Source organism: Thermogemmatispora argillosa (assembly GCF_059696725.1).
The window spans coordinates 2,821,516-2,878,234 of the sequence record NZ_AP019377.1 but is presented as its reverse complement, the minus strand read 5'-3'; the positions used below and the strand labels follow the sequence as shown (position 1 = coordinate 2,878,234).

The 56,719-nt window shown below is 59.2% G+C and carries 52 protein-coding genes and 3 tRNA genes (1 of these 55 cut by a window edge); 20 read left to right on the top strand and 35 right to left on the bottom strand.

The window, feature by feature from the left end; genetic code table 11:
- The first annotated feature begins 511 nt into the window (after positions 1-511).
- Positions 512-2,029 carry an alkaline phosphatase family protein gene (locus tag AC6H1L_RS11250; RefSeq protein WP_497597602.1) on the top strand — a complete coding sequence of 506 codons (1,518 nt, stop codon included), beginning with the start codon at positions 512-514 and terminating at the stop codon, positions 2,027-2,029.
- A gap of 212 nt (positions 2,030-2,241) precedes the next feature.
- Here AC6H1L_RS11250 and AC6H1L_RS11245 read toward each other — a convergent pair whose 3' ends face one another.
- The 3 genes from AC6H1L_RS11245 to AC6H1L_RS11235 all read right to left on the bottom strand — a co-directional run bounded on the left by AC6H1L_RS11245 (position 2,242) and on the right by AC6H1L_RS11235 (position 5,687).
- Entirely contained in the window at positions 2,242-3,669 is a 1,428-nt protein-coding gene (locus AC6H1L_RS11245; protein ID WP_497597601.1) for a YlbE family protein, read from the bottom strand.
- Positions 3,656-5,266: an acyl-CoA synthetase FdrA gene (gene fdrA, locus AC6H1L_RS11240; protein WP_497597600.1), complete on the bottom strand. Its 1,611-nt coding sequence runs from the start codon at positions 5,264-5,266 to the stop codon at positions 3,656-3,658. Before fdrA ends, AC6H1L_RS11245 begins: the two co-directional genes overlap by 14 nt.
- Before the next feature lie 349 nt (positions 5,267-5,615).
- Positions 5,616-5,687 (bottom strand) — tRNA-Lys (locus tag AC6H1L_RS11235).
- A gap of 832 nt (positions 5,688-6,519) precedes the next feature.
- Between AC6H1L_RS11235 and AC6H1L_RS11230 the strand changes: the two genes are divergently transcribed.
- A complete protein-coding gene (locus tag AC6H1L_RS11230; protein WP_069804783.1) occupies positions 6,520-6,915 on the top strand; it encodes a response regulator in 396 nt (131 codons plus the stop codon).
- A gap of 340 nt (positions 6,916-7,255) precedes the next feature.
- Complete coding sequence (locus tag AC6H1L_RS11225) at positions 7,256-7,513, top strand: YtxH domain-containing protein (protein WP_297160085.1); 258 nt, start codon at positions 7,256-7,258, stop codon at positions 7,511-7,513.
- Between the two features lie 301 nt (positions 7,514-7,814).
- Here the strand turns inward: AC6H1L_RS11225 and AC6H1L_RS11220 are convergent, their stop codons facing one another.
- The 7 genes from AC6H1L_RS11220 to AC6H1L_RS11190 all read right to left on the bottom strand — a co-directional run bounded on the left by AC6H1L_RS11220 (position 7,815) and on the right by AC6H1L_RS11190 (position 11,617).
- Positions 7,815-8,069, bottom strand: coding sequence for a hypothetical protein (locus tag AC6H1L_RS11220; protein WP_497597599.1), 255 nt, complete (start codon positions 8,067-8,069; stop codon positions 7,815-7,817).
- On the bottom strand, positions 8,020-8,415 hold the full coding sequence (locus AC6H1L_RS11215) for a carboxymuconolactone decarboxylase family protein (RefSeq protein WP_497597598.1): 396 nt from the start codon (positions 8,413-8,415) through the stop codon (positions 8,020-8,022). Before AC6H1L_RS11215 ends, AC6H1L_RS11220 begins: the two co-directional genes overlap by 50 nt.
- Complete coding sequence (locus tag AC6H1L_RS11210) at positions 8,416-8,652, bottom strand: carboxymuconolactone decarboxylase family protein (RefSeq protein ID WP_497597597.1); 237 nt, start codon at positions 8,650-8,652, stop codon at positions 8,416-8,418.
- A gap of 138 nt (positions 8,653-8,790) precedes the next feature.
- Positions 8,791-9,504: a Bpu10I family restriction endonuclease gene (locus tag AC6H1L_RS11205; protein ID WP_497597596.1), complete on the bottom strand. Its 714-nt coding sequence runs from the start codon at positions 9,502-9,504 to the stop codon at positions 8,791-8,793.
- The gene (locus AC6H1L_RS11200) at positions 9,501-10,835 is read right to left on the bottom strand and encodes a DNA methyltransferase (RefSeq protein WP_497597595.1); all 1,335 of its coding nucleotides are present in this window, start codon (positions 10,833-10,835) and stop codon (positions 9,501-9,503) included. The genes AC6H1L_RS11205 and AC6H1L_RS11200 overlap by 4 nt, the downstream gene beginning before the upstream one ends.
- A 295-nt stretch (positions 10,836-11,130) precedes the next feature.
- A tRNA-Phe gene (locus tag AC6H1L_RS11195) sits at positions 11,131-11,203 on the bottom strand.
- Between the two features lie 156 nt (positions 11,204-11,359).
- A complete protein-coding gene (locus tag AC6H1L_RS11190) occupies positions 11,360-11,617 on the bottom strand; it encodes a helix-turn-helix domain-containing protein (RefSeq protein ID WP_497597594.1) in 258 nt (85 codons plus the stop codon).
- A gap of 414 nt (positions 11,618-12,031) precedes the next feature.
- Between AC6H1L_RS11190 and AC6H1L_RS11185 the strand changes: the two genes are divergently transcribed.
- Positions 12,032-12,286 carry a hypothetical protein gene (locus AC6H1L_RS11185; RefSeq protein ID WP_497597593.1) on the top strand — a complete coding sequence of 85 codons (255 nt, stop codon included), beginning with the start codon at positions 12,032-12,034 and terminating at the stop codon, positions 12,284-12,286.
- Between the two features lie 84 nt (positions 12,287-12,370).
- On the opposite strand, the gene AC6H1L_RS11180 is transcribed toward AC6H1L_RS11185, so the two are convergent.
- Positions 12,371-12,613, bottom strand: coding sequence for a helix-turn-helix domain-containing protein (locus AC6H1L_RS11180; protein WP_497597592.1), 243 nt, complete (start codon positions 12,611-12,613; stop codon positions 12,371-12,373).
- A gap of 138 nt (positions 12,614-12,751) precedes the next feature.
- On the opposite strand from AC6H1L_RS11180, the gene AC6H1L_RS11175 reads away from it, so the two are divergent.
- The 8 genes from AC6H1L_RS11175 to AC6H1L_RS11140 all read left to right on the top strand — a co-directional run bounded on the left by AC6H1L_RS11175 (position 12,752) and on the right by AC6H1L_RS11140 (position 18,494).
- The gene (locus AC6H1L_RS11175) at positions 12,752-12,988 is read left to right on the top strand and encodes a hypothetical protein (protein WP_497597591.1); all 237 of its coding nucleotides are present in this window, start codon (positions 12,752-12,754) and stop codon (positions 12,986-12,988) included.
- A 27-nt stretch (positions 12,989-13,015) separates the two neighbouring features.
- Positions 13,016-13,291: a hypothetical protein gene (locus tag AC6H1L_RS11170; RefSeq protein WP_497597590.1), complete on the top strand. Its 276-nt coding sequence runs from the start codon at positions 13,016-13,018 to the stop codon at positions 13,289-13,291.
- Positions 13,292-13,295: 4 nt separating this feature from the next.
- Entirely contained in the window at positions 13,296-13,646 is a 351-nt protein-coding gene (locus tag AC6H1L_RS11165) for a hypothetical protein (protein ID WP_497597589.1), read from the top strand.
- Positions 13,647-14,096: 450 nt separating this feature from the next.
- A complete protein-coding gene (locus AC6H1L_RS11160) occupies positions 14,097-14,432 on the top strand; it encodes a hypothetical protein (protein WP_497597588.1) in 336 nt (111 codons plus the stop codon).
- Between the two features lie 335 nt (positions 14,433-14,767).
- Complete coding sequence (locus tag AC6H1L_RS11155; protein ID WP_497597587.1) at positions 14,768-16,588, top strand: NAD(P)/FAD-dependent oxidoreductase; 1,821 nt, start codon at positions 14,768-14,770, stop codon at positions 16,586-16,588.
- Positions 16,589-16,882: a 4Fe-4S dicluster domain-containing protein gene (locus AC6H1L_RS11150; protein WP_052891136.1), complete on the top strand. Its 294-nt coding sequence runs from the start codon at positions 16,589-16,591 to the stop codon at positions 16,880-16,882.
- A 4-nt stretch (positions 16,883-16,886) separates the two neighbouring features.
- Positions 16,887-17,876 carry a hypothetical protein gene (locus AC6H1L_RS11145; protein WP_497597586.1) on the top strand — a complete coding sequence of 330 codons (990 nt, stop codon included), beginning with the start codon at positions 16,887-16,889 and terminating at the stop codon, positions 17,874-17,876.
- 243 nt (positions 17,877-18,119) lie between these two features.
- A complete protein-coding gene (locus tag AC6H1L_RS11140) occupies positions 18,120-18,494 on the top strand; it encodes a hypothetical protein (protein WP_497597585.1) in 375 nt (124 codons plus the stop codon).
- A 290-nt stretch (positions 18,495-18,784) separates the two neighbouring features.
- On the opposite strand, the gene AC6H1L_RS11135 is transcribed toward AC6H1L_RS11140, so the two are convergent.
- The 17 genes from AC6H1L_RS11135 to AC6H1L_RS11055 form a co-directional block, all read right to left on the bottom strand.
- Entirely contained in the window at positions 18,785-19,591 is an 807-nt protein-coding gene (locus tag AC6H1L_RS11135; RefSeq protein WP_497597584.1) for a hypothetical protein, read from the bottom strand.
- 275 nt (positions 19,592-19,866) lie between these two features.
- Positions 19,867-21,351 (bottom strand): replication-associated recombination protein A, encoded by a 1,485-nt coding sequence (locus AC6H1L_RS11130; protein ID WP_497597583.1) that lies wholly within the window; start codon positions 21,349-21,351, stop codon positions 19,867-19,869.
- A gap of 243 nt (positions 21,352-21,594) precedes the next feature.
- Positions 21,595-22,515 carry a PfkB family carbohydrate kinase gene (locus AC6H1L_RS11125; protein WP_497597582.1) on the bottom strand — a complete coding sequence of 307 codons (921 nt, stop codon included), beginning with the start codon at positions 22,513-22,515 and terminating at the stop codon, positions 21,595-21,597.
- Between the two features lie 211 nt (positions 22,516-22,726).
- A complete protein-coding gene (gene jag / locus AC6H1L_RS11120) occupies positions 22,727-23,761 on the bottom strand; it encodes an RNA-binding cell elongation regulator Jag/EloR (RefSeq protein WP_497597581.1) in 1,035 nt (344 codons plus the stop codon).
- A 332-nt stretch (positions 23,762-24,093) separates the two neighbouring features.
- On the bottom strand, positions 24,094-25,113 hold the full coding sequence (locus AC6H1L_RS11115; protein WP_497597580.1) for a YidC/Oxa1 family membrane protein insertase: 1,020 nt from the start codon (positions 25,111-25,113) through the stop codon (positions 24,094-24,096).
- A gap of 35 nt (positions 25,114-25,148) precedes the next feature.
- A complete protein-coding gene (gene yidD, locus AC6H1L_RS11110; protein ID WP_497597579.1) occupies positions 25,149-25,373 on the bottom strand; it encodes a membrane protein insertion efficiency factor YidD in 225 nt (74 codons plus the stop codon).
- A gap of 2 nt (positions 25,374-25,375) precedes the next feature.
- The gene (gene rnpA, locus AC6H1L_RS11105; RefSeq protein WP_497597578.1) at positions 25,376-25,774 is read right to left on the bottom strand and encodes a ribonuclease P protein component; all 399 of its coding nucleotides are present in this window, start codon (positions 25,772-25,774) and stop codon (positions 25,376-25,378) included.
- A 174-nt stretch (positions 25,775-25,948) separates the two neighbouring features.
- Entirely contained in the window at positions 25,949-26,083 is a 135-nt protein-coding gene (gene rpmH, locus AC6H1L_RS11100; protein ID WP_069805928.1) for a 50S ribosomal protein L34, read from the bottom strand.
- 193 nt (positions 26,084-26,276) lie between these two features.
- A complete protein-coding gene (locus AC6H1L_RS11095) occupies positions 26,277-26,945 on the bottom strand; it encodes a double zinc ribbon and FHA domain-containing protein (RefSeq protein ID WP_497597577.1) in 669 nt (222 codons plus the stop codon).
- 137 nt (positions 26,946-27,082) lie between these two features.
- The gene (locus AC6H1L_RS11090) at positions 27,083-28,321 is read right to left on the bottom strand and encodes a vWA domain-containing protein (protein WP_497597576.1); all 1,239 of its coding nucleotides are present in this window, start codon (positions 28,319-28,321) and stop codon (positions 27,083-27,085) included.
- A 49-nt stretch (positions 28,322-28,370) separates the two neighbouring features.
- Complete coding sequence (locus tag AC6H1L_RS11085) at positions 28,371-30,281, bottom strand: protein phosphatase 2C domain-containing protein (RefSeq protein ID WP_497597575.1); 1,911 nt, start codon at positions 30,279-30,281, stop codon at positions 28,371-28,373.
- A gap of 114 nt (positions 30,282-30,395) precedes the next feature.
- Positions 30,396-32,390 carry a protein kinase domain-containing protein gene (locus tag AC6H1L_RS11080; protein WP_497597574.1) on the bottom strand — a complete coding sequence of 665 codons (1,995 nt, stop codon included), beginning with the start codon at positions 32,388-32,390 and terminating at the stop codon, positions 30,396-30,398.
- Between the two features lie 23 nt (positions 32,391-32,413).
- Positions 32,414-33,346: a protein phosphatase 2C domain-containing protein gene (locus AC6H1L_RS11075; protein WP_497597573.1), complete on the bottom strand. Its 933-nt coding sequence runs from the start codon at positions 33,344-33,346 to the stop codon at positions 32,414-32,416.
- Positions 33,347-33,515: 169 nt separating this feature from the next.
- On the bottom strand, positions 33,516-34,103 hold the full coding sequence (locus tag AC6H1L_RS11070; protein ID WP_497597572.1) for a hypothetical protein: 588 nt from the start codon (positions 34,101-34,103) through the stop codon (positions 33,516-33,518).
- A gap of 694 nt (positions 34,104-34,797) precedes the next feature.
- Positions 34,798-35,610: a BON domain-containing protein gene (locus AC6H1L_RS11065; protein WP_497597571.1), complete on the bottom strand. Its 813-nt coding sequence runs from the start codon at positions 35,608-35,610 to the stop codon at positions 34,798-34,800.
- Positions 35,611-35,932: 322 nt separating this feature from the next.
- Positions 35,933-36,601, bottom strand: a complete 669-nt coding sequence (locus AC6H1L_RS11060) for an SCO family protein (RefSeq protein WP_497597570.1) — start codon at positions 36,599-36,601, stop codon at positions 35,933-35,935.
- 10 nt (positions 36,602-36,611) lie between these two features.
- Positions 36,612-38,468, bottom strand: a complete 1,857-nt coding sequence (locus AC6H1L_RS11055) for a heme o synthase (protein ID WP_497597569.1) — start codon at positions 38,466-38,468, stop codon at positions 36,612-36,614.
- Between the two features lie 357 nt (positions 38,469-38,825).
- Between AC6H1L_RS11055 and AC6H1L_RS11050 the strand changes: the two genes are divergently transcribed.
- From AC6H1L_RS11050 to AC6H1L_RS11025, 6 genes are all read left to right on the top strand, one after another.
- Positions 38,826-39,797 (top strand): cytochrome c oxidase assembly protein, encoded by a 972-nt coding sequence (locus AC6H1L_RS11050; protein WP_497597568.1) that lies wholly within the window; start codon positions 38,826-38,828, stop codon positions 39,795-39,797.
- Positions 39,798-40,242: 445 nt separating this feature from the next.
- Positions 40,243-41,280, top strand: coding sequence for a cytochrome c oxidase subunit II (coxB, locus tag AC6H1L_RS11045; RefSeq protein ID WP_497597567.1), 1,038 nt, complete (start codon positions 40,243-40,245; stop codon positions 41,278-41,280).
- 266 nt (positions 41,281-41,546) lie between these two features.
- Positions 41,547-43,232, top strand: coding sequence for a cytochrome c oxidase subunit I (ctaD, locus tag AC6H1L_RS11040; protein WP_497597566.1), 1,686 nt, complete (start codon positions 41,547-41,549; stop codon positions 43,230-43,232).
- A 769-nt stretch (positions 43,233-44,001) separates the two neighbouring features.
- A complete protein-coding gene (locus AC6H1L_RS11035) occupies positions 44,002-44,619 on the top strand; it encodes a cytochrome c oxidase subunit 3 (RefSeq protein ID WP_297162651.1) in 618 nt (205 codons plus the stop codon).
- 400 nt (positions 44,620-45,019) lie between these two features.
- Entirely contained in the window at positions 45,020-45,445 is a 426-nt protein-coding gene (locus AC6H1L_RS11030) for a hypothetical protein (protein WP_497597565.1), read from the top strand.
- Positions 45,446-45,746: 301 nt separating this feature from the next.
- Positions 45,747-47,579 carry an ATP-binding response regulator gene (locus AC6H1L_RS11025; RefSeq protein ID WP_497597564.1) on the top strand — a complete coding sequence of 611 codons (1,833 nt, stop codon included), beginning with the start codon at positions 45,747-45,749 and terminating at the stop codon, positions 47,577-47,579.
- A gap of 173 nt (positions 47,580-47,752) precedes the next feature.
- On the opposite strand, the gene AC6H1L_RS11020 is transcribed toward AC6H1L_RS11025, so the two are convergent.
- Positions 47,753-49,027, bottom strand: coding sequence for a M16 family metallopeptidase (locus AC6H1L_RS11020; RefSeq protein ID WP_497597563.1), 1,275 nt, complete (start codon positions 49,025-49,027; stop codon positions 47,753-47,755).
- Between the two features lie 305 nt (positions 49,028-49,332).
- Between AC6H1L_RS11020 and AC6H1L_RS11015 the strand changes: the two genes are divergently transcribed.
- Positions 49,333-49,405 (top strand) — tRNA-Arg (locus AC6H1L_RS11015).
- A 470-nt stretch (positions 49,406-49,875) separates the two neighbouring features.
- Here the strand turns inward: AC6H1L_RS11015 and AC6H1L_RS11010 are convergent.
- From AC6H1L_RS11010 to AC6H1L_RS10995, 4 genes are all read right to left on the bottom strand, one after another.
- Complete coding sequence (locus AC6H1L_RS11010; RefSeq protein WP_497597562.1) at positions 49,876-50,751, bottom strand: C40 family peptidase; 876 nt, start codon at positions 50,749-50,751, stop codon at positions 49,876-49,878.
- 59 nt (positions 50,752-50,810) lie between these two features.
- Positions 50,811-51,719: a proline dehydrogenase family protein gene (locus AC6H1L_RS11005; RefSeq protein ID WP_497597561.1), complete on the bottom strand. Its 909-nt coding sequence runs from the start codon at positions 51,717-51,719 to the stop codon at positions 50,811-50,813.
- Positions 51,720-52,039: 320 nt separating this feature from the next.
- On the bottom strand, positions 52,040-52,912 hold the full coding sequence (locus tag AC6H1L_RS11000; RefSeq protein ID WP_497597560.1) for an SDR family NAD(P)-dependent oxidoreductase: 873 nt from the start codon (positions 52,910-52,912) through the stop codon (positions 52,040-52,042).
- Between the two features lie 43 nt (positions 52,913-52,955).
- A complete protein-coding gene (locus AC6H1L_RS10995; RefSeq protein ID WP_497597559.1) occupies positions 52,956-53,213 on the bottom strand; it encodes a hypothetical protein in 258 nt (85 codons plus the stop codon).
- A gap of 346 nt (positions 53,214-53,559) precedes the next feature.
- On the opposite strand from AC6H1L_RS10995, the gene AC6H1L_RS10990 reads away from it, so the two are divergent.
- Entirely contained in the window at positions 53,560-54,885 is a 1,326-nt protein-coding gene (locus AC6H1L_RS10990) for a hypothetical protein (RefSeq protein ID WP_497597558.1), read from the top strand.
- Positions 54,886-55,029: 144 nt separating this feature from the next.
- Here AC6H1L_RS10990 and AC6H1L_RS10985 read toward each other — a convergent pair whose 3' ends face one another.
- Positions 55,030-55,353: a 2Fe-2S iron-sulfur cluster-binding protein gene (locus AC6H1L_RS10985; protein WP_497597557.1), complete on the bottom strand. Its 324-nt coding sequence runs from the start codon at positions 55,351-55,353 to the stop codon at positions 55,030-55,032.
- Between the two features lie 392 nt (positions 55,354-55,745).
- Positions 55,746-56,719 carry the end of a BACON domain-containing protein gene (locus tag AC6H1L_RS10980; protein WP_497597556.1) on the bottom strand. It continues 1,147 nt past the right edge of the window, so 974 of the gene's 2,121 nt are visible here — the last part of the coding sequence; its start codon lies beyond the right edge, outside the window — the gene reads right to left on this strand; its stop codon occupies positions 55,746-55,748.

Genomic DNA, 56,719 nt, shown 5'->3' with positions numbered 1-56,719 from the left:
AAGGCCCGTCCCTCTCTCGTGCTTGATTGGCTTGCGCCGGCCTGCCAGCTATGGGCCGGCAGATCCTCCTACCTGTTGCTCAGAGAGCCAGGCGCGGGCGGTATGGCCCGAGTCTGGTCGCCTGCTGCTCAGGCCAGGTGCGCTCTCTCCCGACTTCTCCTGGGGGCCGTGGTTTCTTGACCTCTTTTGGACTGGTTGTATGCCTGTCAAAAATGAAGAGGCGATCTATTGCCTTTCTATCCTTTATTTTGGATCATTAGGCTTAGAGGCATGGATTGCGCGGGCTGGCTATACTCAACATAGCCGCTATTCCTTAACCTGACCTTTGCGCCCGCTTAAACAAAGCGTGATACACTTCCTCATGGAGCTGCACGGAAGACAGCCATTACCAGGCACATGGCGCCTGGCGGTTGTCGGACGCGAGAAACGCCAGTCAGAAGCTTACCGATTCCAGGCAAGAAGACCAGATTCTCTCTGGTCCAATGACCTCACGGAAAGGTGGGAGCACACGATGAAGCGCGTCTTCAAAGTCGGCCTGGCCATGCTGCTGATGGTTATTCTGCTGGGGGCAGTGGCCGCGGCTGCGGCGCCACGCCAGCCTCAGAAAGGAGTGACGGGAGCGCGGCGCGCGACGACCACTCCTATTCAGCATCTTGTGGTCATCTTTGATGAGAATGTCTCTTTCGATCATTATTTTGCGACCTATCCAGTCGCCCTGAATCCTCCCGGTGAGCCGGCCTTCCATGCCAGACCCGGTACGCCCACGGTCAACGGCCTGACGCCGAGCCTGTTAAGCCATAACCCTAATAGCGCCAACCCCAAGCGGCTCGATCGCTCCCAGGCTCTGACCTGCGATCAGGATCATGACTATGATGATGAGCAAAAGGCCTTTGATCACGGCCTGATGGATCGCTTTGTGCAGTCGGTAGCTGGCTCAAGCTGCTCCGATAAGTCGATCGTGCTGGACTACTACGACGGCAACACCGTCACCGCGCTCTGGAACTATGCCCAGCACTTTGCTATGAGCGATAACTCCTTCGGCACAACCTTTGGCCCCTCGACGCCGGGCGCTATCAATCTGGTCTCCGGTCAAACGCACGGGGCCACCCCGGCAAACGTGCCCGGCCTGATCAGCAACGGCACGCTGATCGGCGATGCTCGCCCGGCCTTTGATGACTGCTCGGTCGGTACAACGGCGTCCCTCAGTGGCAAGAATATCGGGGATCTGCTCAATGCCAAAGGCATTACCTGGGGCTGGTTCCAGGGTGGTTTTCGCCCAACGGCGGTCAATAATGGCAAGGCCGTCTGTGGCGCCGCTCATAAGAACATTGGAGGGGCCACCGTCACTGATTATATTCCCCATCATGAGCCGTTCCAGTACTATCAGTCGACGGCCAACCCGCATCACCTGCCGCCTTCCTCGGTGCAGATGATCGGGCGCACCGACCAGGCCAACCATCAGTATGATCTCAGCGATTTCTGGGCCGCTCTCCAGGCTGGCAATCTGCCGGCGGTTAGCTTCCTGAAGCCTGCCGCCTATCAGGATGGCCACGCCGGCTACTCTGATCCGCTCGACGAACAGCATTTCCTGGTCGATACTATCAACCGCCTGGAGCGCTCGCCGTACTGGGAGAGCATGGCCATTATCATCGCTTACGATGATTCAGATGGCTGGTACGACCATGTGATGGGGCCGATCGTGATGCGTTCCGCCGATCCAACCTATGACGCCCTCACTGGGCCAGGACAGTGCGGAACGCCAGAGCCGGGGACCTACTCGGGACGCTGCGGCTATGGGCCTCGCCTCCCCTTGCTCGTTATCTCGCCTTTCGCACGCGTGAATTTTGTCGACCATACGGTGACTGATCAGACCTCGATCCTGCGTTTTATCGAGGATAACTGGCAGCTTGGTCGCATCGGCGATCAGTCGTTTGACGAGCTGGCTGGCCCCTTGACGCAGATGTTTAACTTCTCCGGCCCGCGTGCACCGCGTCTCTTCCTCGATCCTGAGAGCGGCACACCGCTCTGATGAACGGCGTGGGGAGGGATGGCCTTCCCCACCCGCTCCGGGAAAGCGACTGGCCGTCTCAGCTTCCCTTCCTGCGTCACGGCTATGGCTGCCCGGCCTGGCAGCAAGGAGCCTGCGCCCAACGGTCAGCGCGCAGGCTCCTTCCCTCTTTTGTTTTCATCACAGGCATGGCGAGAAGCAAGCTCCCTCTGCTTTTCGGCTTCGCTCCAGCTTCAGGCTGCTTGACGGCTGGCCGCCAGGGCCTGCAGGGCGGCGGTGAAGCACTCCATTGGCGGGTAAACGATCCCGGCCCCTACCTGACCGATACCCGGTAGGCGGTGGGCGATGCCAGTATTGATCACCGGCGGCGAGTTGAGGCGACAGACGCGGCGGATGTCGATGCCAGTCGGAGTGCCCTGGAAATCAAGAGCTGGCAAGCTGAACTGTGGGTTCGTAGTCACAGTCAGGGCATACATGTCGCGGGTATAGCGCAGAGCGTCGGCGGGCGAGCCGCCAATGAACTGGACGATCGCCGGAGCGCCAGCCATAGCAAAGGCCCCTAAACCGGCGGTCTCCGTAATAGCGCTGTCCCCGATATCGGGATTGGCATCCTCGGGGCCAAAGCCAGCGAAATAGAGGCCCCGAATCGGCTGGGCTGGCCCCACAAACCAGCGCTCGCCCAACCCGCTCACGCGGATGCCGAAGTCGACTCCATTGCGCGCCATCGTGACCACCACGCTGCTATTGGGCACGTTCGCACCTGCCAGTGTCATGGCCTTGGCAGCCGCCATTGAGGGATTCAGATGAAAGTGATCGTTTGAGGCGATGAAGCGCAGCACGCTAGCCGTTTCGGCGCTGGAGCTTCCCGTTTCGACCAGAGCCGGGGCCAGTTGGCGCAGAAACAGCGAAGTGGCCGCCTTATTGCGGTTATGGCCCTCATCGCCCATGTGGAGAGCCTGAGCGAGCAGCGAGCGCAGGTCGAGGCCGCCCACATGGCGCAAGGCCCGGCTCAGCGCCGGCCCCAGCACCTCCTGCATCCATCGCAGGCGCTCGATGACCTCGGGCGCATAGGCTCCATAACGCAGCACCCTGCCCAGGCCCTCATTCAGGGGGGCGAAAGTCTGATTGCCGTGGACCCTATCCTCCACGACGAGCAGCGGCATCGAGGGCGAAACAATGCCGGCCATTGGCCCGACGGCGTTATAGTGATGACAGGGGGCGAAGGTGAGCGCTCCTGTCTCGGCCAGGCGGATGGCCTCCTCCTCTGTACGGGTCCAGCCCTCGTAGAGGCAAGCGCCAATAATGGCGCCACGCATAGGACCGCACATGCGTTCCCAGCTAATCGGCGGGCCGGCATGGAGCAGAGCGTAGCCTCCGCCAGTCTCGCGAAAAAGGGGGATGACGGCGCGCGCAGGCTGGACGTCGATCAGAACCGGCTCGGCGGCCAGCATACGCCCTACAGCGATCTCGTTGGCCCGATCGATTTCTGGATCTGCCAGTAGCCTGGCTAAGTGGGTGGGATCGCCGGCGGGTGGTCGCCAGGCCACATGCGTCACGGCCACGCCCTGGGCGCGGAGCGCCTCGGCGAACAGCTCAGCGCCCACATTGATAACGCCAGGCAAGGGCGTGCCAGGCTGCTCGGGAATGCTAGAGGATACCACCGTTTCCCTCCTGCTCATAGAGTAACTGGACGCAATGGAGAGCGGCCTCAGCGTTGCTCGTCAATACCGTGGCCCCAGCTTCCTGCAGGCGCGCAGCCTGAACCGAGAGACGCTGCGGGTCGCCCTCTGTTCCGCACAATGAGACCACAATCGCCGGGCGCGGGCCGCGGCGGCGCAGTTCGGCAATGACGGGGGCATAGATGGCCGCCGGATCAGGATGGGCGCAGTAACCAAGCACGATGTCCAGCAGAATCACTGCAACGCGCGGATTGCTGGCGACCGTCTGGAGAGCCTGCAAGCGCTGCGAGGGATCGATCAGAGGATGCGGACGCCCGCGGGTGTATTCATCGGAGCCAAAGTCGATAGCGCAGTGTCCCGGGAGGGCGCTCAGACTACTCTCGCGCAGACTCCAGGCAGGCTCTAGCGGAATATTAGAGTAGATCGGTCCCAGCAAGGCACTCCAGAGTTGCATTGCTTCGTCGCAGAGGGTGCCGCCCGCGAAGAGACCAACCATATAGCCACTGGCCGCGGAGACCGCGCAGGTCTGTCTGAGCCGTTCAAGACGAGCCGCAATGGCGCTTGCAGGAGTGGTCGCCATGTGATAGGAGGCAGGCGTAGCGGCCAACTGAACGGCCAACGTGGCTGCGTCCGTCAAGGTGCGGGCCAGGGCGACACGCTCGCCGTAGTGCTGCTCCAGCCTCTCGTGATCAGCGCCAAGAAAGCAGGCCACGACGGCCTTGGAGCCGCTCGCTGCCGCCTCTAGCACGCGCGCTGCTACCTCCGGCGCAGGCGGCTTAGAAACCAGGACGATCACGCGCGTGCTCTCGTCCTCCAGAAGCAGACGAAGGCCTGCCAGCGTTGTAATGGCCCCAACCTCGCGGCTCAGGTCGCGCCCGCCGCAGCCGATGACCTGAGAGACGCCGCTGCCCTGCTGAGCGATCAGCGACATTACCTGTTGAATGCCGGTGCCCGAGGCGCCGACGATGCCGATCGGACCACGTGGTACGACATTGACGAAGCCCAGGCCTATGCCATTCAGAAGGGCGGTGCCGCAGTCAGGCCCCATCAGCAAGAGGTCGCGCTCCTGGGCCAGCCTCTTCAAGGCAATTTCTTCCTGGAGAGGGACGTTATCGCTGAATAGAAAGACATGGAGGCCAGCCCGTAGAGCCTGCTCAGCCTCCAGGGCGGCGTAGGGACCAGGCACCGAAATCGCTGCCAGGCGGGCCTGTGGCTGACGCCTGACGGCCTCTTCTAGAGAGCGTGGAGAATATGCTGCTAAAGTAGGGGCTGAGGCGGCTGTGTCCTGCTGCAGAGTAGCTCTCGGCTGGCGGGCGGTGAGCAGCCTCTCGGCGGCCTGCAGCGCTTGCTCACCGGCCTCCGGGGTTGCGGCTTTGACCACAAGAAGCAGGTCTTCTGGTCCTGCTGAAATGTCGCCAGGGTCAAGGCCGACCTCTGCAAGAAGCTGACGATTGGCGTCGGTGGCCATCACAGCGGCGGCATCCTCGACACCCGGTAGCTCCTTGAGGGCCGTCGCAATCTGCATCAGGGTGATCGAATCAAGGTAGGTACGTCGCCTGACCTGCGCTTGAATCGCCATATCCTTTTCTCCTGCTGAGCCAGGCTGTCCAGCTTAGCCGAAGGCACCAGGCCGGGGACAAGGCCAACAGGGCCAGGCGCCTGCCTTGGCGAGACAGCCTTATGTGACTGGGCTGAATAAAGGTGACGCCTTGAACTGGGCCAACAATGATGGATGCTCGGCTTGCACAGCAAGCTGACTGCCACCGAGAGCAGACAGACAGCAGCCGGCTCTCCAGCGGCCAGCAAAAAAGCGAAGCCGGACCGGATGCGGACTAGAAAAAAACCAGCACCGCTGTGCTGTCGCATCCGGCCCGGATGGGTACTGCATCACATCAGGATACCGCAGGGGAGACGCCAGAAGAAAACAATGACCGCGGTGGGACTCGAACCCACGACCTTACGCTTAAAAGGCGCCTGCTCTACCGCTGAGCTACGCGGTCAGAGCTGGGAGGATTACCGCTAAGGGGAATACGGGAGTGAGTCCTCCTCGGCTCATCGCTAATGATATCATGCCTGTCAAGAAGAGCGGTGTGACAGGAGGGTTACCACCCTGGGTCTTAGCCGGCTAGCTGCCTGGCTTCGCGAGAGAGTGACGCCGACAGCTTAGCATCGGCGTGTATAATGAAGGGGAGAAGAGGAGAGGGCATCAATCTCGCCGATCCCCCCTCTCAGGCGCTGGCCCGCGACCTTGTCTTGTCTCAGGTGACGTGGTACACTTACCGATAAGTTCGAGTGGGGAGGGCGAAGGCTCTGATCATGCTCGGAAGGATCAAAGGCGCCCTCTTGACAAGGACCGTGTTTATGTATATCCTCATGTCGGCCTTGGGGCCGCCATTACCCACCGGTGGCAGGCCCTCAGCTCAATAGCGGGGCTGGTAGCGCCACATGAGCTAGCTCGATAGCTGCCAACAGGCAGCCAGGCAGCGGACCGCACTGGCCGGCGCTGCTGCTCTGACTGCAAGAGTGGCAAGTAAGCAGGGAAAAGCTGCGGTAGAAAGTAGGGGAGAAAGGAGAGCAGGCGGGCGCTGAAACGCCAGAGCGGCAGGGGCCAGGTCGCTATCACTCTCCTCGGTTGCCAGGCAGCAGAACCAGCGGACGGCCTGGCGGCAATGCAGCCGAGCAAAACGGCTTGCCTTTTCCTCGTTGAGCAGGTGAATTGTTCGTTCGGAACGGAAAGCGTATTGGAAGGACGGCTAGGCGGCGATTAACAGGAGGCGGCGTCTATCCCCGTTTCCCGGCCTGGCCATAGGCGGGGAGTTGCGCCGAAAGAACGTGACTAAGCACATACTCGTTGTCGACGACAAAAACGAGCTGCTGCATCTAATGCGGCGGGTCCTGGAAGACGAAGAGTATCAGGTCTCTATTTTACAGCACGGGCGTGAGACGCTGGCACGCGTCAAGCGTGACTTACCCGATCTGCTGATCCTTGACCTGCGTTTGGGCGACGTCTCTGGCCAGGAGATTCTGAAGCAGTTGCGGGCTGATCCGCTCACACGCGAGGTTCCAGTTATCGTCTACACCGCTGCTGTGCTAGAGGCGGAGCAAGTAAGCAAGCTGGTGGCAGAGCAACCGAGTTACTACCAGGGGGTGCATGTGGTGCAGAAGCCGTTTGAGCTGACCAACCTGCTGGCCCTGGTCCAGCAGGTCCTCAATGAGCCTGCGCATTGAGCGTGCCAGGCCTCCTTTGCAGGGAGACCAGTCGCTAACTGACGCTCGACGCCTTGTCCTTTCCCCTCCTGTCGTGGTACTGGTTGTCCACACCAGAGTCTGACAGGTACATCCGCGCGTACTATATTCAGGAGTCGAAACACTCCTCTGCAGCGGCGAGCTGGCGTCAGGAGAGGTAGTGTCTTGATCGTTTTCCCGCTGCTTGTTGGTAAGTTGCTTTTGTTACCACCCCTGCCTCTCCTTCGCTATTCTTTTGCCCGCTCACGCTCTATATTGAGAAAAGCAATAGCGAGCAATAAGTGAGAGAGCTTTCTACAGAAAGAGAGGACGGAAGAGATCCATGAAGTTTGTTGCCGGCTTACTAGTAGGTTTCGGGCTGGGCTTTGCCGCCGGCCTGTTGTTCGCGCCGCAGTCGGGCGAGGCCACGCGGGCCCAGCTCACGGAGCAGGGGCTGTTGCTGCGTGATCGCTCGCTGGGCCTGGGTCAGGAGCTGCGCCAGCGTGCTAACGAGGCTCTAGCTCAGGGGCGGGAGATCTACGAGCGCACCAAAGAGGAACTCAGCGAGCGCTATAGCAAGGCCAAGAGTGGCCAGCTCTAGGGCTGGGCTGGCGCTGGTGGAGGCGTCCATGCTCCCTGGTGGGAGCTGTTGACAGTGCGTGAGCCGCTGGGCTGGCGCTGAGCTGCAGCAGGCTCTCACAGGCTGCCGTGAGGAGCATGGGAGAAAGCGAGAGAAGGCAGGTGCTGTCTCTCGATGAAGCGCGGGGACAGCGGGCCTGCCTTCTCTCGTTTTTGGCTTGCTGAAGCGCTTAAGTCAAGGCAAGGGCTGGCTGGCTCCTGTGAGCTGGATCGACGGTTCACTTGTACTGTGCTTGCTCCCCGAGCTGGCGGGCGATGCTCGCCTAGGAGGAGCTTGGGCGATCGTATTGGCGAAGCAGGCGATCTACCAGGTTGCCAATTTCATGCCAGATATGGTGCTGATAGTCCAGCATGCGCGCCTGGTTCAGATCGAACTCGCGGTTGCTGGGATCGCGCTGGGCATGCTCTTCGAATTGGCGCGCCAGCGTCAAAGAGCGCTCGCCGCGACTGTGCAAGTAGCGGGACAGCTCATAGAGATCCCTGATCAGTGCCTTCAGTTGTTCCTCGCTCGTGGCCATAGGCGTCTGTATCCTTCCTCTCGGCGGCGCGCGGTTGAGCTGGCCTCTCGCCTTTGGAACGAGCGGGCGGCTCAATGCGCAGCGCATCCGCAAAGCGGTTGAAGCAGTTGAAGAGGCCGATCACCATCGCCAGCTCAATAATCTCTCCGTCATCGAAGTGAGCCTGCAGCTCGTCCCATAGCTCTTCATCGATGTCCCGGGCGGCAGTTGTCATCATCTCTGCGAAGCGCAGAGCGACCAGCTCACGCGCCGTAAAGAGATGGCGGTGAGTATCGATGTGATAGAGCGCATCGAGCAGCTCTTCGCTGACACCTAGCTGCCCTGCCAGGGCAGTATGGGCAGCCATTCAATAATGGCAATAGTTGACCTGAGAGACGCGGATCGCCAGTAGCTCTTTCAAGCGTGGGTCGACGCTGCCGCTGCGCATGACCGTTTGCAGTAGCTGCATGGTCTGGCGTGCCACTGTGGGCCGGTGCGCCATGACGCGAAACAGCTCGCCCATTGTGGCAAAGGCCTGACTGGCGTCGTTCTCCTGGTCTTCGGGCCAGAGCTGGCTGTCTTCAACCGGCGGGATGCGTGCCATAAGACTCTCGTCTCGTAAGAACAGAAAGAAAGATCTGACCTGCTCTTTGGCTTTGTGATCATTCTAGCGAAAGGCCAGTCTTGGGTGCAAGCGCCTGGCTATGGACAAGGGGAACGGCTGATCTGAGCCTGGCTCGGATCAGAAGTACCCCTGATCAAGGACAGTTTCCTCATCCAGTGTCTCTTGAGAGAGGCACTGATCGATGTAGTTGATGAATAGCTGAAAGACCTCTTCCCTGTACGGGTGGCTCTGCAGAAAAGCAAGATAAGTTTCTTTGAGGCTTTGCCGCCCCTGATAGGTGCTGAATTTCTCACGTGTTGCCGCGCTGATTCTTTTGGCTTTGCGGAGGATCAGAACTTTGTCAATAGGAGTCGTGCCCGTGTTAATAGGCTTCATATCTAGCCACTCGCAGCGGAGCGAGAGGCCACCTGCAGGCGCCCTTCTGGTCAAACTGGACTCGAACCAGATGGCCGAGAGGCTTTCGACTGGTCCAAGGCGGATATCGGTGGGAAGTTTGTGACCAAGCAACGCCTGTACCAGGCGAGGAAGGAACTCCTCAATGATTGAGTTGTCTAATTTGGTTTGGCCCTTCTGGCGATAAAGCCAGTCATGGGGGCTGTCAAAGATCAGGTTAAGGTCGAGGCGTAGTCTATATCCGTTCAGCTCGCTGACCATGCGATGGAGCAGCTTTTGTGGCTCATCTCTGTATTCTACCTCAATTGATTCTAGATGAGAGATCCAAATATGATAATCCTGGAGCGCCTTTTCAACCAGCGGCTGATCATCGCGCGGCAGCTTCTCGTTAAGAAGTGTAGCGATAAGCTTATCGCGGTGAGGAGTGGGAAATTTCATAGAAATCCTCCGCTGGCATGCTCAGGCTTGAAAAGAGGAGAGAGATGGACACAGCAGGCTTTTCCGATCGCCGCCAGAATTTCTCCGGCTAGAGAAGAATTTTTGTAATTTTTTTGAAATGCCTCAATTAATATACATATAGCCAGAGAACGGGCAAAATCTTCGTTGATTGGAGGAAGGACGGCAGACGATGTTAGATGAAGTACATCCTCGTAGATGATCTCGCCGAACTTGTTCAGAAATTTCCGATCCTCGACCGAGGCTAGCTGAAAGCCGGCTCCTCCCAGGGCCAGGGCGGTGATCAGCCTGCTATTGCCAAGCCGCACACCGCGAATGGTTGACTCGCGGCCTATGACGATAATCAGGCGCCCATTCTCGCTAAGTAAGCGGTGCATTTCTCGCAGAGCTGCTAGCATGTCTAAGGCGTACTGAATCACTGTTAAGAATCTGTTTTGGCGGTGTTTGCGGTTGGCGCCGATCTCTGAGTGGGCAATGGTGAGAAGGTTCCAGCCCAGGCGCTCCATCGCGGCTCGGCTGTTCTGGTGATAGTTGAAAACATTGATATAGGGAGGAGAGGTCACGATCAGTTGAACGCTCGTATTGGCCAGGGGTAGGGTACGGGCGTCACTATGGAAAACATCATATTGGGCGGTGCTATAGGGTAGATCTCTGATAATCGCAGCCTGCTCATAGAAAGATCTGTACCAGTTATTTTTCCTTCTTTTGGTTTGATTGTCAAAATATCCTATTAATGTGTTAGTTAATATAATTCTCAAGAATTGGTCTTCAGTTTCTCTTATTAGGGAAAATATCGTTTCTTCTGGGGGAGGAGCGTCATCATCGAGCTCATATTCAAGATTCTCAAGGGAGAAGAGATCTCTAAAGGCGGGCTGCATGGCCGTCTTTAAGAGTGATTCCGCCTTCTGGATAAGCTGCAGGCGTTCAGAGGGGGTCAGGCGAACAAAGTAGACGGTCCGAGACAGCGCCACTGCCGTTGGATTGATATCCGCTGCGTAGCAGCTCAAGCCCTGGCGGGCCGCCTCAAAAAGAGTTGTGCCGCTGCCTACAAAAGGGTCCAGGACAACAGCGCTCTTCCCGGCATAGCGCTTTAGAAGCAGCTCGACGAGCTGGGGAGAGAACTGACCGCGCCACGGAAAGAGGCTGGTGCGCTCCCTCCTCTGCAAGTCAAGATGGCCTGCAGATGTGCGCCAGCCCTCTTGCAAAGAGGAGGTCGCCTGTTCCAGCAGCCTGATGCTCGACAGCAGCATGTCCCTGGGTATACTCTTCTCTATAGCTGCATCAAGGAGGCCCTGGGAAGATTTCTGATACATAGTGCTGCTCCAATAACTCGGAACTCCTTGATTTTTTTCACTCTGACTCGCTACCTTGCCCGTGGGGAGTAAGAGGAGCCTTAGCTCCATCGGTGGAGTAGGGCAATGATGGCCCTACAATCGCTGCAGGCGAGGAGAGCAGCTCCATTCTGCCATGTGCGGATCAGCCTGTCAACTGGCTGTACAATAGTCTCGACGTGGCCGGGCGGCCTCAATGGCAGCAAAAAACCAGGGGAAAAGCAAAAGGCCAGCAATGGATGAGTCACCTCACCTTGCTGGCCCATTCTCGCAGAGGTGCCAAGGGACGGAATCGAACCGTCGACACCAGCATTTTCAGTGCTGTGCTCTACCAACTGAGCTACCTTGGCGTCGCGGCTCGCTCTGGAGCCGTCTGAGCATCGTTGATGATGCTGGGCTACCAATACAGAATGCTGATGTCATTGTACACACCACGTTTGCGGTTGTCAAGAGGGGAGTTCACTGGGCTGGTGGGCGAGCAGGACGCGGTCCTCAGCCAGCGCGTCTTACTCAGGGTCTGGAACTTGCTCTATCAGGTCCTCGATGGGAACGCGCAGCGCTTCTGCGACTTGTGCCAGGATGGCGTAGGATGGCTTGTACTTTTCGGGTTCTCTAATCATGCGGCGGATCAGCCCCTGCTGTACCCGGGCTTGCTTGGCAAGCCAGGTCTGAGACTTGCCCTTCGCTTCTAAGACTTCTTTGACCCTTAGCCGATACATGCGTCGTTGGGAGTCCTGTCCAGAAAAATGGTTCTCTCTTACCATACAGCAAGCCTTGTCAACTGACTAGTATCGATTTTGCCAGTGATAGATAACCGGTATTGCAACGTGTTTGATATCACGCTATAATACTACTGTAGTATTATATACTCCCCCGATTATCCTGAGAAAGGAGCTTGGGATGAAACGGATACGCTTGCAGGGGTTGGGTGATGATGGCTTAGACCGTTACAGGGTAGAGATCATCTCTGGTGAGAGACGGGTTGTGTTGCCGCCCACAGAGCGCATGCGCCAGCTCGCATGCGATCCCATTGTCCTGCGCAAGATATTTGGTCTGGAGAGGTTTCGCGTGGTGTGTCAGCGTTACCAATATATCCCGCTGAGAGGCTGGCAGTGCATTGGGGAATGGTCATATGTCTATAGCGCCGTAGTTGCTGCTCAGGAACACGGGAGGTCACCATGTCACTGTCGCTGAAGGGGAAGCGCATCCGCTATGTCGTAGACGGGACACGCAAGCTCTATTGGGAAGGGATCGTTGACCTGGCCAATGACCACTATCGCTATGCCCGTGTCACCGTCACGACCAAAGGCTATGAAGGACACGTTGAATGGGTGGCCTATGACCAGATCATCAGCGTGCGCTCAGAGCAGGGGCGCTGGATGGGATACCGCTGCAACACTGAGCAGTGCTGTGCTCTCCCCACAGCATGCTGATGTCATGCTACACACCATTTGCCCTTGTCAAGAGGGGAATCCGCTGGGCTGGCCTTGCTGGGTTGCAGAGACCCAGTACGTCGGCTAAGAGGGCGTTGGGGGTGAAGGGGCTTCGTCCTCGTCGTCTGGCAGCTCTTCGTAGAGATCCTCAATGCGCACGCGCAGGGCTTTCGCTATGCTCACCAGGGTCGGGAGCGTCGGGTGATACGAGGTCGGCTCCCGTATCATCCTCCGTACAAGCGCGTCGGGAACCTGGCTCTTGCGCGCCAGCCAGGACTGCGTTTTCCCCTGCTCTTCAAGAATCTCTTTGACCTTCAGTCTGATCATGCAGGCCAGGATGCTTCCCTTGAGGTTTGGACTGGGCCTAGCTTAGCATAAGAATTCCAACTAAGCTATCCGAATTGAAATTCAGAATTTTTTATGGTAATTTCTATTCTCAGAATAATTGTTCAGGGGAGAGTTGTGATGAAGAGAAGCCGTTTGTTGAGACTGCGCCCAGAGCCGGAAGCGGCCAAACGCATCACTGTCAGCGTTGAGCAGGGTCGGTCATTTCACCTGCTGCCAACACCGTATGTGCTTAGCCACGTGCACCATGACCCCAAGGTCTTGCGGAGATGGTTTCCCGTCACACTGGGAAGCAAGAGCTATGTGGTCAGGCTGGTTGGCGAGGGCTGGCAGCAAGCCTTGGCCGTGTCGCATTAGCACGGCCTTCGAACACAGGAGGTCACCATGTCGCTGTCGCTGAAAGGGAAGCGCATCCGCTATGTCGTAGACGGGACACGCAAGCTCTATTGGGAAGGGATCGTTGACCTGGCCAATGACCACTATCGCTATGCCCGTGTCACCGTCACGACCAAAGGCTATGAAGGACACGTTGAATGGGTAGCCTATGACCAGATCATCAGCCTGCGCTCAGCGCGGGGGCGCTGGGTCCCATTTTCGTCCTCCCCACACTTCTCCCAAAACGCTTCAGACCTCTCCCAGCGCAACCTGAGAAAGGAGTAGTACAGTGCAACACCGCTCCTATAAACTCGCCAGAGCCATCTTTCTGGCCCAGCCGTCCAGGTACCGAAAGCGTCCCTGGAGGTTCAACATCTATCTCACTGCCTGCAAGCACGACGATGGAGGCTGGACCTACTGGGTGGTCGGAGAGACGCCCACGCGCTCAGTCGACGAAGCCATGCGCTTCTTTCTGGCAAAAGTCCTACGCATCCAGGAACGTGGCCAGGCCGATGGCATCCGCCTGATAGCCATCTGGTCAGCCCTGGCCGATCACATCGCCCTGAAACGGCTGGTCGCACTCAGACAGGAATGTATCTATCATAGCGGATCGGAAGCCGACCTAGAAAGCCCTGACTAGCGCCACGGCAAGCACTGCATGAGCTGCCAGAAGGGGCAAGATCCTGCCAAACGGCCAAACCAAAAGACAGCACCGCGCGGAAAGGAAGAGCGGCCCCTGACGCGCTGGCCAAAGCCAGGCATCCGCTCACCAGTTGACAGCCGGCGCAGGCGCGCCGGCGCTTGACCCCTCGCGGCCTCATCCTGCCGCGGCGAACTGAGCAATACCTGCGGTCGAAGAGTCAGGCTGACGTCAGTGCTCCCTGAGAGCAGAGAACATAGCGATTGTGCCACTACCCCTGTTCCCGGGGAAGCACGTCCTTCCCCCTCTTGCCCTAAGCGGCTTCTCTTCGGGATTCGAGCCGCGCTACGCTAAGACATTCTGGCTAATTTCACGGCGGTACCGTACCCTGCGGAATACCTTGATATAAAATACTCCTATGTATGGATATGAATTTCTGGGCTAGCGATCATGATTTCTCCGCGTAGCACAGCAGTCATTTTCGTCATGCTCCTGGTCGCGATTCTATCGCTGGCCTGCATCAGTCCGCTTGCCCTGTTCAACCCGATGGTCACCCAGGGGCCCGGTGTAGAGCACGCCGATGGCAAAATTGTCGCGATTCAGCCAACCGATATGAGCTTTGTGCTCCAGACCGCCAGTGGGCAGCGGCTGCGTTTTCTCTGCGTCGAGCGCTGTCGCCTGGCGCTGCAGCATATGGAGCGGCACCTGCGGGAGAAAGCGCATACCGATGTCTACTACTACCCGCAGACCGCGGGCAAACCCCCGGTGGCCTTTCAGGTAGATTAGCTGTCGCAAACGCGCGGGAACCAAGACCCTCGCCATCTGGTCCCGCTCGGCGCTCGGGGCCTGCTCGCCCAAAGTACAGTCCAGGCAGCGCGCAGGTAGAGACGCCAGAGCGTAGCGGCGCGATTGGCAAGACGATCATTTTGACGGCGGTGGTAGCGATGGGGCGGATAGCGAGTAGAACAGACCGATAGGCAGGACAATCAGGACGAGGTCGCCACCAGTTGAGCTGACCAACCAGACAGGGAAGAACGAGCCGAACAGGGCAGGCCTGGCCGGCGCTGCAAGACAGGAACCTGACCAAACTCAGGTGATGGGTGAGCACAGATAGAGGAGATATGAGACAGGATCAAGCAGGTCATCGGGCACTCGTGTTCAAAGGGACTGAGCCGCCCAGTATTGATCGTGCTGATATCGTGATTGTCGGCAACGGCATCGCCGGTTTAACGGCGGCCATCCAGGCGCGGAGCTTCGAGCCTGATGCCCGCATTGTCATTATCACCGACCAGAACCATCCCACGATCAATACACCCGCGCTCAAGCAGTTCGCCGTCGGCAAACTGACCCGTGAACAGTTGCTGGCCTATCCTCCCGGTACAGAACGGCAGGAGCGTATCCATCTGATTCACGCGCGAGTCGAGAAAATTAACGCCCAGAGCAAGTCTGTAACCCTGGCCAATGGCAACTCTTTTGGCTATGGCTCACTGCTTCTGGCCACCGGTAGTACGCCGACCGCGCTGCCTGCCAGCCTACCGGGACGCGACTTCGACGGCGTACTGACATTGCACCGTCTTCAAGATTATCTTGACCTACGGCGGCGCCTGCCAGAGGTCGAGGAAGCCGTAGTCATCGGCGGCGGAGCCCACGCCTGTGAAACAGTCATGTGTTTGCTGCACTGGGGCATTCATGTCCACTGGTTAATCCGCAGCGCTGTCCTGCTGCCTCGCATGCTAGACGAGACCGCATCAGAGATGGTGCTAGAGCGTATCAGGCAGGCCGGGGCCAGCGTCTACACCTCGACCGAAGTCGTTGGCATTGTGGGCCGCATGGGCAGCGTGATCGGCGTGGTCACCAATCAGCAGCAGTTTATCCCCTGTCAGCTCGTCGTCGCTTGTACAGGCACGAAACCGGTGACCGAGCTGGCAAAACACTGCGATTTACCTCTCAAGCATGAGAACGGCATTCTTGTCGACGACCATCTGCGCAGCAGTGTACGCGATATCTACGTAGCCGGCGACGTAGCAGCTCTGAAAAACCCGCTCACTGGCCGCTACGAACCGCGCGCCCAGTGGTACGCTGCTGTGGAGCAAGGCCGCATGGCAGGAGCAATGATGACCGGTCACCGTGAGGCCGTGCGTCCCTTCGGCGTCCCCTGGCACGCCACACACCTGGGCGACCTGTCGATGCTCTATGTCGGCAACCCTCTCCAATCGCCACCTGGTTCCTATGTCCTGACCGATACCAGCCGTGGGGGCTATCGCCGTCTCTTGCTGCAGGGTGAGCGCTTAATTGGCTATCTCTCGCTTGGTCCCATGCAACCAGATAGCCTGGCGATCAAGCGTCTCATCGATGAAGAGCTGCCCGTACGCGATATTTTGAAAGGCCTCCTGAAGGGCGAATTTGATGCTCGCCAGTATTTGAGCCGTCGGCGCACCTATACCGCACAGGATCTGGTGACGAGCGGGCGTCTGACCAGCGTCAAGCCTGCCGCCATCCAGACTCAGCCCCAGCTCCAGCAGACACCTGAGCCAATGCCTGCCGTGCGTAGCAGCACGCCGGCGCCGGTTGCTCGAGCGGCTCAGCCTGCGCCTCGCCTTCCGACCACCGAGCAACTGCCGCCGCTCTCTACCGGGCCGGTTGGTACCCCTCAGCGAAGCCAGACTTCGATGTCGGCGGCCAGCGCCTCCCGCTATTCGATCCTGCGCGAGGAGGAAGAGATCAGCCCTTTCACCGGCAGCCTGCCGGCTCTGCCAGAGCCTGGGCAAGGCGGGCCACGCTTGAACTCTGGCAACCTGCCAGCTCAACAAGAGCAAGGCCAGGGAGGCCGACGCAACCTCTGGGCCTACAGCGACCCTGCACTGCCCGCGTTCCCTCGCCGCAGTCCGGCCCAGAGGCAGCATGTGCGATCCTACAGCGAGAGACAGGAGGGAGGACGTTAAGTGCGTAATCCTGTCCTTTTGCATAAGACCGCTTCTCAGGTTCAGCAGGAACTGGAAGCCTGCATCGGCTGCAATGAGTGCCTGCTAGCTTGTCCAGCGCTTGACGAACCCCTGACGATCGATGTCCTCAATCGCGAGACCTTTGGCGGCCCGATCTCGGCCCCGGTGGCGCGTTTTGCGCGCTCCTGCTATCAGTGTGGTGCTTGTGTACCTCCCTGTCCGGTTGGCCTCCATCGCGATGCCATGATGATGTGGCTAAAGATCCGTCTGTACCGTTCTGGAGAGGAGGATTGAACTGATGCCTGCTTTGCGTTCTTCCTCGCCCTATGATTACAGCGCCGGTCGGGAGCGGGCTGGCGTTGGAGGCTATCCGCTCTTCTTCGTCTATCTCAAGCCACGCAATCTGCTGCGCATCTTTTTAGGGCTGCTCATCATTGTAGCGGGACTGGTCTTCTGCGTCTGGTACAGTCGCAACGGTAGCGACCCCACACCTGATAGCCTTGTGGGCCTGATCTACGCGGTGGCGGGCACAGTCTTTCTCCTGCTGGCTGGACTGCTCTACAGCCTGCGTCGCCGCTCGCGCAAAAGCAAAAAAGTCATCGGTGGGCTACGCTCCGCCCTGGGCTGGCACATGTTCTTTGGCCTGACTGGCCTGGCATTGATCTTTTACCACTCCTTTGGCAACTTTAACCCCCGTTCCGGCACCTATGCCCTCTACGGCCTGATCGCCCTGGTGATTAGTGGCATCATCGGACGGACCCTTGACCGCATCATGCCGCGCCTTATCGCGAAGGAGGCCAGCAAAGCCCTGACCGCGGAAGGCGAAGATCGCATCGAGGCCATTTCTCAGCAGCTTCAGGCCATTGTGGAACATAACTCGCAACGCGTGCGCGGCCTGACCCCCTCGCCCGCCTCGGCCTCGTCGGCTGTCTCCTCCCTTCCAGAGCGCAGCGCCGGGCGCGGGCGCACATTGCATGGTCCCTGGGACCTGGCCTATCTGACGCTAGAGGAGACGCCCCAGGAACTCAGTCGCTATGAGCCAAGTTATCGCCTGGTACCCGATCGCAAAAGCCCGCTCAGCCGTCCCGGGGCCTTGCTGCCGGGGGCTCAAGAGCAGATGGCGGCCCTGCGGAGCATCGAACGCGCTTTGCAACGCGAGCAGTTCTATCGTTACGTCATTCGCTACTGGCGCATCTTCCATATCCTGCTTGCACTGGTAACCGCTGGCCTGGTCATCTGGCACCTGGAATACGCTGCCTCGCTGATAATTCCTACCCTTTTCCACTAGGGTAGCGGTGAGCCTGGCCAGGCCTCCGGACTGAGCTGCCTGCAGGCGGCAGAGGTTTATCTCTCTGTCCGCCTGCCTGCCTGTCTGGCTGCAAGTAGGTCCATGCCGATCAGGAAGCTGTTGAGCGGCGGGCCGCGGCAAGAGCCTGCTGTGGCTGCAGTAACCCTCTAGCCCTGTCCAGGAGTGAGCAGGTGGAAAAACCCTGCTGACCGTTCCTGCGTATTAAGTAGTGGAGGGAATGCTATGTCGAGAGAACTGCTCGTGCCCGGTAGACGCTCACGGCGGCTCTGGCCCAGGCGCCTTGATCTGCTCTTGCATCTTGGTAAAACCCTCAGATTGATCGCCTATCTGCTACGGCATAAGCAGGTCGGCCTCTGGCGCAAGCTCCTCTTTGTAGGAAGCTGTGGAATCCTCATTCTCTTGCTGCTTTTCCCCGACGCTTTAGGGGAAGTCATCAGCAGCGCAGTGCTGCCTGTCGTGGGCACAGTCCTCGGCGTGCCGCTTGACGCCGGCTTCGACTGGCTCACCCTGGTGCTTGTTCTGGGATCACTGTTGCGCATCTTTCCCACAGAAGTAGTGGAAGAAGGTTATCGCCAGATCTTTAGAAGGGAGCCATAGAGAACAAAGAGGGCAAAAGAGCTGGAGAGAGCAGAAAAACTGAGCATATTCGCCGCTGGAAGCAGCCAAGAAGAGCACAAAACAGGAAGAGAGGCAGAGCTGCGCTGCAGCCCTCAGAGGAGCACCCTGCCCATTGTACGTATGAAGCCCCGCTGTGTCTCAGATTGTTGTCGTGTCCACGTGAGCCGATCCGATCGTCGCCGTTCAACTAGGGAGGGAGCCACTGCGCTTCTCCCCGAGGCCCGTAACCATGCATAGCGACGATCGATCTGCTGGAGCTGTTCCCCCGGTCAGAGGTGGATTTTATCATTAGCATCAGACGGCCTGAACTTTGTCCCCGTGTTAATGAACACGATATTTTGATCACCAAGGTGGATGATCATATCTGGCTTGCCGTCACCGTTGACATCCTTGAATTCCAAGATCGGGGGGATTTGATCGACGTTGGAGTTGGTGCCATAAAGATAGGGGCCACCATAGGTGATGGCTTTGGCTGGGTCACCGGCCATCAGCTCAACGACGATGATGTGGCCATGCAAGTTGATGGCGATAAAGTGGCTCGGGTGCTGAGGGCTGTCGCCCCCATGACCGACAACCGCGTCGGTCTGATAGGTGCGAGGATTGCCATAGCGGATGTCATCGAGACGCTGTGTGCCCCAGGAGATCAGCCAGGAAGTAAGGACCCAGAGGGCCAGCATGACCAGCATGCCTACGCCGATAAAGAGCAGCCAGTGAATGCGACGACCTGACTCTTTCTCCCGCTCTGACAAAGTGCTTTTGTAAGGGGCTTTCGGCGAGACCGACGGCGCTGGGGCCGGCGCGGGAGTCGCACGCATGCGCGCCGTAATGGCCGGGCTGGCCGTGGTCGTCACCGGTTGCTGCGCGCTGCGCCGGTAGGTGTAGGGTACCGGCATCTGGCGCGTGGTCGGCTGCGAGCTGATGGCTCGCTGCGTTCCCGTAAAACGAGGATCGTTCAGGCGAATGGCGCTGCTACCGGGCCGCGGCGGTCGCGATGCATCTGGATCGTCTTCTGCAAGATAATCGAGCGGATCTGGTGGTACATAGCCACGGCGTGTCTGCGTGGTAGGGAGGGGCATTTCGTCTCTTCTGAGCCGGGCGGATCGCCTCGCGCTTGTGTATTGCTGCCTCTCTTCTCCAGACATTAGCTCTCCCTTTCTCGGTCAGTTTTTCCTGGGCGCTGCGCACAATGTCAATGCACGTTGCTCGATGAAAGCACCAGACGCACAAATTGCAAGCCCCAATAATTATGTAAGATAACCTGGCAGGTTGTCAAGGATAGATGTATATCAATTCAATGCAGACGTGTTTTGAAAAGAAAACGACAGTTGCCTGCTTTTTGACTATATATGTATCAGTATGAAGCATGGCTCTCTCCAGCGGTGGGCGAAGAAGCCTCATCATGGGGCAGGCTTGCAGTTGCGGAAGATGCTGGCTGATGCTGCTGACTGGCGGAGGCGCGGCGCCGCTCTAACCAGCGTTTAATACTGGCCTCATTGCCCTGTAATCCTGGCTCATAGTAATGGCGTCCCTGCAGGTTAGCCGGCAAATACTCCTGCAACGCCAGCGCTGGCGGTCGAGACGGGTCCTCGCTCTCCCCCTCAAGCTGGCGATAGTAATCGTGAGCATACTTATAATCGCGGCCATAGCCGAGCTGCTTCATCAGCTCCGTCGGAGCGTTGCGGAGCGCGAGAGGTACCGGCTCCTGGCGCTGCTGGCGCACATCATCGCGTGCTTGCCCGTAAGCGAGATAGAGGGCGTTACTTTTTGGAGCGCAAGCCAGATAGACCACGGCCTCAGCCAGGGCCAGATCGGCCTCGGGCAAGCCCACGAACTGAACCGCCTGCTGAGCGGCCACGCACAAAGGCAGAGCCAACGGGTCGGCCAGCCCCACATCTTCCGTGGCGATGCGGATCAAGCGGCGGGCGATAAACAGCGGGTCCTCGCCCGCTTCCAGCATGCGTGCCAGCCAATAGAGGCCGGCATCGGGATCGGAGCCGCGGATGGCCTTATGCAGAGCTGAGATCGTATCGTAGTGTTGATCGCCGCTTTTATCGTAGAGCAAGGCGCGCTGTTGCTGGGCCTCAGCCACAGTGGCCACAGTGATCTGTCCCTCGGTAGCGCCTGCGGCGGCCAGCTCCAACACATTGAGCGCCGTACGAGCATCGCCGTTGGCGAAGCGAGCGATCTGCTGAAGCGCCTCATCGGCGACCTCGAGACGCTGCCGTCCCAAGCCCCGCTCCTCATCCTGCAAAGCTCTGCGCAAGAGCTGGATAATTTCGGCGTCACTCAGGGGATTGAGCCTAAAGACACGGCAGCGTGAAAGCAGGGCAGCATTGACCTCAAAAGAGGGGTTCTCGGTCGTCGCTCCGATCAGCGTCAGCAGGCCCTGCTCAACATACGGCAAAATGACATCCTGCTGCGCCTTATTCAAACGATGGATCTCATCGAGAAAGAGCAGCGTGCGCTGACCTCTCAACTGGCGCAGCTTGCGGGCCTCCTCGGCGACGCGGCGCAGATCAGCCACGCCTGCGGCCACAGCGCTGAGAGAGACAAAGTGGGCGCGAGTGAGCTGGGCGATCAGGCTCGCCAGCGTCGTCTTACCGCTGCCGGGCGGCCCCCACAGAATCAGAGAGGGGACGCGATCCTCCTCCAGGCAGCGCCGTAGCAAACGCCCTTCTCCAAGCAAATGCTCCTGTCCCACAAACTCCTCAAGTGAGCGCGGGCGCAAGCGAGAAGCCAGCGGCTCAGCGCTCTCGGCCTGGCCGGCGGCGGCGTGCGCTGACGTACCCTTCTTAGCTGAAGCTGAATCCGGAAAGAGCGAAGCCTGCTCCATCATAGCGCTCTACCTGATCGGCGCTGGCGCAATCCTCCCATAAGACTGGTCTTCCCTTCATTCTATCACGCTATCCTGGTAGGAGGATAGCAAGCAAAACAGCCTCTCCCTGCCTGCGCTTTGGTCCCAGGCCTGAGACTTGCACATCCTGAAAGCGCACCTGGATATGGCCTTGCCCTGCAAAGCAGCGAGAGGAAGGCAGGGCAGCAGCCAGGACAGCGTAGAGGTGCCCGCCTCGGCGTCGGGCTAGCCGCTGGCTGGACGTCGACCCAGGGTCAGGCGTTCCTCCACTTGGGGCGGGGTAGGGATGCCGCGCGTGCCCACGGCCTCCACTGAGAACGAAGCCACACAATTCGCGAAATCGACCGCGGCGGCGGGGTCGCCGGAGCGGGCCAGATGCACCAAGAAAGCTGCTGCAAAAACATCGCCGGCTCCCGTAGGATCAACCTCACGCGCGGGATAGGCAGGAAAATGCTCGGCCTGGCCATTGCGGAAGAGAGTGGCCCCCTCGCGGCCTGCCGTTGCCACCAGCAAAGGGACCAACTGGCTCCAATGGCGCAGGATCGCCACCGCCTCGGCCCTGCTGCCATGAGCAAACGGCAGCAGATCATCATGGCTCAGGATCAAAGCGTCTAACTGAGGCAAGACCTGTTCAGCGGCCTCCCAAGGGGTAGGCCAGACTCGGCCATCAGCATCCCAGCGGCGTAACCAGCCTTGAGGAGTAGCAGCCAGAAGACGGCCTTCACCTCGCGGAAAAAAGGTCACGATCTCTGAAGCCAGCTCTTGAGCCAGAGGAGCCAGCAAGACGATCGGGGCGTCGCGCCAGGAAGGCGGAACATCCTCAGCCGTCAGAGGCTCACTGCGTGCACGCAAATACTGGATGCGAAAGCCATCCTGATAGCGATTCTCAAAGGTAGTTGTTGTCGAAGCGAGGCGCGCCGCCAGCCCAATGCCAGGCAGCAGCGAAGGCAACTGCTGACAGAGATCCGCCGCGGCACACGTCACCAGCGCGGCGGGCAGTCCGAGGCGCTCAACAGTTAAACTGGCAAAGGTTACCGTACCGCCGAGGGCGAACGAGCCATCGGGAAGCACATCGCGAGTGATATGGCCGATACTAAGGAAAGCAGGAGGCTCAGCGCGAGCGGGCTGAAGAACGGTCGCAGACATCAAAAGAATACCTCCCTGGAGCCTGAGCGGCGCAGTTCCATAGCCTGATATAGCGCCCGCTTGCAGCTAGCTGGCTGGGTGCGCGGTGACCCTCCCGCATTCGTAGGGAAGGCAGACGAGCAGCCTGCGGGCGAGCTGACAATTCCCCCATTCACAGGAGCGAAAACGGAGCCAGCCAGCCAGTCAGCCGAAGGCGAAAGCCAACCCCTGACTACGAGCGTCCGGGTCGCTTCAGAGAGATGACCACGCGGCGCGCGTCGCCCTCGCCGATGCTCTCCGTACTGATATCCTGACTATCGGCCAGAGCCAGATGCACAATGCGTCGCTCATGAGGCGGCATTGCTTCCAGCGCGATCGAGCGACGGTAATTACGCACTTGCTGCGCCACACGCAAGGCGAGCGAGCGCAGATTTTCCTCACGGCGCTGGCGGTAGTTCTCGGCATCGACAATGATGCGCATACGACGTTTCGTGCGGTGGCTCACGATAAGATTCACCAAAAGCTGAAGAGCAGAAAGAGTTTCGCCCCGGCGACCGATCAGCAGCCCCAGATTCTCATGAATGCCCTGGATATTGAGCGTAAGCGGATCGGTCGAGCGCACCTGGACGGAGGCGCGGATATTCATATAGCGCAAAATATGCTGGAGCACATCGACGGTCAGCTCAATATCCTCACGAGTGGGCTGCACTGGCTCCTGAGAGGAGGGGGAAGCAGCCGAAGGCTCGCTGGAAGAGGGAGCAACGGGAGCCGGGGCAGATGCCAAGCCGGCGGAGCCAGCGGGAGCGGAGCCAGCGGCAGAAGGGGGTACAGAAGTGACCTGTTCCCCGCTGAGCTGCTGGGAGGGAGCAGAAGATTGGGCCTGCTGAAGGAAGGAAAGCGACTGCGAGCCGTAGTGCGCCTCATCTTCTTTCCCCCTATCGGCCTCACCCTCCTCGGGGAAATCCACGAACTCCTCTTCACTCTCATAGGCGCCGTGAGAAGCGCTGGCGAAGAAATCCTCCTCCTCATCATCTTCCGCTTCGACCTGACTCAAAATAGCGTCGGCCATTTCGGGAGTAATAACCGCGCCGCGGTTGGGGCGAACCGTCACCCGGACCCTGGCCTCGCGGCTACCGAGTCCGAAGGCGCCGCGTGAAGGCTCCTGAAGGACCGTCACCTCGACCTCGTCTCGGCGCTTGCCCAAACGGAGCAGAGCCTGCTGGACAGCTTCTTCAACGCTTTTACCACTGGCCTCAATGCTTTCCACTGCTTACTTGCCTCCCTTGAAGGTATCACACAATGCAGGCAGAATGAGAAGCGAGAGCGTGAGAGAAACGGTCAGGTGGTTGCCAGCCGGGGCAGGGTACGACCTGACTGAGTAAGGCGGATCAACCAACCCAACCGGACCTTGACAGCTATAGCGGCAGCCAGCGGGAGACTGGCTGGCAAGGCCTGCTCATCGACTCTGCTGCTAATCAGCATCAGCAAGCCGGCGCAGCCTGGTCCAATCTGCTCCGGCGCGACATACAAGGCAACCTGACCTGACTGACGATAGAACCAAGCTCCTTCCTTCTAGCTAGCCAGCCAGGAACGAACGAACTAGCTAAGAGTAGGATTTCTTCTTCTGACAACGCCGCGGCGGCGAGCGGAAGCACTGCGCAAGTGGCGGCGCGAGGCGCTCGTACCGTTGTTGCGCAAAGCGCGCTCATTGGAGAGCGCCGACTCAACCTCTTGGGACTCACTGGTCTCTTCAAGAACGCGGGTCTGAGCGGCTTGCTCGCCCGGCAAATTATCTTTCTCTTTTGAGGTGCGAGAGAGAGAGAAAGGACTAGTAGGCCCAGTAACCAGGTAGTACTGGATAGCCATCAGGATGGAGCCGACGGCCCAATAGAGGGCTAGGCCAGCGGGGAAGCTCCAGGCGATGAAGAGGGTGAGCAGAGGCATGATCCAGGTCATGATCTTCATCGTCTGTTGCTGGGCAGCCAGAGCGTCGGAGGACCTGCCACCGGAAGAGGCCGTTGTAGCGAGCGAGGGAGTAGTACGCGACTGGGTCAAGTAGAGCTGGATAAAGGTTGCCAGAGCCGCCAAAATTGGCAGAATATGCGTCTCATCGGGAAGGGCCAGCGACAGATGCCAGGAGGGATTAATGAAGGTGAACCAGTCGAGGTTGACGTTAGGGAAGTGGCTAAACTTTGGCAAGAAGGGATAGATAAAGCCGTTCAGCCGCTCCAACCCCTGAGTTCCCTTCAAAGAGGCATCATCGATGACTGCCCGGAAGGCGAAGTACAGTCCATAGAGGACAGGCAACTGCAAGAGCAGGGGCAGACAACCTGAGTAAGGGTTAATATTATAGCGTCTGTACAGCTCCTGGGTTGCCGCCATCTGGGCTTGCAGATCGTCCTTGTAGCGCTCGCGAATGCGGCTCAGCTCTGGCTGCAGCTCCTGCATTGCCCTGGCCGATTTCAGCTGCTGCAGCGTCAGCGGGAAAAGAATCAGGCGGATGATGATCGTCAAGACGATGATCGACAGGCCGAAATCGCCAAAGAGGTGGTACAGCAGCATCAAGACGTTGAAGATCGGCTGCGTAAAGACAACATTGATAAAATCACTGATCCCCACGGGATTTCTCCTGCCTTCCTCGATCTTGCCTACTACTAGCCCAGGCGCTCAGGAACTGGGTCATAGAGATCTCCATGATAGAACGGGTGACAACGCGCCAGCCGTTTTAGCGTCAGCCAACCCCCGCGGATCAGCCCGAAGCGCTGAATCGCCTCGTATCCATATTGTGAGCAAGAAGGTACGAAGCGGCAAGACGGGGGTAGGATAACAGAAAAAGTGCGCTGGTAAACACGGATCAAAAACAAAGCGACGTACTTCACGGCTATCGACCTTTGTGGACACTTCTTCCTGCCGCGCGCTGTCGCCCGGACGCCTCATCGGCCAGCAGCAACCGCGCCCGGCGTAACAACACCTGTACTTCAGCCTTCAGCGTCTGCAGATCGGCCTCAAGGGCCTCGCGCCTGGGAATCAAAACGACGTCCACGCCGCGCAGCCGAGGTAGACAAGGCCGGATGGCCTCACTGAGCAGGCGTTTGATGCGATTACGTCGCGTTGCCAGCTTAAAGATGCGTCGACTGACCACGAAGCCGACACGAACCTGATCGCTCTCCGTCGGTGCCCAGGCGAGGACCAGCAGCTTGGAGGCGACGCTCCTTCCCTGCTGCCTGACCCGCTGAAAATCGCGGCTTCTACGCAGGCGCAGTTCGCGTTTTAATGCCACCGTTCTGACAGCTTTGCATCTATATCTTCACCGTCAGGTGAGAGAGAGCACCGTAAGAGACACCCCCAGGGAGCGAGCTGACGCGAGCGGGCAGAGAACCAAGCCGATGCCGTCGAGCCGAGTGGAGGCCCGGCCCGCCTATGCTGAACGCTCGCTAGCTAGCAAGGTAGTTAGCTAAACTGTCAAGCGCCAGCGACCCTTCAGGCGGCGGGCCTTCAGCACTCGCCGACCGGCGCGCGTCGCCATGCGTTTCAAAAAGCCGTGTTCCCGCTTGCGGGGAATACGCTTGGGTTGCCAGGTACGTTTCATAAACCCCTCGTTCTCCTCCACTAAAGGATGTCTTGTAGATTATAGCGGGTAGTGATCCTGGCTGTCAATGACGGGGGGAGGCATAGCTAGCTGGCCTGCTCTCTACCCAGAACCTTGGGCTGGCCGCTGCCTGCCTCCCCCTCCCTTTGCTTGCTCTGCTCCGTTCGTCCGTCTTCTCCTGGCCTGGGCGGGGCTAGGAGGTTCTGAAGCGCAGCAGCACGCGGCCCAGCTTGATTTCGTCATTATCATGCAGCGGCGTTGGCGTTTTGGGAGCCAAGCGCTGGCGATTCAAGAAGGTATAGTTCGTACTGTTCTCGTCTTCGATCATATACTGGCCATTCTGGATAAAGATGCGTGCATGCATGCGCGAGACACCTCCCTCTTCGCCGCCGTGGGGCGTGAGGTCGATGTCGGGGAAGATATTGCTGACCGCATCTTCACGGCCAATCAAGATGTTATCCTTCCCGCTGATATCGAACTCCTGATTGTCTGCCTCCACGATCAGCCGGGCGCGCAGGGGAGAGCCTGCTGCCGTGGGAGCCGCTGCGGGGGCAGGGGCCGAGCTAGCTGGCGCCGCGGGGGCCGCCGGTGCTGCGGGTGCTCCGGGAGCGCTCACTGCGGCAGGTGCCCCCAGCAAGCTCACACCACAGTTAGAGCAGAAAGCCTCGCCCTGCGGATTCTGCGCGCCACATGAGGGACAGGTTTGCATGCCTGGCTGCGCGGCCCCACTGGGAGCAACGGGGGCTACCGGCGCTGAGGCCGCCGGCGCCGCGGGGGCCACCGCGCTCAACGGCTCACCGCATTCGTCGCAAAAAGCCGAACCATCCGGGTTTTCATGACCCAGCGAACAATACACTGGCATAATTCTACTCTCCTCCTCAAATCCGGTCTTACCCCTGAAGCACGCCTTCGCCTCTGCGCACGTCGGTAGCGCAGGCGGCAGGCACCTTCAGTCAATTCTCCCGTGCCGTTCCGCTCATTCTGCTCTGGCGCGTACTGTCAGGGCAGAATATCGTCCAGGCGTTGTGTGAGCTTTCTCGTCTTGTTGCCGATCGATTTGACCTGCTCCTGAGAGATTTGTTGACCTTTGCTGATCTGCTCAAGTGCAGCCTGAGTCTCTTCATCAAGGATGCGTGTCACATTAGGCGCCAGGCGTGTTGTCACCTTTCCGGTGCGCTTATACTCATCCAGCACGCGCGTGACAAGGCGCTGAGCATTGGCCTTCTCGGCGAAGTTCATCACGCGCGCGTTCACCTGGGCCGCCAGGTTGGGATCAGTGGTGAACGTCACCTTAATATCTTCACGAATACGCTCGCCCACCAGATTGGCAATCGGCACATCATATGATAGCTCAGCCTGAGCGATACGGAAGAGGCCTGCCGGGCGCGGATCGATGAGCAGTTCGACCAGCACGGCCTGCGGCGTCTCTTTCTCCAGGTCGCCCAGCGGGATCACCACCTGGCGATCTGAGAGCACCGACTGCCCAAAATCACTGATGATCGGCAGCACCTTGACGGCCTTTTTGGGCGTGACGCCTGTTGGCAAGCGTAAAGTGAGAACGGCGTTGCGTACGGCCACGGCGACCGCGCTCTGGACCTGCTGCTGAAAGATGCTCATGGCGTCAGCGGGATTCCTGATAAACTCCGCCGGCATGCCACCACTGAGCTGGCCGATATCATCAAGCAGATTCTCGTCCCAGTCGTGCCCGATGCCCAGCGGATAGATGGCGATCCCCGCCGCCGCTGCTTCGCGGGCAAGTTGGCGGCAGCGATCCGAGTCACCATAGGTGACCCCGTCCGTCAGCAGGATCATGCGATTGACGGTGTTAGGAAAGCTATAGCGCCGCAGCTCGTTGAGGCCCTGAATCATGCCCAGCGACATGGTGGTGCCGCCGCCATCGCGAATGCGATCGATGGCGGCCTTCATCCCAACTTTGTCTTGGGCCGGCATCGAGGGGATGATTACCTGGGCCGTGTCGTCAAAGACGATCACAGAGACGTAGTCGGTCGGCTCCAGGTGGTCGATGACCATCTTGACCGCTTCTTTGACGTTGTGCAGCTTGGCCCCTTTCATAGAGCCGGAATGATCCAAAACCAGGGCAAAGTTCAGGGGCAGACGGACCTGGGCCATCATCTCGGTGGGCTTGGCCTCCAGCAGGACGTAGGCGAGCTGGCTCCCACCGGTGACCGGCATATAGTCCTTTCCTAGCTGATACGCCAGCACTACCTCACCAGGCATAGTCTATCAGCTCCTTTCATTGGTGGCAGCCTTCAGTATATCATAGTGTTCAACGTACAAAGACCACAACAGCGCTGATGTTGTCTTCTCCTCCATTTGCATTGGCTGCCTCTATCAACTGGGCACAGGCTGTTTGTGGGTCAGGGGCGGCATTGAGAATGCTTTCGATCTGTGGGTCGCGTACCATCTCCCATAGCCCGTCTGAGCAGCTGAGCAGGATGTCACCCGGGTACAGCTCCTGCTTGAAGAGATCGATCTGCACGTTGGGGCGGTCGCCCAGGCTGCGAAAGATCTGGCTGCGCTGCGGATGGGTGTAGATCTCGTCTGGTTGAATCAGCCCGCCTGCTACAAGCTGCCCCACGAGTGAGTGGTCGGTTGTGCGTTGATAGAGCTGACCACCACGGACCATGTAGGTACGGCTGTCTCCCACATTAACGATATACGAGTGACGTCCCACGATCATAAAACCGGTTAGGGTGCAGCCCATGTCCGTTTTATTTTGCTGATTGATCTGGCAGAGCTTGTTATTAGCCTCCTCTACCGCGTCTTGAAGCAAGCGTACAAGCTGGTCTTCATCCGCTGGCGTGGCCGGCTGCTGGCTCTCCTTTTCGGCGCTCAGCGGAGCGGCCAGGAGATCGTGCACAATGCGCTCGGCGATAGTATTGACGGCCACGCGACTGGCAAGCTGGCCGCTGGCGTGCCCTCCCATGCCGTCGGCAACGATGAAGAGGCCTACTGGCTGGGAGATAGATTCATGCGAGCGTTCCAGCAGAAGGATCAGCGTGCTGTCTTCATTCGGCTCGTCGCGGCGGACAATGCCGGCGTCGGAAAGGGCCGCCGCCATCAGGTGTACTCCCTCGGGGAAGGGATCGCGCTCGGCTTGCGGCTGCTCAACAGCGTAGGTACGTCCTCCTTCAATAAAGGTGTTGATGATGTTCCCTCCGGTGACCTGCGTCTCTGTGTCGGCTTGTTCGCCAGTGAATTCGTGCAGGAGGTAGGGCATGCCCAGCAGTTCGGCGCCGCAGTTAATACAGAACTCATCGCCCTCGGCGTTCTCCTGGCTGCCGCAGTTCCAGCAGCGCTGGTAGCCCTGCTGATCAGTAACCTGATAGATACGCTCGTGTTCCTCTTCTCGTACAAGCTGGTTGATCAGATAGCGCCCGGCGAGCAGCGTGCCGCTGGCCAGCGGCTCTGTGCTGGCCTCGGCTGCCGCTGGGCTTGAGGCCTCGGTCGGCTCCTGCGATGACTTCGCAGCGGCCTGGTCAACGGCGGCCTCTGGCTGAGCAGGTTGATCTGCTGCTGCTGATGATGATGAATCTTTCACCGCGCTCTCTTTCCCTTCTTTATCTTTTGCTTCTCTTGTTGATGGTGGTGCTGTCTCTGTTGATGGTAGTGAGCGATCCGCGGCGCTATCAGAAGAAGGTGTCTGCTGCACGCTCTCCAAGGGCTGGGCTGCGGGGGAAGCCATCGCCTCGTCACTGCCTTGCTGGCGAGTGTGGCCTGGGGCTATCGCTGGCTCCGCCGCCTGACCTGGGCTCTCGCCGGGTGAAGCTGCCGTCGAGGCGGCGCCCGCAGCGGTGGTCGCTGTTTCACTGGCGCCAGGCGTCAGCAGAATGGTGGGCAGATCGGCGACATCCTGGCTCTCCTGCTCTGGACTATGGTCCTGTGCTTGTTGCTGTTTCCGCTGGCGTTCGGCTTCCTCTAACTCACGCTGCCAGCGCTGGCTATGGTAGGCCATCATGCGCTCGGGGGTGAGGATCAGCGTCGGCGCCAGGCTCGGATCATCTGACTCCTGGCTGGGGGCGATGCGGTCCGCTGGGATGGCGGGAGGTTGCTGGCCTGGCTGCTCGGAGGCGGGGGCGCTTTCAGTAGTGGCTACTTCCCGCGGGAGCGACCGCCCGCAGCTTTTACAGAATTTGGCATCGTCGCGGTTGGGCGTGCTGCAAACTGGACAGATCATACCTGCTCTCCTCGCTCTCTGAGACGGATTCGGTCCTCTCTTCTCCTGGTGCTCGGCCAGGAGCGGCTGGCGACGCTTCTTCTTAGTTGCTGGTCACTGCAAGGAAACAATCAATCAAAGCTGCTTTTGCAGACGCAGAGCCTCTGCATTGTTAGGATCGCGTTGCAGTGTTTCGCGGATCATCTGTCTGGCTTCTACCTTTTTACGCATTTTCAGATAGCATGTTGCCATTGCGCTATAGATCTCGGCACGCTCTGGATCGCGTTGGCGCGCCTGTTCCAGGGCACTCAAGGCCTGGTTCCATTGGTTGGCCCGCATGTGGGCGCGGCCCAGCTCATACCAGCCATCGACGTAGGTGGGATCGCAGCGCGTGGCCTCCTGCAGGACGCGAATCGCCGAATTGTACTGGCGCGTCTCGCTGTAGAGGCGACCCAGGGTGAGCAAGATGAGAGCGTGATCGGGATTGATCTTGAGGCCTTCAAGCAGGTAGCCCTCGGCCTCACGATGGAAACCCTGTTTCATCGCCACCTGTCCCAGCTGATAATAGATGGCAGCATCCTGGGGAGCGATGCGCAGCGCCTCTTTGAAAGCGGCCTCCGCCTTGGGATAGAGGCCCAGGTCGAGATAGCACAAGCCGAGCTGAAAGTAGGCATCCAGGGCATTCTGACGGTTATTGGCTGCCTGAGCGAAGTAGTCAGCAGCATGCGTCATATTTTCATGAAAGAGCTTCTCATCTTTATCGCGTAAAGACTGCGCATATTGGCGATAAGCTCGTGCCAGGTTGTAGAGTACATCATAGGTCGGACGCCCGAGCGCCAGCGCCTGCTTAAATTCCTCGATCGCCTCGACGTAGTGCCGGTTATTGAGGTCCTGCAAACCGCGTCGATAGAAGGCCAGGGGGTCATTGCTGACCGGGGCGCCGGCAGGGACAGGTCGGGCGCGGATCGGCTGACGCACGACTCCCGCTGGCAGCGAGGCGTAGGCCTGCGCCTGCAGGCGGACGTTTGGAGGCACAGTCGTCGCTCCCTGAAACAGAGGCTGACCGTCGCGCTTACAGAATTTGGCCCCTGGACGATTCTGCAGGCCACAGCGCGGACAGATTGGCCCGGGTCCGGAGGAAGCCGGTGCCGGACTCGGGGCCGGGCCGCGCGCGGCGGGCACCACGATGGTGGCGTTGGGCGAGATTGCTGGGATCTGAATAGTCGCCGGGGCCGCCTGACCAGGCAAGCACTGCTGTAGAGCGACGCGCATAGCCTCAGCGCTCTGAAAGCGGTGCGCCGGGTCTTGCTGCATCGCCTTGATGATCACTTGCTCGATCGGGCAGATAATGCGCCCGTCCACCTGGATCGTGCGCAGCTTCGGATTCTTAGCGCGAATGCTGCCCGGAGCTGGCGTCTGCATCGGCTCCGGCTCCTGGTTGGTCAGCAAGTGATAGATCGTTGCCCCAAGCGAATAGATGTCCGAGCGGGCGTCGGTCTGCACCAAACGACCGGGGTTTTGAGGTGAGCGCTTCTGGCCCGGAGCTGTGATTGAGCCAAGGTGCTCAGGCGAGGCATACGAGATGGTGCCCAGATTCTCCGTATTCGTGCGCTTGTTCGGATTGAAGCGACGCGCGATTCCAAAGTCGATGAGCTGGACATCGCCCTCCGGCGTAATCATAATGTTGCCAGGCTTGAGGTCGCGGAGAATGATCGGTGGATTGCGTGAGTGGATATAGCTCAGGGCCTCGCAGACCTTCATCATCCAGCGAATGACCTGTTCCTCATCGAGTGGCCCCTTGTTCTCTTCCAGGATCTTATCGAGGCTTTTGCCTGGGACGAATTCCATCACGAAGTAGTAGTTGCCCCGCTCCTGGAAGCTGACGATCAGCGAGGGAATATTGGGGTGTTTGAGATTGAACATCAAATCAATCTCTTTATTGAAGCGCTCGATGGCGGCCTTGCGCTCCTCCTCTGGCATTCCCGGGTTGATGAGCAGCTCCTTGACGGCGCGATAAAAGCCGGGGCGGTCAACCTGCTCGACTTTGTAGACGGTGCCCATCCCGCCTTCACCGAGCACTTCAACAACGCGGAATTTACCATCGAGAATTGTGCCGATCGGGAGAGCCATAGCGCTTTCTTCCTCAACCGCCTTCAGGCCGCCTCGACGCGTACCACAAGGGCCGTAATGTTATCCTCGCCCCCGTGGGCGTTGGCCAGAGCGATCAACTGATCGCAGATGTCCTGAAGGGACTTCTGTTCGCTTAAGGTTTTGCAAATCTCATCATCGCGGACCATTTCCCACAGTCCATCACTGCACAACAGCAACATATCGCCGGGCTGCAGGCGTTCCTGAAAGACATCGACCTCAACCTGCCGGCGACCTGCCCCCAGCGAGCGGTAGATGAGATTACGCTGAGGGTGGGTATAGATCTCTTCTGGTGCAATCTGATGAGCTTCGACCAGCTTAGCCACCAGTGAATGATCGCGGGTCAGAGGCTTGAGCTGGCCATGACGCAGCAGGTAGGTTCGGCTGTCGCCGACGTTGGCAATATAGGCGATGCCCTGGTAGACCAGGGTTGCTGTGACAGTACAGCCCAGACCCCGCGCCTCTTTTCGCTGCTCGCCGTGGTGAATGATAGCGCTGTTGGCCTGCCTGATGGCGTTGACAAGACGCTCTTCGACAGAGCGCAACAACGGCGTTTCAGGCAGCTTGACCGTCAGCCGCGCCTGCTGCTCCGGCGCCCGCTGGCGTGGAGAAGGGGCAGCTTCACGCCTGCCCCCCGTCTCGGCGGTCTCATCGGCTGGGGGAGCAAGTTTGACGGTCGGCTGCTCTTCCAGAGGGGGGGCGAGTTGGATAGTTGGCTGCTCGCTCAGCGGCTGGAAAAAGCTGTCGAGTGCCTGACTAATGGTTTCTACCGCCAGGCGGCTAGCGACCTCTCCAGCGCGGTAGCCGCCCATGCCATCGGCGACAATGAAGAGGGCTACGTCCCCCTCCGGGCTAATCCGCCGATAGGCGCAGTCTTCGTTCTGTTCACGTTGCCGACCAACATCGGTCTTATCCGCGGCAAGCAGTTTCAGTGGCATGATCGAGTACCTCATGAAGGTGGGCTTTTCTGCCTGTATTTCATTCTTTGTTTGCTATAGCATAATGTATGTTCAGAGAGAGATGAAAGAAGCAAACCACCTCTGCCCACTTCATTTAAGAAGGGTTCAGAAAACTCTTATTACTGTATCATCTAGCCTTGACACTAGTCTATACGTGGCATGGGTGTGAAGGTTGTAGCCGGGAGGAGAGCAGGTACGCAGATGACTGCTGGCCTAGTGTCCACCGGAGGAGAGCAGCCAGCACGATAGCCAGGCCAAGGCCAGCGATCACTAGCTGGACCATCAAGCCAATGCTGATCAGAAGCAAACCGACAGCCGTCACCAGTGGGCAAAGACTCGGCTGGGAGGCCACGGCCTCGGTATCTGCAGCATAGCGAGCTGAGAGCTGTTCTTCGACTAAGGCAAGCAAGGCGCGCGCGTCGAAAGGTTTGCGTACATAAAATGTACGTTCATCCAAGGCCAGGGCTGGCGTTTCCCAAGACAGGACAATGATAGCCGCCTCTCTCAGTCGCGCCTGAGCGCAGAGAGCTTGCAGCAAAGAACCATCCTGCCGGCGGTCCGTATCGATATCGACAATCAGGAGCGCCGGTCGGCATTCAGCTAGCCGAGAGGGCCAGCTCTGGGGATCGGTAGCCACAACCGCAATCTCCCTTTGTTGCAGACCCAAAGCAATCAGACGCCGCAGAGGGGTCTCCGCCTCAATGACAAGCACGGTTCGACTAGACAGATCTGCCATGGCTCTCCGGTCTCCTGCTCAGCGGCTGATCATGCGCGGAGGCTGACTGTTTCCCTACTGGGGAGCACGCTCTTTGTCCTCCTCTATGTATTTATGTATGCTGCTCATCTCATGCTGCTCTCTCCTCTGTCTCACTAGAGCGATTGCTGTCACGGATAGAGCAGGGCGTGGCCTCTGTTGAGAGCCTGTCACTCAGTGCAACCTGAGCAGTGTCAGCAAAGGCCGGCCTGGCTGGCTGGGTGGGTGAGAGCCATTCCTCTCCTAAAAAGGATACGTTTTGCAGCGGTGAGCGGTTACAAGATGCTGATTGAGGCAGAACAGCCCTTCTGAGAAGCAGGGGAGTACTTCCTGCGACTAGGGCTGGCTCCAAATGCAGGCATCAGGTGGAAGGTGCGGTGGCTCGCTGACCAGCGAGCCACCAGAGGTCTGGACAGACCTGGCAGCCCTTTAGAGCAGCAAACGAGGCGAGCACAAGCCACGCTTCTGCCCGCCTCTCCATAGCTGTCGCTCAAGAGGAACCTGTGAGCCGAGCCGGTGGGCTGACTGGCAGCCCAACCAAGCACAAGAAGATATCCTCTTCACACCGCAGTAGTAGTAAGCGCCGCTCTTCTGGAGCGAGACCACCCCTACTCTCTCGGGCCTTGCGCTGGTTGCCTGGCGCTGCGATCAGGTCAGCAAGCAAGCAAGGAGGCGTCTAGCCTTTACCGACCTTTCCCTTGGTGCGGCCCAGCTCGCCCGGAATATCCTCATTCAGGCCGATATGGTTCACCACCACACGCACGCCTGGGATCTGGATCAGCTCATCTTCTAGGAGATACTTCATCTGGCGAGTAGGCACCTCGCCATAGAGATGGAGCACATAGTTTTCGACAAGGACGCGCAGGTCTTGAGCGCCCTCCAGCTTACCAGCCTCTTGTAGCTTAGCAATGCGGCGGTTCGCCTCGTTGAGGATGGCATCCTCAGCGATAATGAAGTTGCGCACATCAATCACATGAGGCAACTTGCGGATCTCATCCTCAATAGCCTGCTTCTGGGCCTCCAGCTCCACCTTGCCGTAGAGCGCCAGGACCACGCCCTCCTGCTCTACTTCAACGTTCACGGGGTGGGCGCTCCAGGCCAGATCACCGCGCACCACCAGGCGATCGACGATCTCCTGCGCCTGCTCGCGTACCGCCTCAGCCAATGGACTGACCTCGCCCTCGGCGACGCTGGCGCCAAAGCCTGCATAGGCCTCGGCATGAGCATGAGCCTGCGGATCTTCCAATCCCCAACCAACGATACCGATCAGGGTGCCCAGCGCGCCGAGTAAGGCCACCACCGGCGTCTGATCGATGATCAGCAGGCCGATGAAAGTCACAAAGATGGCCACACTGGCGACCAGCGGCCAGTAGCTAGGAATAGGCAGGTGATGCTCTCCTGCGCCCTCGTGCTCCTCCTCGTAGGCCGGGAGGAGCGTTGCGGTCAGGTCACCTGTTGCGAGATTGATGCCTTGCAGGTGAGTTTCCATACGTATCGCATCTCCGCGGAAGCTTTACTATTGCAGAAAAAATAGCGTACAAGCGCTAGCAGATTGCAAGAGTTCCCTCTTTTTTAAGGATAGCAGCAGAGGGACATTCTTGCAAGCCGAGCGGCGTACCGCCAGGCTGTCACGCCGGAGCGGCTCCCTCTGTTGCCCTTCTCCCCACCGCTGCCTTCCCTCAGCGCAGCAGGCGCTGGTTGTCAGTCATCTCATCCTCCAGGTACCCCAAAGGCAGCTTAAAACGCGCCTCGCTCTTGTCTGCGCTCCCTTTGCCTGTATGGGAAAGGCGCCAGGAGTGCAAAGGGAGGCGCTACTCTTCCTTGAGCAGCAGTTGCAGATCGCCTGTCAGCTGCGAAGGGATAAAATCATCGCCCAGGAGCACGCGCTCACGGCCCTGTTTATCCAGAACGTAGAGTACAGCGGTGTGGGCCACTGAGCCAGTACTGCTGTTGGCGGTGGCCGCTTCGGCATCGATGCTATAAGCGCGCCAGATGGGCGAGAGGGCCGCGCGTGAACCAATCAGGAAATGCCAATAAGTTGTCATCTTATGGGCATTCGAAAAAGCCAGAGCGGAGGCCTGCGTATCACCTACTGGGTCGACGCTGATCGCCAGCACGGCCACCCGCTGAGCATCGTCGCCGAGCTGCTGCATGACAGTATGCAGCTTATCAGCGGTCAAAGGGCAAACCGTTGGGCAATGAGTGTAGAGAAAAGTAATCACCACCGGTTTCCCCTTAAACTCTGCCAGCGAGACAGAGCGACCGAACTGATCGGTTAACCGAAAACTGGGAGCTGGCCGGCCATCGAGCAGAGTCCCCTGCAGTCCCGAGCTACTGGCGGTAGGTTGGCCAGCGGCTTGCCCGCTGGCGCTTCCTCCCTGACCAGCTCGCCAATTCAAGATGGCCACCACCAGGACCACCAGCAGCGCCATTGTCAGCACCGAAAGGCGCGATGCCAGACGCCAATTCAGCCACCTCACAGCTCTGCTCCTAATGGAAAATGATGCGATCCAGCACCATTGCGGCGAAGATCATCGCCAGGTAGCAATTAGAATACCAGAACAACGTACGGGCCCAGCGCCGTGAGTGCTTGTCCCAGAGCAGGCGCAGGGCCATATAGACCAGGATGCCGCCCAGCACCAGGGCCGCCGCCAGGTAGAGATAGCTCATCGCTCGCATCGCGAAGAGCACCAGTGTTACGGCCAGGAGCAGGAGCGAATAGAGGAAAATCTGCTTGCGCGTTTCCTGCTCGCCGAAGAGGACGGGCAACATCGGCACACGGGCTTTCTCGTAGTCCTTCTCAATCAAGAGAGAGAGAGCCCAGAAGTGGGGCGGCGTCCAGTAGAAGATGATGGCAAAGAGCCAGATAGCTGGCAGCGAAATTGTCCCCGTGACCGCTGCCCAGCCGACAAGCACAGGCACTGCGCCGGCGGCGCCCCCGATGACGATATTCTGAGCGGTGGTGCGCTTCAGCCACATAGTATAGACGCCAACGTAGAAGAGGATGGCGCCACAGGCCAGCACAGCACTTAACAGGTTGACGAAGAGCGCCAGAATCAGGAAGGAGGCCACACCCAGCGCGATCCCAAAAATCAGAGCCTGGCGCGGTTGCACACGCCCGGCGGGCAGGGAGCGCCGTGATGTTCGCGACATAATGCTATCGATATCGCGATCGTAGTAGCAGTTAATAGCATTAGCGCTGCCCGCCGCCAATGCCCCGCCCAACAAGGTTGCCACTGTCAGGCCCAGGGGGGGCAAGCCCTGATAGGCGATGGCCATCGCCGCCGCGGTTGTTCCCAAGAGGAGCACCGTTACGTGAGGCTTCATCAAATCGATGTAGCCGGAGATCGTCTGGCGCAGTGGGCTAACGCTCTCGCGCGCAGCGGCCTCTGCGGCCTCCATTCGCTCCAGCTCTGCACCCTGCGGGGCGGCACGCAATTGGCGTGCGGCCAGAGCAGCCAGCAGGACCAGCAAGCCCCAGACGGCGCTGGCGACGGCCAGATGAAGGCCGCGCATAAAGGTGGCGGCATCCTGATTGGAGATGCTACCGAAATGCAGCGAGCCGCTACCGAGCAAGGGGATAGTCCCGCCGATCAGCGACTGCAAGACAAAGAGAAGGGCGGCAGCCAGGGCTACACGGGCCTGGCCAGGGGCCACGCGGCGCCGGCGCCAGGCGCTATAGAGGGTCCAGGCTACCACCAGCCCCACGATCGTCGCAATCAAACGATGGAGCGTATTAATATCCCCCAGGCGGGCCATGCCGGGCAGAGTTTGGCCACAGAGCGGCCAACCCGTACAGGCGAAAGTAGCGCCGCTGCCAACCACATAGGAACCGCTCAGCATCAGCCCATAGACCAGCAGCGCCGTGGTCACCGCCAGGCGCAGGAAACGACGTGTCTGGGCAGGATGCTCCTGGCTGGGCGACGCTTGACCCGCCATCACCGCAATCGTAATCACCGTGGCGAAGATCGCCAGGGCCGTAGCCAGATGGGCGGTAATAATCTCTGGGGGCAGCTTCCAAAGCACCGTCAGGCCCCCCAGCACGATCTGCACTACTAGCAACACGGGAGCGATTAAAGCAGGCACAAGGACCTGTCGCTCCTTGCGTGCCCAGAGCAAGGCACAGATGGCCAGAGCGATAATCAAGACACTGACGATTGAAGCCGTATAGCGATGCGACTCCTCAAGCAAGGTGCGAATATCGGGGAAGACAAAGGGCCGGCCATAGCAGAGCGGCCAGTCAGGGCAGCTCAAGCCGGCATCGTTAACACGCACCGTTCCCCCCAGGGCCACCAGAAAATATGTGAAACCAACCGCGACCCATGCGATACGGCGTATAATCTTCATAACAGCTACAGGCTCCCGATTAAGAGTCTCTACAGGTAAATAATAGCCCGCTCTGTCCAGCTTAGAACACTGAGAGTATTGTCAGCCCTGAACCTGATACTATCCTTACAGGCAGGAAGGCACACCTTACAGTTACCTGAATGCTGTTGTCGCCATCGTCTTCCCTTGCTATAGTATCTACGGTGCGCTGGCATGCTAGAGGCTAGGGATGGGATGGCAGCGAGCGAGCGAGCCGCTAAGCAGCCGCTTAACCATCCACTCCACTCGCGATGCGCGGGCAGAGCGAGCCGCTAAGCGGGGCTGCTGTGCTGGGGCGCCACAGAGCAGCCAGCCTAGAGAGCCCAGGGAGAGCAGGCGATGGATTTCTGGCTAAGAGCCTGGCATTTCATCCCTTCAGTAGTTGTTGGCTGCGTAGCGATCACGGTCCTCTATCTCTATGCTATTGGACCGCTACGCAGGCAGTACGAGCTAGGGCCACCGGTGCCTCGCAGCCGGGTGGTTGTCTTTCTGCTAGGGGTGCTGATCATCTTTCTGGCGCTGGTATCGCCGCTAGATGAGTTGGGGGACGATTATCTTTTCAGCGCCCATATGGTCCAGCACCTCCTGATCACCTTAGTGGCTCCACCGATGATGTTGTGGGGTATACCTGGTTGGCTGCTCACGCCTCTGCTGCGCAACCGCCTGCTGTACAGGGCGGTCAAGGTGCTGACCTTGCCTGTTGTGGCCTTCTTTCTCTTTAATGCTGACATCTTTCTCTGGCACGCGCCGCCACTTTACGATGCCACGCTAGAAAATGAAGGCATTCATGTTTTAGAGCATCTTACCTTTATTATCTTCAGCTTTCTGTTCTGGTGGCCGGTGCTGAGTCCGTTAGAGGGAGAATTAGGGCCGCTGTCCTTGCCGGGCCAGGTCCTCTATCTCTTCCTCAGCGGGATGCCGATGGTCCTACTTGGAGCCGGGCTCACCTTTGTGCCTCCGCTCTATGCGCCCTATCTGGCAGCGCCACGGATCTGGGGCATCTCGCCTGCCACAGACCAGCAGCTTGGCGGGCTGATTATGTGGGTACCCGCCAACATCCTGGTGATTGTCCTGATGAGCGTTCTCTTTATCCGCTGGATGCTTGCCCAAGAGCAGCGCCAGATTGAGCGCGAGCGCCTGGCCTGGCAGCAAGAGGAAGAAGAGCAAGCGCGGCAGAGCCATCGGGAAAGTAGTCTGCAGGGAGAGAGCGACGGTGAGGCTGGCGAATGGTCTGAAAGCGGACGCCATGAGACGGGCGTTGGCCGACCGCCCTCCATTGGCGGGGAGCGGTCTGGCGAGCAGCGGCCCTGACAGTGGCTGAAAGCGTCCTGCGCCCGCTGTCTCTTTCCGGCAGGAGAGCCGCATTCAGGTTACTGTAAGGTCCCCTCTCTGAGCTGCAAGCTCTCTGTCAGGGAAAGAGGCTAGACTAATCTGCCAGACTGGGCCTGCTCTGTCGCCTTGCTTGCGCTGCTTGGGGAAGAAAGGGCGAAGGTCAGAGGAACAGGGCAGCTCGCAGGCTGCTACCATACGCGTGCGTGGTAGGCAAGGCGGCGAGCCTGACTGATGGCGCTGGCAGCGTCTGAACTGGGCTGGAGACGGTCGACTCCGGTCAGCCAGGGAGATGGGTGGCAGAGAAGGGAGAAATGGCAGGCGAGCGAGAAGGCCCGCGCTCTGCTCTGGTTGAAGGCCCCTGCAGGGCAGACCTATAATTAACTATCTAGAGCGCTAATCTGTGTCTACTTGAGGAGTGCGAGCAGTGAGGATACCGTTATTTCGAGGGAAAACACGTTGGGGGCTGCTGCTCCTGACGTTGCTCTTATCCTCGCTCCTGTTCGCCGCCTGTGGCGGCAACCCCTCGATCCTCAATCCGGCGGGGCCGGTCGCTCAGGATGAAGCGAATCTCTTCTGGTTTATCCTGGGCGTGGCTACCTTTGTCTTTGTGGTAGTCGAGGGGATTCTGATCTGGTCAATCATTCGTTTCCGCGAGCGTCCGGGGATGCCGACGCCGCGCCAGATTCATGGCAATACAACGCTGGAAATTGTGTGGACCGTAGCGCCCTCGATCTTTCTCTTCGTGGTGCTGGTCTTTACGATCCGCACGATGTTCCAGATCGATACCGTGCCCACAGGCGGGCAACAGTTGGAGGTCACGGCCGTCGGCCATCAGTGGTGGTGGGAGTTCGATTATCCGACCCAGAAGATTATCACTGCCGATGATCTGGTGGTGCCGACGGGGACCGTGGTCCACGTTAAGCTCTATTCGAACAATGTGATCCATAGTTTCTGGGTACCCAATCTGACGGGCAAGACCGATGTGGTGCCTGGCCATGACAATGAGAAGTGGTTTAGTGTTGATAAACCCGGAACCTATCATGGCCAGTGCGCCGAGTACTGTGGCTTGCAGCATGCCAACATGGCCTTTAATGTGGTGGCGCTGCCGCCGGACCAGTTTGCAACCTGGGTGAGTGGTCAGCAGCAGGCGGCGGTGAACAATCCGCAGTATGCGCGCGGGCTGGCGCTCTTCAAGTCCAAGGGATGCACGGCTTGCCACGGGATTGTAGGGGTCAACCTGAACGACTTCAATACACAGCCACAGACACTGGTCGGTCCCAATCTGACACACTTCGGCAGCCGTGATTTGATCGCCGGTGGCGTGCTAAAGAACACGCCTCAGAACCTGGCTGAGTGGTTGCGTGATCCGCAGGCAGTGAAGCCGGGGAACGATATGCCCAATCTCGGCTTGTCTCAGTCCGAAATCAATGATCTGGTGGCCTATCTGGAAAGCCTGAAGTAAAACATAATATATAGAAGGAAGCTGGTAAGATAGGTCATCTGGCAGGCGGTCAAATAGGCCAGCAAGTGGAGAGAGGAGGGCAGTCAGGCCATCGATCAGTGGGAACATGTGAGGCTGAGCTTATCCGGGCCGGGCTGGCGATGGCGCTGTCTGCCTGGCTGCCTGGCTGTAACCGCTGCGCCTGTGCTGAGACAAGCAGACCACGGAGGCGGGCGAGCCTCCCCGGTCTGCCTGAAGGGGCTGATTGGATATTCGGAGGATTTTCCATGGCAACCAGTACGATTGTTGAGCGTCCTGCTCTGGTCCGACAGAAGCGCTTTAGCGAGACATATGTTGGCCAGTGGCTGACGACCACCGATCATAAGAAGATCGGGATCATGTACATGGTCACGGCCTTCTTTTTCTTCGTGGTCGGCGGGTTGGAGGCGTTGCTGATCCGCACTCAGCTGGCACTGCCGGACGGGAAGGTGCTCGATCCTCAGACCTATAACGAGATCTTTACCATGCACGGCACCACGATGATTTTCCTCTTCGTGATGCCGATGTTCACCGGTCTCGGTAACTATGTCGTGCCGCTGATGATCGGGGCGCGCGACATGGCCTTCCCGCGCCTCAATGCCTTCGGCTACTGGATTGTGCTCTTTGGTGGCCTCTTCCTGCAGTCAAGTTTCTTGTTCCATGCGGCGCCAGATGGTGGCTGGTTCGCTTATCCGCCGTTGACCGAGTGTGGCGTGCAGGGAGTGAATTGTATTCCGGCCACGCCCTCGATCAATATGGATTTCTGGGCCCTGGGCGTGCTGCTGCTGGGTATCTCCTCAATTGCGGGCGCGCTGAACTTTGTGGTGACTATCTTTAAGCTGCGCGCACCCGGCATGACGATTAACCGCATGCCGCTCTTTGTGTGGATGACGCTGGTGACGTCATTCCTGCTGCTTTTTGCTCTGCCCAGCCTGACTGCAGCCGCGGGCCTGCTGTTGCTCGATCGCCACTTGGGGACGCACTTCTATCAGGTAGCCTTCAATGGTGATCCGCTACTCTGGCAGCATCTCTTCTGGTCCTTCGGTCACCCGGAGGTTTACATCCTGATCCTGCCGGCCTTCGGCATTGTGTCGGAGGTGCTGCCGGTCTTCTCACGCAAGCCGATCTTTGGTTATACCTTTGTGGCCTGGTCGGGCGTGGCTATCGGGTTCCTGAGCTTTACGGTTTGGGCGCACCATATGTTCGCTGTGGGCCTGCCGGTGGTGGCTCAGGCGTTCTTCGCCACAAGCACGACGCTGATCGCCATCCCGACTGCGGTCAAGATCTTCAACTGGTTGGCGACGATCTACGGCGGCAAGCTCTCGTTTAAGACGCCGATGCTCTTCGCTCTCGGCTTTGTGGCGATGTTCCTGATCGGCGGCCTCAACGGGGTGGCGCTGGCGATCGTCCCCTTCGACTACCAGGTGACCGACAGCTACTTTGTGATCGCCCACCTGCACTATGTGCTCTTCGGCGGAGCGGTCTTTGCCATCTTCGCGGCCATCTTCTACTGGTTCCCGAAGATGACCGGTAAGCTGTTGAATGAGCGCCTGGGCCAGATCCAGTTCTGGTTGATGCTGATTGGGGTGAATGTCACCTTCTTCCCGATGCACATTCTGGGCCTGCTCGGGATGCCGCGCCGTATCTATACCTATGCTCCCGATCTGGGCTGGAATGAGCTGAACCTGCTGGAGACGGTTGGCGCCTTCATTATCGCGGTGGCGATCCTGGTCTTCCTCTTCAACTTTGTGACAAGCCTCCGTCAGGGTCAGCCCGCGGGTAATGATCCCTGGGATGCTTTCACGCTGGAGTGGGATACGACTTCTCCGCCGGAGCCATACAACTTTAAGACGATCCCGGTGGTGCGCAGCCGCCGTCCATTCTACGATAAGAAGAATCCGGAGACGGCAGACTGGAAAGTGGCTGTCCATTGATGGCCTGGTAGCCAGCGAACGATGCGGCCTGTAAGTTGCGCCGTGTCTCTGCTCTCTCCTGGACCCAGGCCCGCTAGTCTGGTCCAGTGCTGCGCTATGAGTAGAGGAGCAGGGACCGGCGCGCTCCGCAGGGCGGAAAGGGCTGTCTCTGGATGAGCTAGTCCGGCTGGGCTGCCCCACGAGTGAGGCGTACTGTGATTAACGAGGAAGAGCAGAAGGATAGGCCCCCAACTGAGGAGCCACGGGGAGAAGCAGGAGCCCGGGAGCAAGAAGCTGCGAACGGTAATGGCGGGCTTGTTGCCAGGAATGGTGCCACGGCTGCTGACCAGCCGAGGCCAGAGAGCCAGAGCGCGGAGACGAAAAAGGTAGAGGGTACTGTCCAGTCGTCGCGCCCGACGAAAGTACCTCGCGGGCCTCATCCCAGTCTTTGGCCCTTTGTGCTCGCTCTAGCTATTGCGGTAGCTTGCCTGGGTGTGGTGACCCACCCTGCAGTGTCGGTGGTGGGGGCTTTACTCATCGTGGTGGCTGTCGTTGGTTGGGGCCTGGAACGCTACTAGACAGGGAGGCGCGATAAGAGGTAGATTCTTCTGCTGCCTGGTATGGCTCGGAGCCGGGTATGCCAGGAGAGGGGCGGGCAAGGAAGGACTCCTCTGCCTGGCGCATCTGGCGATCTTGCTGGGGCTGATCTTCTGGGGAGGCGGCTGACTGGCAAGGTCAACTCTGTCTAGCTTCTTCTTTGGAGAGAGAACTGTCAGGAGAATTTCGGGGTATGAGTGTTGCCTATCGCGAGGGGATACCTGCTCTGGAGCAGGTGCATGAGGAAGGTGGGCGTAGCGTCGGCTGGTGGGGGATGATGTTCTTCATCGCCTCAGAGGCGCTGATTTTCGCTAACCTGATCGCCGCCTATCTCTATCTGGAGATCCGCCAGGGCGGCCACGGCTGGCGCCTGCCTACTGAGATCTGGTATCCGCTCATCAATACCATTATTCTGCTAGGGAGTAGTGCTCCGATTCACTATATCGCCGCCAGGGGTATCGAGAAGGGTAATCAGCAGCGCTTGATTTGGGGCCTGTTGGCGACGATTGTGATGGGGGCTATTTTCTTGGGTGGTCAGGTCTATGAGTATAGCTCTCTGATTCACGAGGGCTTTACTCCTCAAAGCCAGCTCTTCGGCTCGGCTTTCTTTACGCTGACAGGCTTCCACGGCCTGCATGTGACCGTCGGTCTGATCTTTCTGCTGATCGTCTTTGTGCGGGCGCTGAACGGTCACTTTACGAAAGAGCGGCATTTCGCTTTCCAGGCCGGAGAGATGTACTGGCACTTTGTTGATGCGGTCTGGGTCTTTGTCTTTAGCATCGTCTATCTCCTTCCGCTGTTGCGGGGCTAGGTGGGCCCTCCAGGCGCGCTGATGGCAGAGGGTTGTTGGTTGGCGTGTCGCTTGCCTGGCTCACATCGGACGTGGCCTACGCTCTGAGTGTGGCCATAGGGCTGGACCAGCGAGTTAGGCCAGAGCGATGGGGCGGGCGTAGAAACGGCCGCGCTCTTGCAGGGGTCCCGCTGTTTGGGAAGGAGCCGTCTTGATAAGGAAGGGCGTTCTGTCGACTCTGGTGCTCGATCGAGTCGCCTCGGTTGGACGCTCTTCCTTTCCTTGCTTTTTTGATAGGTAACCCTTCCGATGGTGTGATACAATTAAAAACGTGGGGCCAGGAGTCCCTGCCGGCGGTCGTTCTGTGATCGCCAGGGAAATGCTGATTGGACCGGCGAGCTTAGGAAAGGAATCGCCACTCATGGGAGAGGTTAAGCACAGTGGCAGCTTGTCTTCACACAGCATCGGCGAGGGTACACAGTCACCACGGGCGCGCAAACGTCTGATCCGCAGTTGCTCGGTCTGCACTCAGCGCATCGCGCTAGAGGCCATTGCGGTCACGGAGCCTGAAGGTGTGCCTGAGCCGCGCCAGTCATGGGTCTTGTGTCGCGATTGCTATCGTGCGCTGCTCGCTGAGATGAGCCGCTCGCCGGTGCGCTCACCCCTGCGTCTGCGTATCGCGCTGGGCCTGGTCGCCGCTGAGCGCCGCCCGGCTTCTGCTTCGCCCGCCCCCCGTGTCCGGCGCTTTGTTCATGATCATCGCGCCATCATGTTTATCGCGTGGACTCTGATCATCGGCATGTTATTGCATCTGCTCCTGATTGTAGGCCTGGCTAGTTTGCACTAGTCCTCTTCTTGCGAATCCGTGCTTGAGGAGCTGGCTCTATCCTCTTGTGCGGTCATGCCGCCTGGAACCTTGACCGCCTTGCTAGAATATTCATGAGTACTCATCGATCATAGTAGCAATGCGGAAAGGTGTTCGTTTCATGGAGCGCGCCGCCAGAGATGGGGCGGACACGGGCAGTGCTGACCGTCGCTCTCAAGAGTGTCTGGCTTTCCCCGCCTGCACGGCTTCTGATGCCTCTCTCCCCTGGGCATCGGCTCCTACTGCAATGATGCCTCCGAATGCACAGGCGATTCTGAGAGCTGTGACCGAGAATCTGCGCAGTGGCTTTTTGCTCTTGAACCAGCGTGAGCGGCTGGCCTGTGCGAATAGTCGGGCCTGTGTCTTGCTTGGGTGCCAGGAGGCGGAGCTGACTGCCGGTGCGGCGGTGGATATCCGGGCGCGTTTGTTGGCACGGGCTGCTGATCCTCTGCGGGCGCGTGAGGAGTTAGATCGCCTGTGGGAGCATCCCGAGCAGGAAGCAGCGACGGATCTGGCTTTGCTCGATGCGGCGGTCCGCTGGTTGCGTGTGCGGAGTTTCCCTGTCTATGGGGATGCTGGCCACTTGCTCGGGCGAGGCCTCCTACTGGATGATATTACACTGGAGCGTGAGGCCGCTCAGGCGCGTTCTGAGGCGCTGGCTCTGGCGGCTCATGAGCTAAAGACGCCGCTCGCGATTATTAAGGGCTGTGCGACAACGCTGCTTGGCTCGTCGCGGCGCTGGGACCCGGCTGTCCAACGCGAGATGCTGGAGATGATCGATGCTCAGGCCGATCGTTTGCATGAGATTCTGAATACGCTGTTGGATGTGTGGCGGCTTGATAGTGGAACGCAGACGCTGCGTCTGGCTCAGGTGCAGTTTGAGGAATTGCTGCGGCGCCTGGTGGAGCAGCGCGAGCGCTCGGCGCCCGGCCATCGCTTCATTCTCCGCGTGCCTCCTGCCTTGCCTCCTGTTCCCTGTGATCCTCTGCGCATAGAGCAGGTGCTCAATCATTTGCTGGATAATGCGGTCCGCTACTCGCCAGGTGGGGGAACGATTCGCCTTGAGGTGGAGGTGGAAGGGGCAGAGCTGCGCGTGAGTATTGCTGATCAGGGTATTGGGATTCCTCGGGAGCATTTGGAGCATATCTTTCAGCGCTTCTACCGCTTGCCGCGAGAGGAGGCCGAGGGCGAGGAGGAGGGCAGCGGTTTGGGGCTGGCCGTGGCGCGGGCAACGATTGAGGCACATGGGGGACGTATTTGGGCCGATTCGCCTGGCCCGGGCCAGGGGGCGACCTTCTCGTTTACGTTGCCGCTGCAGACGACGGGTGAGCTGCCCGCTGTAATGGCCACGGCAGAGGCGGCTCCGGCTCTGGCTGCGGGCAGCGCCTCGACCTCGGCTGCGGTGACGCTGCGCCGCGAGCGCCTGGCTTCTGTTTTGCTGGCTGAGCAGGATGCCCGTATTGCTCGCTACCTGCGCGCTCATTTGGAGGAGCAGGGCTGTCAAGTGCAGGTGGCGTCGCATAGTGCTCAGTTTTTCCGCTTGCTCGATTTGCAGGTGCCTGATCTGATCTTGCTGGCTAACCTGGCTGATATTACGGCTCTGGAGCTGCTGCGCCGCCTGCGTGAGTTTTCGGAGATACCGGTGATTGCTCTTTGCCCCGCTGGCCATGATGAAGAGGGGGTGCGCCTCCTCGATGCTGGGGCAGACGATTTGGTCTATAAGCCGTTCAACTTGCGGGAGCTGCTGGCGCGGGTGCGCTGCCGCTTGCGCCGACGCGGCCCGGAGGGAGCAGAGCAGAAGCATCAGCCGGTCTTCCGAACGGGTGATCTGGTGATCGATTATGCTCAGCATCAGGTCTTTGTGGCCGGTCAGCCGGTGCAGTTGAGCCGTACAGAGTATCGCTTGCTCACAACGCTGGCCCAGCATGTTGGCATGGTAATGACGCATGAGTTGCTGCTAGAAAAAGTTTGGGGGCCGGAGTATAATCGCGAGATTGATTTTGTGTGGGTCTATATTAGCCGCCTGCGGCGCAAGATTGAGCCGGACCCGCGTCATCCGCGCTATATTCTTACGGTGCCGGATGTGGGCTATAAGCTGGCCCGGCTCCCTTACTGAGTCTGAGTTTCTCTGCTCTTAATCCTGGGCTTCTTCTGTTCTGCTTCGCTCTCCTCTGCGCGCTTCCTCTCCCCTTGTTGATCAGAGCGATTGCCTCGCGGAGGCGGGTAGGCCTTGGGGCTGCCCGGCTGGCTGGCTGGCTCTGATGCCGCCGCTCGCGCTCCTGGCTCCTGTTAGCCAAGAAGCTGTTCTTCGTTCAGGGGACCGAGGGCGACCAGGACTTGTTTTTCGCGCAGGGGGAAGCGCCGCAGGGTGCGCATGATGTCCTCTGCTGTGACGCGCTCAACGCGTTCGATTTCTTCGTCGATGCTGATCAGGCGGCCTTCAGTGGCCCAGTCAGAGGCCAGGGTGCGCATGCGCGTGAAGGTGGATTCGCTGCTGAGCACGATGCTGCTGATCCATTTGTCTTTGGCGCGCCTCAGCTCGTCTTCAAGGACGCCGTCTTCAAGGAGGCTGTCAAGCTCGGCGCGCAGGAGGCGCAAGACGTGCGGGGCCTCTTCAGGGGTGGAGTTGGCTTCGAGCAGGAGCAGGCCTGTATCTTCGAGGGCCCAGATGCCAGCGCTGGCTGATTCAGCCAGGCCCTTCTGATGGATATTCCAGTAGATGCGCGAGCCGTCGGTATCCCCGAGGATGCTTCCGCCGAGGGCAGCAGCGTAGTAGTCAGGGTCCTGGATGCCGACGCAGGGCATGGCCAGGAGGATAATTTGCTGCTTGAGACGGGGGTCGACGATGATGTTATTGATCGATTGGGCCGGTTCGAAAGGCCGAAGCTCGCGCCCGCTCTCGCCGGTGCGCCAGTCGCTGCAGAGCTGTTCGGCGCGCGCGACGAAGCGCTCCCAGTCGAAGTTACCGGCGACGGCCAGGATCATGTTATTGGCGCCGTAGCGGCGCTGCCAGTAGTCGCGCATTTGTTCGATGCGCATGTTGCGGATGCTTTCGCGCGAGCCAAGGACGTCGTGCCCAAGCGGATGGCCGCTAAAATAGGTTTGGGCCAGGCGGCGGAAGGCCAGGTTGTAGGGCTGGTCTTCGGAGCGGGCAATTTCGTTGATGATGACTTCTTTTTCGGTTTCGAAATCGCTTTCGGCCAGGCGTGGATACATCATGTCGCTGAGCAGTTCAAGAGCCCGCTCGCTGTATTCGCTGAGGACGCGCGCGAAGTACATGGTGGCCTCGTGCGAGGTGAAGGCGTTTAGCTCAGCCCCGATTTTGTTGAATTCAAGGGTAATCTGCTGCCAGTCGAGGTGTTGGGTGCCTTTAAAAACCATGTGTTCGAGAAAGTGTGAGACGCCCTCGATGGCAGGATCATGCTCGTCGCGCGAGCCAGTGCGCACGTAGTAGGCGATGGAGACCGATTCAAAGTCGGGCATGCTTTGACCTACAATCTGCAGGCCGTTGCTCAGGCGATGGGTGTGGAAGATGTCCCGCCCGACGGTGATGGAGTCTGTCATGCTCTCTTCCTCCGCGTGAATAGAGGCCTCAGATGTCCTTTTTTCTAGCATGATAGCCCCTGCCAAGAGCGACTGTCAAATCGAGTGGGCTGGCCTCCAAGGTGGCTGGCGCTGTTCGGTTTGATAGCGACTGCCTTCTCTGGCCGATGCTGCTTACGCCGCTCCTGGCACTTGACAGGACCCCAAGAGCATGCTAGGATGAAACCAGTCTGCCCCTGGCCTGATAGCCGGCAGACTGGGCGCCTTTGCTTCTGACCAGTATGGGCTATCGAATTAAATAGTCGCTTCTTTGTGTCAAGGAGGATGGGGCCGTAGCTCAGTGGATAGAGCAGCGACCTCCTAAGTCGCGTGTCGGAGGTTCGATTCCTCTCGGCCCCGCTTTTTTGTCAAAGCTCATAGTCACTTTCCCTCTCTATTTGTTTCTTCTGCCCGTTTTCAATATACCCGTTGAATACGGTATTAGCCGGCAGTTTTTTCTAGAGCAATTCATTGAGGCTGGTCGTTCTTGTGCTAAATAGATGCTGTGAGGAATTTGGTAGGATAAAGCTCCAGGCGCGAGGCGGGTGATCGATCCGATCGGCTATAACGGCGGCTGAGACCAAGGCGGCGCTGATCTTTCTGTGGGCTACTTGCTGCTTGCGATAGGCGTTTCGTTTCGTAGAGGAAGTGAGGGATCATTGGCAGACGCCTGCTTTGCGCTCGCATCTGCTGTGCGTTGTCTCGCCCGCTGTGCCCCGGCCCCGGGCATGCTCCCGGAGGTGGGACGAGTTGCTCAGATAGCGGTGGGACTGGTGAGCGAGAGCGAGTGCGGAGCGATTGAGGGAGCAGCAGACCTACCACTCCCTCACTCAAGCCTGGTCGGGAGGTCCCTCTGGGCCCTCCTCCGCCGTCACCACCCGTTTCACACCCCATACACAACTTGCCAGCCGCTCGTTATAGTCCTCGTCGCCTGGCCGCAAGCTATTGATCACCACCCGATTGTACTCCACGCCTTCCGCATGCACGAAGCGCCTCCCATCCAACGCCATTGCCACATGCGTGATCCGCTCACGTCCAAAAAAGACCAAATCCCCAGCGCGCAGCTCCGCGAGCGGTACCGAGCACTGCAAAAACGCATACTGCTGATCCGCATCGCGCGGCAACAGATAGCCTGCCATGCGATAACAGAGCTGCACCAGGCCACTACAATCGATCCCCTCGCAAGTCGTCCCGCCCCACAGATAGGGAGTTCCCAAAAGCTCGCAGGCATACTCCAGCGCCACCCTGAGCGGACGGCGCGGAAAAGCCTCGTGCGCCAGGTGCACTGCCACCGCCGTGCGCTCCAACCAGGCACGGCGCTCACCCGGCAAGGCCACCTCCACCCGCGAGGCAAAACGCAGATCGGTCAGCGGCAGTACCGTCGACAAATAGACCGGTCCCAGCGACACCGGGCCCTCAGCCGCCGCAAAAAGCTGCGTCCGCGGCCTCTGCACCACCGCCACCAGCGGCAGCGCCGTCCCACAGCCCTCGCCAACCCGACAGAAGCCCGTCACAATCGGCTCCTCCAAATCGGCGCTGCGCAGCCAGCCACTATAGTCCGAGAGCTGACCATGCAGCCACTCACCTTGCTCCCCATCGACCAGGACCTCACGATTCAGCAGGGCTTGTGTCACCAGCTCCGAAGCCGCGTCCGGTTCCCGCCGCACATCTGCCACTGGCACCGCCACCACCAGCTTGGTCGTCATCAGTGCTCACCCCTCACTTCCCTGAAAAAAGCGCCAGGCGCTGACCTCCAAAGGAACACTCAGCGCCAGAGGTTGCTCAGCACAAACATCAAATTCGCCGGACGTTCCGCCAGGCGACGCATCAGATACGGGTACCACTGCGAGCCATAGGGCACATAGACCCGCACGTGATAGCCCCCACGGGCTAGCCGTTCCTGCAGGTCGCGCCGGATGCCATAAAGCATCTGGAACTCAAACGCATCGCGGCTGATCCCGTGATCACGCGCAAACCGGCAGGCCGCCGTAATCATGGCCTCATCATGAGTCGCGATGGCTGGGAAATTCCCGCGCGCCAGCAACATTCCCATCAAGCGCACATAATTGGCATCGACCTCGGCCTTCTGCGGAAAGGCCAGGCTCGGCGGCTCCTTATAAGCCCCCTTCACCAAACGCACTCGGACTCCTGCTTGCAGCAAGCGCTCCAAATCATCCTTACTGCGATACAGATAGGCCTGGATCACCGTCCCGACCTGCTCAAACTCGCGATGCAGGCGCAACGTCAAATCAATCGTCCGCTCGGTATAAGCCGAGCTTTCCATATCGATACAGACAAAGATCCCCAGGCGGGCGGCCTCGCTCAAAAGACGGCGCAGATTCTCCTCACATAGCTCCTGAGCAATATCCAGGCCCAGCGCCGTCAACTTGATCGAGATATTGGCATCCAGACCGCTTTCCTTAATGCATTCCAGAGCGCGGACATAGTCCTCCGTTGCCGCCCGAGCTTCGCGCTCATCCGTCACATTCTCCCCCAGGTGATCCAGCGCCACACTCAACCCTTGCTGATTGAGCGCGCGCGTCACCGCGATGCAATCGCTCAACTGCTCGCCGGCCACAAAGCGGTGCGAGAAATTGCGCGCTGCCCGATTCGACAACGCAAAGTTACGCAGCCCATCATGCTGCGACAGATACAGCAATGTATCTCTGAGCATCAGCGCCCCCTGTAACCAATGACAAGATCGCTAACATGGTAAAGCATCAGCATCGGCTGTCCTGCTAAGCTTTCCTGCCCCCTATGATAGCACAAGAAGAGCCGCTCTGGCTCCCTTGCCTCACCTCACCACCAAGCAGCGCCAGAGCGGCCCTGCACTTGTCAGACCCGTTGGCCTCGGTCGGCGAAAAAGCCCGAGCAAAGAACTGACTGCCACATGAGCAGCTTGGTCGGCAGCACCTGAGAGGGCGCCCAGGCGCCCATAGCTCTAGCTCTGCCTGGCAGGCTCGGGTGGCTGTGGGTCGCCGCGCTCTCTCCTGCCTACCAGCGCAGCGAGCGGCGAATCTGCCAGTCCCAAAAGCGGTCAGGCAGCCAGTAGCGCAAACGCATCGCCCAGGCCATGCTCGGGGGAACAGCGTAGCGTGTACGCGGTCGAGAACTGTTCAGAATCTTCTCAACCGTCTGGGCGAAGAGCTCCGGCGGAAAACCTCCCTTACCAGCAGCCAGGCGCATCGCGCTCTTTTCCATCACCGTTAGCAAACGCTCATAAGGGCTGCCCTGGCCGCGATACTGCTCCAGCTTGCTGCGCGCCCGCTCCATGCTCGTGCGCCAAATTCCCGTCGGGCTGGAAGTCGGCTCGATCAGGACCACCCGCACTCCAAAAGGCGCCAGCTCGATGCGCAGGCTGTCGCTCAGGGCCTCCAAGGCAAACTTGCTTGCTCCATAAGGACCAAGAGCCGGCAACGGAATACGGCCATTGACGCTGCTCACATTGATAATCGTCCCCCGCGCTGCCTTCAGTAGGGGTAACAGCGCCTGTGTCACCCCAATATGGGCAATCGTATTGATCTCAAACTGCGCGCGCAGGTCATCGAGATCAATCAGCTCCAGCGGGCCGGCGAAGGCCGTACCAGCGTTGTTCAGCAGCGCCTTCAACTGGGGCGTTGCTTCAGCCACTCGCTCGCCCAACGCCTTCACCTGGGCCGCATCCGTAATATCACACAGCAAAGGCCTCAAACGGTCAGCGATTCCCACCGTCTTGGCCTCTGCCAGCAGTTGCTCCGCATCGGTCTCGCGCCGCACCGTGGCAAAGACCTGCCAGCCACGGCGCGCCAAATGCAGGGCCGTGATGCGCCCGAAGCCGCTAGAGCAGCCAGTAATCACAATGGTCGCATTCCCTGCCGTTGTTGTCATCGCGCTCTCTGCTCCTCTCTCTGCCGCGTGCTGGAATCAGACATCAAAATAGCTCGTCGCCATCTGGGTCCTCGGGCCGCGGACCAGGCCCAATGCGATCCCACAGACCCAGACGAATCAGCTCGCAGCGAGCCTCAAAGCCGAATTGCTCGGGGTCCATCTCGCGGCCATGACGCAGAACCAGGCCGCGGAGCATCTCGATCTGCTCCGCCTTTGAGGCAACATCTTGCTCAAAAGGAATATGCTGCGCCAGATGCTCAATAGCCTGGCGCTGATACCATCGCTCCTGTGACTCTGCCATAGGCATCACTCAGCAGGCAGTCAGATCAAGACCAACGAGCTGTATGCGTGCGATAGGGGGAACGAACGACTAGCAAGGCTGCTAACGTCGGCGAAAGCGGCCTCAATTGGCTTGGCCTTGCTACATCACCGTAATGCTATCATGGCGACGTTGAACGCTGCAAGGGAACGCTGGGCCGGCGGCCTCTCCTCAAGAGACACTTTGAAACAAATTTGTATACGTTGGAAATAGCCATTTTGCCCTAAAGCGCCCGCTCTCTCTTGACCGCATCAGGCAACAATGCTACTGTCAGAAAGGAGATCAATGCTCGATAAATAACTTCCGGTAAATAGCGAAGGTGATTGTGATGATGCTCTGTGTCCACTGTAATACGTACCGACCGGAGGGTGAGGGTCCCTGTCCCTATTGCGGCGGACCAGCGTCGGCCTGGCCGGCTAATGGTGTCAGCGGCAATCCTGGCAGCGGCATCTTCTCCACAGGCAGTGGCCATACGACAGTCGCTATGCCGCCGCTTGGCTCCTCCTTTGCGGCTCCCTCTGGGTCTGGCACAGGGACAGAGTGGCAGGCACAATCACTGTCGAGCTATCAGGCCTATCAGCAGTCAGGCCAGGCGGGACAGCCGGGGCCAGGCTCGGGAGTCAATTATCCAGGGGCCAGCGCTGCTACAGGCTCGGATGTCAGCTATCCGGCGTTGAGCAGTCCAGGCTTTAGCTACGCGGGCCTGAGCGGTTCAGGAACTGCCACTGTGCCTTTTGGGAGTCAGAGCCAATCACCGCTGTCGGGAACCGGCGAGGCCGTGCCCCAGGAGCCTTTCCCTCCGAGCCAGCAACAGTTTCCCGCTGCCCCCCTTAACGGGAGCAACGGCCAGGGGCAGCAGACCGGTTTCCATGATCCGCTCCAGGCTCAAGGCCAGGGACAGGGTCAGCAGACGATGGCCATGTTGCCTGTCCTCTATCAGGACCCGGCCAATCCTTCCACACAATCGCTGATCCTCATCCCGCAGGCCCAAGGGGTCAACACTGGCGCGCTCCTGCCCCTGAGCCAGCAGGTGCCAGGCCCTCCCATTGCTGGCATCCCCACTGAGGAAGAGGCGCTCTATATTCCGCCGATGTACACAAAGCCGCGACCTGTGATCCCGCGCTATCGCGCGATCAGCGGCTTCCTCAGCTTTATAATTGTCATGCTGTTGCTGTGCAGTGGTGCAGCCTATTACGCCAAAGTGACCGGTAAGCTGGCTTTCCTGGGGCAGCTCATGGGTATGGCCCCCCCCAGCCTGCAGGCCACACCGATACCTAACCTGCCCGATCCCAAGCCGAGCGAAAATGGACCGGCCTATGGAGTCATTAGCTCAGCAACAACGGCGCCCAGCGTCGACCCTAAAACTGGCATTGCTCTCCAGCCCAGCCAGGTCTTTAAACCAGGTCAGACCATCTACTTGACCTACAGCGTCCATGCTAAAAAAGCCGGCACGGTCACAGTCAAGTGGTATACCAACGGCCTCCTCTATCAGGTGCTCTCGAAAAACACCCCAGACCCTAAAGGCGGCTCCTGGACCGGCGTCTCCATGATGCGCTTCACTCAGCCTCTTGAAGGTATGGTCGAACTCTACTGGAACGATACAGGGAAGCCGCCTCAGCTCGCTATCCGCCTCTACTTTGTTGTCCGGCCCTAGCGAGAAGGACAGAGCATCCCTATGGCGTGAATAGGTGGGTGGGCATGCTATTCCCGCCATGAATAGCGCCAAAAAAGGAGAAAGGAGACAAGGGCGGCCAGAAACGCGCGAGCTGCCCCGCTCCTTCTCTACCTCTGCCGAAAGCTAGGCTTCCTCTCCGCGCCTCTTGCACAGCGTCTCGACATTCACATCGCCATAGACACGCACCTGACAGGCCAGGCGCAGATTCGGGTTCTTCTTGAGATCGTTGCGCAGCCAGAACTTTTCCATGAAAGTCAACTCGTTCGTATTGCTGGCAGGGTAAACTGCTACGCGGTCCGTGCCACAGAGACCATTGCCGTGGCAGTTAGCGAATTTCCACAGACCGCAGTACACAGGGACATCATGCTCAAGCGCCGGATAGCGCACATTATCGCCTTCAGGAACCTCAACCTTGATCTTCTCACGCACAAACGTAATCGTTGGCACGGTAAATTCCTCCGCAGGAATGGTGCTGGCTCTCTTTAGATGCTCCCTTGCAGGGACCAGCCAGCCAGTCAGCAGAGCAGGCCTACGGCGCTCCGGCCAGGCCTGCCGGAAGCGAATTATAGGCGAGAGCTGCCAGGCGTAGCAAGCTCAGATCGCGCCGCGCCTGGTCTTTCACCTCCCCTTACCTATCTCTGGCCTGCCTGACCAGTCTTGATTTTCCCCGAATGCGCTGGCTTCTGACCGACAGTCAGCCGCTCAGAGGCGCGAAAGGCCTGTTGCTGCTGTGCCTGGTGAGAGTGTAGCATAGAGCACCAGGGCTAGCAAGGGCAGAGAGTGGCAGGGCGTAAGCCGTCTGATCTGCGTCTGGACTCGCCAGCGGCGTCGGCCTGTGCTCAAATTACCGCAATGAGAACAAGGATCTGCTCTGAAGGAACCAGGGAGGCAAGATCAGGATCGCGCTCTGCTACGGTCAACGTCAGGGTAAGCGAGGTATTGGCCGGCACCTGCGAGAGCAGGGGAAGAATGCTAACAGTCTCGCTCTGTCCCGGGGCCAGCGGGCCGCCATTGGCCGGTGTGATCTTCAAGGGCGGATTACTCTGATCAACGCTGATGGTCCAGTTCAATGGCGCCTTTCCATCATTGCCAATGGTCACAGTCTGCGCCTCCGGCGTACTACCATGCGGCACATCGAAGATAAGAAGTGTGGGCGTGACCGTAATCGTTGGCAAAGCTGGCGCTTTGACCGTTAAGGTAACGCTAATTTCCTGCTTGTCCGAGCCAACGCTAAAGGTAAGGTGACCCTGATAGGCTCCCGGGTCCAGTGCGGTTGCGTCAATCTGCACCGTTACGGTGGCACGGGCCCCGGGTGCCAGCGTGCCTGTCGCTGGCATGGCACCCAGCCAGTGCCCATTGTCGCTTGTGCTGCTTGTCAGCGACCAGCCCACCGCGAGGCCACCACTGTTGGAGAGCGTCAGCACTTGGGGTGGTGGATTCTGCCCCTGCGTCGTTGTAAAGCTCAGGGCAGAGGGAGCCACTGTCAGTCGACCTGGAGCGACAACATGCAGCCCCACCGTTAGCTGCGACCCTTCTCCCGAAGCGCCTGCATTTTGAAAGAGGATTGTCCCCCGATAGTCTCCCGCGGGCAAAGCCGCCGGCGAGACCGTCACGCTCAGCGTGACGCTGGCTCCTGCTGCCAGGTGACCACTGGCCGGCGTTACCTGCAGCCACTCCCCGCCCGCGCTCGTACTGACGCTACTGCTCCAATCAAGCGCCTGCTGACTATGGTTCTGAAGGACGATCGCCTGTTCTAACGGAGCATGCGTCTCGCTGCTCACCGTATAGCTCAAGCTAGCGGGCGCAATGCTCA

Excerpts from the sequence above, each read along its gene's own strand:
- AC6H1L_RS11175 (WP_497597591.1), top strand. The coding sequence starts at position 12,752 with ATGAAGAGAAGCCGTTTGTTGAGACTGCGCCCAGAGCCGGAAGCGGCC.
- AC6H1L_RS11140 (WP_497597585.1), top strand. The coding sequence starts at position 18,120 with ATGTCGAGAGAACTGCTCGTGCCCGGTAGACGCTCACGGCGGCTCTGG.
- AC6H1L_RS11205 (WP_497597596.1), bottom strand. The coding sequence starts at position 9,504 with ATGAAATTTCCCACTCCTCACCGCGATAAGCTTATCGCTACACTTCTT.
- AC6H1L_RS11125 (WP_497597582.1), bottom strand. The coding sequence starts at position 22,515 with ATGTCTGCGACCGTTCTTCAGCCCGCTCGCGCTGAGCCTCCTGCTTTC.
- AC6H1L_RS11030 (WP_497597565.1), top strand. The coding sequence starts at position 45,020 with ATGGGAGAGGTTAAGCACAGTGGCAGCTTGTCTTCACACAGCATCGGC.
- AC6H1L_RS11215 (WP_497597598.1), bottom strand. The coding sequence starts at position 8,415 with ATGGCTGCCCATACTGCCCTGGCAGGGCAGCTAGGTGTCAGCGAAGAG.
- AC6H1L_RS11250 (WP_497597602.1), top strand. The coding sequence starts at position 512 with ATGAAGCGCGTCTTCAAAGTCGGCCTGGCCATGCTGCTGATGGTTATT.
- AC6H1L_RS11050 (WP_497597568.1), top strand. The coding sequence starts at position 38,826 with ATGGATTTCTGGCTAAGAGCCTGGCATTTCATCCCTTCAGTAGTTGTT.
- AC6H1L_RS10990 (WP_497597558.1), top strand. The coding sequence starts at position 53,560 with ATGATGCTCTGTGTCCACTGTAATACGTACCGACCGGAGGGTGAGGGT.
- AC6H1L_RS11095 (WP_497597577.1), bottom strand. The coding sequence starts at position 26,945 with ATGCCAGTGTATTGTTCGCTGGGTCATGAAAACCCGGATGGTTCGGCT.
- AC6H1L_RS11035 (WP_297162651.1), top strand. The coding sequence starts at position 44,002 with ATGAGTGTTGCCTATCGCGAGGGGATACCTGCTCTGGAGCAGGTGCAT.
- AC6H1L_RS11020 (WP_497597563.1), bottom strand. The coding sequence starts at position 49,027 with ATGACAGACTCCATCACCGTCGGGCGGGACATCTTCCACACCCATCGC.
- rpmH (WP_069805928.1), bottom strand. The coding sequence starts at position 26,083 with ATGAAACGTACCTGGCAACCCAAGCGTATTCCCCGCAAGCGGGAACAC.
- AC6H1L_RS11200 (WP_497597595.1), bottom strand. The coding sequence starts at position 10,835 with ATGTATCAGAAATCTTCCCAGGGCCTCCTTGATGCAGCTATAGAGAAG.
- AC6H1L_RS11190 (WP_497597594.1), bottom strand. The coding sequence starts at position 11,617 with ATGGTAAGAGAGAACCATTTTTCTGGACAGGACTCCCAACGACGCATG.
- AC6H1L_RS11155 (WP_497597587.1), top strand. The coding sequence starts at position 14,768 with ATGAGACAGGATCAAGCAGGTCATCGGGCACTCGTGTTCAAAGGGACT.
- ctaD (WP_497597566.1), top strand. The coding sequence starts at position 41,547 with ATGGCAACCAGTACGATTGTTGAGCGTCCTGCTCTGGTCCGACAGAAG.
- AC6H1L_RS11220 (WP_497597599.1), bottom strand. The coding sequence starts at position 8,069 with ATGGCCACGAGCGAGGAACAACTGAAGGCACTGATCAGGGATCTCTAT.
- AC6H1L_RS11090 (WP_497597576.1), bottom strand. The coding sequence starts at position 28,321 with ATGCCTGGTGAGGTAGTGCTGGCGTATCAGCTAGGAAAGGACTATATG.
- AC6H1L_RS11130 (WP_497597583.1), bottom strand. The coding sequence starts at position 21,351 with ATGATGGAGCAGGCTTCGCTCTTTCCGGATTCAGCTTCAGCTAAGAAG.
- AC6H1L_RS10995 (WP_497597559.1), bottom strand. The coding sequence starts at position 53,213 with ATGGCAGAGTCACAGGAGCGATGGTATCAGCGCCAGGCTATTGAGCAT.
- AC6H1L_RS11000 (WP_497597560.1), bottom strand. The coding sequence starts at position 52,912 with ATGACAACAACGGCAGGGAATGCGACCATTGTGATTACTGGCTGCTCT.
- AC6H1L_RS11010 (WP_497597562.1), bottom strand. The coding sequence starts at position 50,751 with ATGACGACCAAGCTGGTGGTGGCGGTGCCAGTGGCAGATGTGCGGCGG.
- AC6H1L_RS11145 (WP_497597586.1), top strand. The coding sequence starts at position 16,887 with ATGCCTGCTTTGCGTTCTTCCTCGCCCTATGATTACAGCGCCGGTCGG.
- AC6H1L_RS11070 (WP_497597572.1), bottom strand. The coding sequence starts at position 34,103 with ATGGCAGATCTGTCTAGTCGAACCGTGCTTGTCATTGAGGCGGAGACC.
- AC6H1L_RS11225 (WP_297160085.1), top strand. The coding sequence starts at position 7,256 with ATGAAGTTTGTTGCCGGCTTACTAGTAGGTTTCGGGCTGGGCTTTGCC.
- AC6H1L_RS11055 (WP_497597569.1), bottom strand. The coding sequence starts at position 38,468 with ATGAAGATTATACGCCGTATCGCATGGGTCGCGGTTGGTTTCACATAT.
- AC6H1L_RS11210 (WP_497597597.1), bottom strand. The coding sequence starts at position 8,652 with ATGGCACGCATCCCGCCGGTTGAAGACAGCCAGCTCTGGCCCGAAGAC.
- AC6H1L_RS11005 (WP_497597561.1), bottom strand. The coding sequence starts at position 51,719 with ATGCTCAGAGATACATTGCTGTATCTGTCGCAGCATGATGGGCTGCGT.
- AC6H1L_RS11185 (WP_497597593.1), top strand. The coding sequence starts at position 12,032 with ATGTCACTGTCGCTGAAGGGGAAGCGCATCCGCTATGTCGTAGACGGG.
- AC6H1L_RS11085 (WP_497597575.1), bottom strand. The coding sequence starts at position 30,281 with ATGATCTGTCCAGTTTGCAGCACGCCCAACCGCGACGATGCCAAATTC.
- fdrA (WP_497597600.1), bottom strand. The coding sequence starts at position 5,266 with ATGGCGATTCAAGCGCAGGTCAGGCGACGTACCTACCTTGATTCGATC.
- AC6H1L_RS11065 (WP_497597571.1), bottom strand. The coding sequence starts at position 35,610 with ATGGAAACTCACCTGCAAGGCATCAATCTCGCAACAGGTGACCTGACC.
- AC6H1L_RS11075 (WP_497597573.1), bottom strand. The coding sequence starts at position 33,346 with ATGCCACTGAAACTGCTTGCCGCGGATAAGACCGATGTTGGTCGGCAA.
- AC6H1L_RS11180 (WP_497597592.1), bottom strand. The coding sequence starts at position 12,613 with ATGATCAGACTGAAGGTCAAAGAGATTCTTGAAGAGCAGGGGAAAACG.
- AC6H1L_RS11170 (WP_497597590.1), top strand. The coding sequence starts at position 13,016 with ATGTCGCTGTCGCTGAAAGGGAAGCGCATCCGCTATGTCGTAGACGGG.
- AC6H1L_RS11135 (WP_497597584.1), bottom strand. The coding sequence starts at position 19,591 with ATGCCCCTCCCTACCACGCAGACACGCCGTGGCTATGTACCACCAGAT.
- AC6H1L_RS11080 (WP_497597574.1), bottom strand. The coding sequence starts at position 32,390 with ATGGCTCTCCCGATCGGCACAATTCTCGATGGTAAATTCCGCGTTGTT.
- AC6H1L_RS11160 (WP_497597588.1), top strand. The coding sequence starts at position 14,097 with ATGATTTCTCCGCGTAGCACAGCAGTCATTTTCGTCATGCTCCTGGTC.